At 52.3% G+C, this 56475-nt stretch carries 58 protein-coding genes and 2 riboswitches (1 of these 60 only partly in view); of the genes, 39 read left to right on the top strand and 19 right to left on the bottom strand.

Features of this window, described 5'->3' with window-relative positions; all coding sequences use genetic code 11:
• Positions 1-27 precede the first annotated feature (27 nt).
• The gene (locus ACLGL1_RS05015; protein ID WP_411007660.1) at positions 28-1959 is read right to left on the bottom strand and encodes an aconitate hydratase; all 1932 of its coding nucleotides are present in this window, start codon (positions 1957-1959) and stop codon (positions 28-30) included.
• A 238-nt stretch (positions 1960-2197) separates the two neighbouring features.
• On the opposite strand from ACLGL1_RS05015, the gene ACLGL1_RS05020 reads away from it, so the two are divergent.
• The 4 genes from ACLGL1_RS05020 (at position 2198) to ACLGL1_RS05035 (ending at position 5375) form a co-directional block, all read left to right on the top strand.
• Positions 2198-2914: a ComF family protein gene (locus tag ACLGL1_RS05020; protein ID WP_411007661.1), complete on the top strand. Its 717-nt coding sequence runs from the start codon at positions 2198-2200 to the stop codon at positions 2912-2914.
• 102 nt (positions 2915-3016) lie between these two features.
• Positions 3017-3862: a basic amino acid ABC transporter substrate-binding protein gene (locus ACLGL1_RS05025; RefSeq protein WP_411007662.1), complete on the top strand. Its 846-nt coding sequence runs from the start codon at positions 3017-3019 to the stop codon at positions 3860-3862.
• A gap of 69 nt (positions 3863-3931) precedes the next feature.
• Positions 3932-4642 carry an amino acid ABC transporter permease gene (locus tag ACLGL1_RS05030; protein ID WP_408977269.1) on the top strand — a complete coding sequence of 237 codons (711 nt, stop codon included), beginning with the start codon at positions 3932-3934 and terminating at the stop codon, positions 4640-4642.
• Positions 4643-4652: 10 nt separating this feature from the next.
• Positions 4653-5375, top strand: coding sequence for an amino acid ABC transporter ATP-binding protein (locus ACLGL1_RS05035; protein ID WP_408977268.1), 723 nt, complete (start codon positions 4653-4655; stop codon positions 5373-5375).
• A 49-nt stretch (positions 5376-5424) separates the two neighbouring features.
• Here ACLGL1_RS05035 and folK read toward each other — a convergent pair whose 3' ends face one another.
• From folK to ACLGL1_RS05060, 5 genes are read right to left on the bottom strand one after another with little or no spacing between them, the layout of a single operon-like run.
• Entirely contained in the window at positions 5425-6252 is an 828-nt protein-coding gene (gene folK / locus ACLGL1_RS05040) for a 2-amino-4-hydroxy-6-hydroxymethyldihydropteridine diphosphokinase (protein WP_411007663.1), read from the bottom strand.
• Complete coding sequence (gene folP, locus ACLGL1_RS05045) at positions 6239-7063, bottom strand: dihydropteroate synthase (protein WP_411007664.1); 825 nt, start codon at positions 7061-7063, stop codon at positions 6239-6241. Before folP ends, folK begins: the two co-directional genes overlap by 14 nt.
• A gap of 29 nt (positions 7064-7092) precedes the next feature.
• On the bottom strand, positions 7093-7569 hold the full coding sequence (locus ACLGL1_RS05050; protein ID WP_411007665.1) for an HD domain-containing protein: 477 nt from the start codon (positions 7567-7569) through the stop codon (positions 7093-7095).
• Positions 7566-8120 carry a GTP cyclohydrolase I FolE gene (gene folE, locus ACLGL1_RS05055; RefSeq protein WP_411007741.1) on the bottom strand — a complete coding sequence of 185 codons (555 nt, stop codon included), beginning with the start codon at positions 8118-8120 and terminating at the stop codon, positions 7566-7568. Before folE ends, ACLGL1_RS05050 begins: the two co-directional genes overlap by 4 nt.
• Entirely contained in the window at positions 8120-9415 is a 1296-nt protein-coding gene (locus ACLGL1_RS05060; protein ID WP_411007666.1) for a bifunctional folylpolyglutamate synthase/dihydrofolate synthase, read from the bottom strand. The genes folE and ACLGL1_RS05060 overlap by 1 nt, the downstream gene beginning before the upstream one ends.
• A gap of 44 nt (positions 9416-9459) precedes the next feature.
• A riboswitch (THF riboswitch) is annotated at positions 9460-9569 on the bottom strand.
• Between the two features lie 115 nt (positions 9570-9684).
• Here ACLGL1_RS05060 and ACLGL1_RS05065 point away from each other — a divergent pair.
• The 10 genes from ACLGL1_RS05065 (at position 9685) to ACLGL1_RS05110 (ending at position 18146) form a co-directional block, all read left to right on the top strand.
• Positions 9685-9876: a hypothetical protein gene (locus tag ACLGL1_RS05065; RefSeq protein WP_411007667.1), complete on the top strand. Its 192-nt coding sequence runs from the start codon at positions 9685-9687 to the stop codon at positions 9874-9876.
• The gene (locus ACLGL1_RS05070; RefSeq protein WP_411007668.1) at positions 9869-10654 is read left to right on the top strand and encodes a glycerophosphodiester phosphodiesterase family protein; all 786 of its coding nucleotides are present in this window, start codon (positions 9869-9871) and stop codon (positions 10652-10654) included. The genes ACLGL1_RS05065 and ACLGL1_RS05070 overlap by 8 nt, the downstream gene beginning before the upstream one ends.
• A gap of 76 nt (positions 10655-10730) precedes the next feature.
• A complete protein-coding gene (locus tag ACLGL1_RS05075; RefSeq protein ID WP_411007669.1) occupies positions 10731-11069 on the top strand; it encodes a CGGC domain-containing protein in 339 nt (112 codons plus the stop codon).
• A gap of 76 nt (positions 11070-11145) precedes the next feature.
• Complete coding sequence (locus ACLGL1_RS05080; protein WP_411007670.1) at positions 11146-12492, top strand: MFS transporter; 1347 nt, start codon at positions 11146-11148, stop codon at positions 12490-12492.
• Positions 12493-12543: 51 nt separating this feature from the next.
• Positions 12544-12810, top strand: a complete 267-nt coding sequence (locus ACLGL1_RS05085; RefSeq protein WP_411007671.1) for a TM1266 family iron-only hydrogenase system putative regulator — start codon at positions 12544-12546, stop codon at positions 12808-12810.
• The gene (gene hydE, locus ACLGL1_RS05090) at positions 12800-13855 is read left to right on the top strand and encodes a [FeFe] hydrogenase H-cluster radical SAM maturase HydE (protein WP_411007672.1); all 1056 of its coding nucleotides are present in this window, start codon (positions 12800-12802) and stop codon (positions 13853-13855) included. Before ACLGL1_RS05085 ends, hydE begins: the two co-directional genes overlap by 11 nt.
• A 161-nt stretch (positions 13856-14016) precedes the next feature.
• Positions 14017-15450 carry a [FeFe] hydrogenase H-cluster radical SAM maturase HydG gene (hydG, locus tag ACLGL1_RS05095; protein ID WP_411007673.1) on the top strand — a complete coding sequence of 478 codons (1434 nt, stop codon included), beginning with the start codon at positions 14017-14019 and terminating at the stop codon, positions 15448-15450.
• Complete coding sequence (gene hydF / locus ACLGL1_RS05100) at positions 15450-16652, top strand: [FeFe] hydrogenase H-cluster maturation GTPase HydF (RefSeq protein WP_411007674.1); 1203 nt, start codon at positions 15450-15452, stop codon at positions 16650-16652. The genes hydG and hydF overlap by 1 nt, the downstream gene beginning before the upstream one ends.
• Before the next feature lie 97 nt (positions 16653-16749).
• Complete coding sequence (locus ACLGL1_RS05105; protein WP_411007675.1) at positions 16750-17586, top strand: hypothetical protein; 837 nt, start codon at positions 16750-16752, stop codon at positions 17584-17586.
• Positions 17587-17732: 146 nt separating this feature from the next.
• Positions 17733-18146 carry an OsmC family protein gene (locus ACLGL1_RS05110; protein ID WP_411007676.1) on the top strand — a complete coding sequence of 138 codons (414 nt, stop codon included), beginning with the start codon at positions 17733-17735 and terminating at the stop codon, positions 18144-18146.
• Between the two features lie 107 nt (positions 18147-18253).
• On the opposite strand, the gene ACLGL1_RS05115 is transcribed toward ACLGL1_RS05110, so the two are convergent.
• Positions 18254-19177, bottom strand: coding sequence for a DMT family transporter (locus tag ACLGL1_RS05115; RefSeq protein WP_411007677.1), 924 nt, complete (start codon positions 19175-19177; stop codon positions 18254-18256).
• Between the two features lie 128 nt (positions 19178-19305).
• Here ACLGL1_RS05115 and ACLGL1_RS05120 point away from each other — a divergent pair, with 128 nt between their 5' ends.
• Genes ACLGL1_RS05120 through ACLGL1_RS05130 form a run of 3 tightly spaced genes read left to right on the top strand, consistent with a single transcriptional unit; the run spans position 19306 to position 21625 of the window.
• On the top strand, positions 19306-20196 hold the full coding sequence (locus tag ACLGL1_RS05120) for a YitT family protein (protein ID WP_411007678.1): 891 nt from the start codon (positions 19306-19308) through the stop codon (positions 20194-20196).
• Between the two features lie 14 nt (positions 20197-20210).
• A complete protein-coding gene (locus tag ACLGL1_RS05125) occupies positions 20211-20948 on the top strand; it encodes an acyl-ACP thioesterase domain-containing protein (protein WP_411007679.1) in 738 nt (245 codons plus the stop codon).
• Between the two features lie 56 nt (positions 20949-21004).
• On the top strand, positions 21005-21625 hold the full coding sequence (locus ACLGL1_RS05130; protein ID WP_411007680.1) for a hydrolase: 621 nt from the start codon (positions 21005-21007) through the stop codon (positions 21623-21625).
• Between the two features lie 59 nt (positions 21626-21684).
• Here the strand turns inward: ACLGL1_RS05130 and ACLGL1_RS05135 are convergent, their stop codons facing one another.
• The 8 genes from ACLGL1_RS05135 to ACLGL1_RS05170 all read right to left on the bottom strand — a co-directional run bounded on the left by ACLGL1_RS05135 (position 21685) and on the right by ACLGL1_RS05170 (position 29284).
• Entirely contained in the window at positions 21685-22857 is a 1173-nt protein-coding gene (locus tag ACLGL1_RS05135) for an MFS transporter (RefSeq protein WP_411007681.1), read from the bottom strand.
• A 530-nt stretch (positions 22858-23387) separates the two neighbouring features.
• Entirely contained in the window at positions 23388-24707 is a 1320-nt protein-coding gene (gene thiC / locus ACLGL1_RS05140; RefSeq protein WP_411007682.1) for a phosphomethylpyrimidine synthase ThiC, read from the bottom strand.
• Between the two features lie 12 nt (positions 24708-24719).
• On the bottom strand, positions 24720-25304 hold the full coding sequence (locus ACLGL1_RS05145; protein ID WP_411007683.1) for a thiamine phosphate synthase: 585 nt from the start codon (positions 25302-25304) through the stop codon (positions 24720-24722).
• A complete protein-coding gene (gene thiH / locus ACLGL1_RS05150; protein WP_411007684.1) occupies positions 25297-26457 on the bottom strand; it encodes a 2-iminoacetate synthase ThiH in 1161 nt (386 codons plus the stop codon). Before thiH ends, ACLGL1_RS05145 begins: the two co-directional genes overlap by 8 nt.
• Positions 26450-27244, bottom strand: coding sequence for a thiazole synthase (locus tag ACLGL1_RS05155; RefSeq protein WP_411007685.1), 795 nt, complete (start codon positions 27242-27244; stop codon positions 26450-26452). Before ACLGL1_RS05155 ends, thiH begins: the two co-directional genes overlap by 8 nt.
• Before the next feature lie 12 nt (positions 27245-27256).
• A complete protein-coding gene (gene thiF, locus ACLGL1_RS05160) occupies positions 27257-27883 on the bottom strand; it encodes a sulfur carrier protein ThiS adenylyltransferase ThiF (protein ID WP_411007686.1) in 627 nt (208 codons plus the stop codon).
• Entirely contained in the window at positions 27883-28077 is a 195-nt protein-coding gene (gene thiS / locus ACLGL1_RS05165; protein WP_411007687.1) for a sulfur carrier protein ThiS, read from the bottom strand. Before thiS ends, thiF begins: the two co-directional genes overlap by 1 nt.
• Positions 28078-28130: 53 nt before the next feature.
• A riboswitch (TPP riboswitch) is annotated at positions 28131-28214 on the bottom strand.
• A gap of 41 nt (positions 28215-28255) precedes the next feature.
• Positions 28256-29284 carry a PTS transporter subunit IIC gene (locus tag ACLGL1_RS05170; protein WP_411007688.1) on the bottom strand — a complete coding sequence of 343 codons (1029 nt, stop codon included), beginning with the start codon at positions 29282-29284 and terminating at the stop codon, positions 28256-28258.
• Positions 29285-29360: 76 nt separating this feature from the next.
• Here ACLGL1_RS05170 and ACLGL1_RS05175 point away from each other — a divergent pair, with 76 nt between their 5' ends.
• The 7 genes from ACLGL1_RS05175 (at position 29361) to ACLGL1_RS05205 (ending at position 37703) form a co-directional block, all read left to right on the top strand.
• Positions 29361-30011, top strand: a complete 651-nt coding sequence (locus tag ACLGL1_RS05175) for an HAD family hydrolase (protein WP_411007689.1) — start codon at positions 29361-29363, stop codon at positions 30009-30011.
• 729 nt (positions 30012-30740) lie between these two features.
• Positions 30741-32051: an aminotransferase class III-fold pyridoxal phosphate-dependent enzyme gene (locus ACLGL1_RS05180; protein ID WP_411007690.1), complete on the top strand. Its 1311-nt coding sequence runs from the start codon at positions 30741-30743 to the stop codon at positions 32049-32051.
• Between the two features lie 57 nt (positions 32052-32108).
• Positions 32109-33185 (top strand): hypothetical protein, encoded by a 1077-nt coding sequence (locus ACLGL1_RS05185; RefSeq protein ID WP_411007691.1) that lies wholly within the window; start codon positions 32109-32111, stop codon positions 33183-33185.
• A gap of 333 nt (positions 33186-33518) precedes the next feature.
• Complete coding sequence (locus ACLGL1_RS05190; RefSeq protein WP_411007692.1) at positions 33519-34925, top strand: SLC13 family permease; 1407 nt, start codon at positions 33519-33521, stop codon at positions 34923-34925.
• Between the two features lie 37 nt (positions 34926-34962).
• Positions 34963-35181, top strand: a complete 219-nt coding sequence (locus tag ACLGL1_RS05195) for a ferredoxin family protein (protein WP_411007693.1) — start codon at positions 34963-34965, stop codon at positions 35179-35181.
• 31 nt (positions 35182-35212) lie between these two features.
• Positions 35213-36931 (top strand): FAD-binding protein, encoded by a 1719-nt coding sequence (locus ACLGL1_RS05200; RefSeq protein WP_411007694.1) that lies wholly within the window; start codon positions 35213-35215, stop codon positions 36929-36931.
• Positions 36932-37013: 82 nt separating this feature from the next.
• Positions 37014-37703: a Crp/Fnr family transcriptional regulator gene (locus ACLGL1_RS05205; protein WP_411007695.1), complete on the top strand. Its 690-nt coding sequence runs from the start codon at positions 37014-37016 to the stop codon at positions 37701-37703.
• 101 nt (positions 37704-37804) lie between these two features.
• Here the strand turns inward: ACLGL1_RS05205 and ACLGL1_RS05210 are convergent, their stop codons facing one another.
• From ACLGL1_RS05210 to ACLGL1_RS05225, 4 genes are all read right to left on the bottom strand, one after another.
• On the bottom strand, positions 37805-39334 hold the full coding sequence (locus ACLGL1_RS05210) for a dihydrolipoyl dehydrogenase family protein (RefSeq protein WP_411007696.1): 1530 nt from the start codon (positions 39332-39334) through the stop codon (positions 37805-37807).
• Positions 39335-39413: 79 nt separating this feature from the next.
• The gene (locus ACLGL1_RS05215; RefSeq protein WP_411007697.1) at positions 39414-40214 is read right to left on the bottom strand and encodes a TatD family hydrolase; all 801 of its coding nucleotides are present in this window, start codon (positions 40212-40214) and stop codon (positions 39414-39416) included.
• A complete protein-coding gene (gene metG / locus ACLGL1_RS05220; RefSeq protein WP_411007698.1) occupies positions 40214-42154 on the bottom strand; it encodes a methionine--tRNA ligase in 1941 nt (646 codons plus the stop codon). Before metG ends, ACLGL1_RS05215 begins: the two co-directional genes overlap by 1 nt.
• Before the next feature lie 51 nt (positions 42155-42205).
• Positions 42206-42433: a hypothetical protein gene (locus ACLGL1_RS05225; RefSeq protein ID WP_411007699.1), complete on the bottom strand. Its 228-nt coding sequence runs from the start codon at positions 42431-42433 to the stop codon at positions 42206-42208.
• Between the two features lie 44 nt (positions 42434-42477).
• On the opposite strand from ACLGL1_RS05225, the gene ACLGL1_RS05230 reads away from it, so the two are divergent.
• The 15 genes from ACLGL1_RS05230 to cas8c all read left to right on the top strand — a co-directional run.
• The gene (locus ACLGL1_RS05230) at positions 42478-43332 is read left to right on the top strand and encodes a DUF695 domain-containing protein (protein WP_411007700.1); all 855 of its coding nucleotides are present in this window, start codon (positions 42478-42480) and stop codon (positions 43330-43332) included.
• A gap of 4 nt (positions 43333-43336) precedes the next feature.
• Positions 43337-44191, top strand: coding sequence for an NUDIX domain-containing protein (locus tag ACLGL1_RS05235; RefSeq protein ID WP_411007701.1), 855 nt, complete (start codon positions 43337-43339; stop codon positions 44189-44191).
• 16 nt (positions 44192-44207) lie between these two features.
• Complete coding sequence (locus ACLGL1_RS05240; RefSeq protein ID WP_411007702.1) at positions 44208-45650, top strand: nicotinate phosphoribosyltransferase; 1443 nt, start codon at positions 44208-44210, stop codon at positions 45648-45650.
• A 217-nt stretch (positions 45651-45867) separates the two neighbouring features.
• On the top strand, positions 45868-46563 hold the full coding sequence (locus ACLGL1_RS05245) for a glycosyltransferase family 2 protein (protein ID WP_411007703.1): 696 nt from the start codon (positions 45868-45870) through the stop codon (positions 46561-46563).
• Between the two features lie 11 nt (positions 46564-46574).
• A complete protein-coding gene (locus tag ACLGL1_RS05250) occupies positions 46575-46937 on the top strand; it encodes a DUF2304 domain-containing protein (protein WP_411007704.1) in 363 nt (120 codons plus the stop codon).
• Positions 46934-48745, top strand: a complete 1812-nt coding sequence (locus ACLGL1_RS05255) for a hypothetical protein (RefSeq protein WP_411007705.1) — start codon at positions 46934-46936, stop codon at positions 48743-48745. The genes ACLGL1_RS05250 and ACLGL1_RS05255 overlap by 4 nt, the downstream gene beginning before the upstream one ends.
• A 17-nt stretch (positions 48746-48762) precedes the next feature.
• Positions 48763-49107, top strand: a complete 345-nt coding sequence (locus ACLGL1_RS05260) for a hypothetical protein (protein ID WP_411007706.1) — start codon at positions 48763-48765, stop codon at positions 49105-49107.
• A 121-nt stretch (positions 49108-49228) separates the two neighbouring features.
• The gene (gene rpsF / locus ACLGL1_RS05265; RefSeq protein ID WP_411007707.1) at positions 49229-49519 is read left to right on the top strand and encodes a 30S ribosomal protein S6; all 291 of its coding nucleotides are present in this window, start codon (positions 49229-49231) and stop codon (positions 49517-49519) included.
• A 23-nt stretch (positions 49520-49542) separates the two neighbouring features.
• Positions 49543-49992 carry a single-stranded DNA-binding protein gene (locus ACLGL1_RS05270; RefSeq protein WP_411007708.1) on the top strand — a complete coding sequence of 150 codons (450 nt, stop codon included), beginning with the start codon at positions 49543-49545 and terminating at the stop codon, positions 49990-49992.
• A gap of 18 nt (positions 49993-50010) precedes the next feature.
• Positions 50011-50244, top strand: a complete 234-nt coding sequence (rpsR, locus tag ACLGL1_RS05275; protein WP_091792459.1) for a 30S ribosomal protein S18 — start codon at positions 50011-50013, stop codon at positions 50242-50244.
• A 109-nt stretch (positions 50245-50353) separates the two neighbouring features.
• Positions 50354-50980, top strand: coding sequence for a toll/interleukin-1 receptor domain-containing protein (locus tag ACLGL1_RS05280; protein WP_411007709.1), 627 nt, complete (start codon positions 50354-50356; stop codon positions 50978-50980).
• 127 nt (positions 50981-51107) lie between these two features.
• Entirely contained in the window at positions 51108-51953 is an 846-nt protein-coding gene (locus ACLGL1_RS05285) for a pirin family protein (RefSeq protein WP_411007710.1), read from the top strand.
• A gap of 226 nt (positions 51954-52179) precedes the next feature.
• Positions 52180-54729 (top strand): CRISPR-associated helicase Cas3', encoded by a 2550-nt coding sequence (gene cas3, locus ACLGL1_RS05290; protein WP_411007711.1) that lies wholly within the window; start codon positions 52180-52182, stop codon positions 54727-54729.
• A 67-nt stretch (positions 54730-54796) separates the two neighbouring features.
• Positions 54797-55504, top strand: coding sequence for a type I-C CRISPR-associated protein Cas5c (gene cas5c, locus ACLGL1_RS05295; protein WP_411007712.1), 708 nt, complete (start codon positions 54797-54799; stop codon positions 55502-55504).
• Between the two features lie 11 nt (positions 55505-55515).
• Positions 55516-56475 carry the beginning of a type I-C CRISPR-associated protein Cas8c/Csd1 gene (gene cas8c, locus ACLGL1_RS05300; protein ID WP_411007713.1) on the top strand. The gene runs 966 nt beyond the window's last position, so the window shows 960 of its 1926 coding nt (coding positions 1-960); the start codon lies at positions 55516-55518; its stop codon lies beyond the right edge, outside the window.

Genomic DNA, 56475 nt, shown 5'->3' on the forward strand with positions numbered 1-56475 from the left:
TAAGCGGAGAGATTTTTTATTTGCTTGTTATTTCTGCTCGGCCTTAATGGTGGCCAGGAGGCCGCCGGCTAAGAGAAGGTCTTCCTGGCGGCTGCCGAGGTCGATTTTTAGGGAGAGGGGCCGGTCGAGGCCTTCCACTTCAAGGTCAACCTGGCCGGTCTTGATTTGGGCCGGGAGGTTTTTGAAGGTGAGCTTGGCCCCTTCTTTGAGCAGGTCGTAGTCTGCCGGATTGGTGAAGGTCAGGGGGAGGATGCCGTTGTTAATGAGGTTGGCCTTGTGGATCCGGGCAAAGCTCTTGGCGATGACGGCCCGGACGCCCAGGTAGAGGGGGCAGAGGGCGGCGTGTTCCCGGCTGGACCCCTGGCCGTAGTTTTCCCCGGCAACGACCACCGGGGCGGCCCCGGTCATGGCCTTACATTTTTCCGGGAAGTCCGGATCAGCCGGGGTCAGGCAGAAGTTGGACAGGTAGGGGACATTGGACCGGAAGGGCAGGAGCTTGGCATTGGAGGGGGCAATGTGGTCGGTGGTTATGTTGTCTTCCAACTGGGTGGCCACTTGCCCTTCCAGGGTTTCCGGTACCGGCTGGCCGACGGGGCAGTCCTTAATGTTTGGCCCCTTGACCAGGTCAGTTTGGCCAATGGCCTCTTCAGATGGCGGAATAAAGAGGTTGTGGTCAATTTGGAAGGCTTCCGGATGTTGGATGCCCTGGAATTTTTCTTCGCCGTAGGGGTCGGTGATGACGCCATGGATGGCGGTCATGGCACAGGTTTCCGGACTGGCCAGGTAGACATCTGCACTGGCTGTCCCGCTGCGGGCGTAAAAGTTCCGGTTAAAGGACCGGAGGGAGACGCCGTCGGTATTCGGGGCCTGGCCCATGCCGATGCAGGGGCCACAGCCACATTCAAGGATCCGGGCGCCGGCTTCGATAAAGATGGACAGGAGGCCGTCATCGGCCAGCCGCTTGAGAATCTGTCGGGAGCCCGGGGAGATGACCAGGGACACATTGGGGTTGACCCGGTTGCCCTTTAAGACGGCGGCCACCTTGGCCAGGTCTACATAAGAGGAGTTGGTGCAGGAGCCGATGGCCACCTGGTTGACCTTGAGCCCGGCCTTGTCCGCTACCGGGACGACAGCGTCCGGGCTGTGGGGGCAGGCCAGGAGGGGGCGGAGGCTGGCCAGGTCGATTTCGATGGTCTTGGCGTAGCTGGCATCAGGGTCAGCGGCCAGGGCCTGCCAGTCATCTTCCCGGCCGAAGGAGGCCAGGTAGGTCCGGGTCAGGTCATCAGAGGGGAAGATGGAGGTAGTGGCCCCCAGTTCAGCGCCCATGTTGGTGATGGTGGCCCGTTCCGGTACGGTCAGGGTCTGGACCCCGTCTCCGGTGTATTCGTAGACCTTGTTGACCCCGCCTTTAACGCTTTCCCGGCGGAGGACTTCCAAGATAATGTCCTTGGCAGCCACCCCGGCAGATAAGCGGCCGGTCAGGCGGACTTCAATGACTTCCGGCATGGTGATGTAGTAGGGGCGGCCGGCCATGGCGGCGGCCACGTCGACCCCACCGGCGCCGATGGCAATCATCCCAATCCCACCACCGGTGGGGGTGTGGGAGTCGGACCCGATTAGGGTCTTGCCGGGGATGCCGAAGTTTTCCAGGTGGACCTGGTGGCAAATGCCATTGCCGGCCTTGGATAGCCAGATGCCGTAGTCGGCAGCGGCGCTTTGGATAAAGAGGTGGTCGTCAAAGTTTTCCGGGCCGCTTTGCAGCATATTGTGGTCAATATAGGCCACAGACCGTTCAGTCCGGACCCGGGGCGGATCCATAGCTTCCAGCTCCAGGTAGGCCATGGTCCCGGTAGAGTCCTGGGTTAAGGTTTGATCAATTTTAAGGCCGATTTCATTGCCCGGCACCATTTCGCCGTCCACCAGGTGGGCTGCAATGATTTTTTCGGTTAGTGTCGCCATAAATACCCTCCATTTCGTGTTGAGCTGCATCTTACATACAGGTAATATCATTTTATACAATGACTACCGACCTCGTCAAGCAAGGGAGGGGCGGCCCTTGCCAAGGCGGCGGCTTTTTGTTACAATAGGGTCAGGATCAGCAGAGCGGTTTCTGATCGCTCTAGGGATCGGCTTCAGCAACCGGTCCACACCAAGCCACTCTTCGGAGTGGCTTTTTTTTATTAGGAGGGAATTTCAGATGAAAGGCTCTTTTTTAAGGGGGCTCTTGGAAGTCATCCTGCCAACCCCGCGGAACTGCCTCTTTTGCCAGGAGGCCATCGGGGGCTTTGGCCTTTGCGAGACCTGTGCAGCCGCCTATGAGAAAAAAGCCCGGCTTAACGGTCAATGCCAGCGGTGTGGCAGCTTTGGCGTCCGTGGCCAAGCCTGTGATGTCTGCCGGCACTGGCCCAAGTACCTGGTCCGGGTCCGGGCCGTTTGGCCCTATGAAAAAGAGGCTCGGGAGGCCATCCTAGCCTATAAGTACCACCAGCAGCCCTGGATGGTCAAGGGCTTGGCCCAGGCCAGTATCGGTTACCTGCCGGCCGGGGTGGAATTCCTGGTGCCGGTCCCCCTCCACGCCAGTCGGTACCGGGAAAGGGGCTATAACCAGAGCAGCCTCCTGGCCAAGGCCCTGGCTGCAGCCGGCGGGCCGCCGGTGGTTGAAGCCCTTCGTCGGACTAAGGCCACCCCCCACCAAGTGGGCCTATCCAAGGCAGCCCGGCTCCATAACCTGGACGGGGCCATTGCGGTGGCTAGGCCGGAAGCCATTGCCGGCAAGCACGTCTGCCTGGTGGACGACGTCATTACCACTGGGTCTACCATTGAGCACTGCGCCCGGGCTCTGCATACCGCCGGGGCCAAAGCGGTCAGCGCCCTGGTCCTGGCCGCCGGTTTTTCGACCCAGGCCGGTCGCTAAATAAAAAATTTGACATATTTTTTGCATAAGGCTTGCATTTTTATGCAAAAAATTGTATAATGCCATCAGACTTTAGAAATAATGAATAGGGGAGAGAAAAAAATGAAGAAAATTTTAGCATCCATCTTGGCGCTCGCCTTGAGCGTATCTGTTTTAACCGCCTGTGGCGGCGGCTCTGGGGACAACAATAGTGCAGCAGCACCTGACGCCAGCTCCAGCGCCCAAAGTTCATCCAATGCCATCGTTGTAGGGACCAACCCGACCTTTGCCCCCTTTGAATTCCAAAATGACAAGGGTGAAATGCAGGGCTTTGACCTGGACCTCTTACGGGCCATCGGGGAAGAAGCCGGCTTTGATGTGGAGTTCAAGAGCCTGTCCTTTGATGCCTTAACCGCTGCTGTCCAAAATGGTGAAATCGACGTGATTGCAGCCGGTATGAGCATCACCCCGGACCGTCAAAAACAACTGCTCTTCTCCAAGCCTTACATGGACGCTTCCCTAGGCATCTATGTAGCCAAGGATACCGATGGTATTAACGGCGTTGGCGACTTAAAAGGCAAAGTGGTTGCTGCCCAACAGGGTACCACCGGTGCTGACGAAGTCCAAGACTTAGCTGATAAACGTCAAATCGGCGAAGCCAAAATCTTGGAAGACTACAACATGTGCTTCTTAGAACTGACCAACGGTGGTGCAGATGCCCTGGTTATCGACCTGCCGGTGGCTGAAAACTACATGAAAAACAATGCCGATACTGTTAAAATGGTTGGCGAACCCTATGTAGCTGACTACTATGGGATTGCCATGGCCAAGGACAACACCGAATTAGAACAAAAAATCAACGACGGCTTAGATAAGGTCATCAAGAGCGGCAAATTTGAGGAACTCTGCAAGAAATATGAACTGCCGGTTCCCCAATCCATCATCGATGGCACGGCTAAAGTCGCCTAAGGACCTGGTAAAAAATGAGATGCGAGATTTCTCGCATCTCATTAGTCTTTATAGAGGGAAGGAGTAGCTATGCAGCTTAATTTCTGGGAACACTTTACAGCTGTATTGCCGATTGTCATTAAAGGGGCGGAATTCACCCTGAAGGTCACCGCCATTGCGGTCTTCTTCGGGATTATCATCGGTCTGGCCATGTCTTTAATGAAATTAAGCGGCAATCGGCTCTTAAAAGTCATTGCAAATGTCTATATTGAAGTCTTTCGGGGGACCCCCCTCCTGGTCCAAATCTTCCTCTGGCACTACGGGGTTTCCTCTTTAATCATGGTCATCACCGGGGAAAAATTCTTCTTCCAGGTGCTGACCACTGCCTGTGTGGTCCTGGGCTTAAACTCCGGGGCCTATGTGGCGGAAATTTTCCGGGCCGGGATCCAAGGGGTGGACATCGGTCAGGTGGAAGCCGCTCGGTCCCTGGGGATGACCAAGGCCCAGACCCTCCGCCATGTGGTGGTCCCCCAGGCCTGGAAACTGGTTATCCCGCCCCTGGGTAATGAATTTGTGATGCTGTTAAAGGACAGCTCTCTTTTATCCACCATTGGGGCCATGGAAATCATGAAGCGGGGGCAGATTTACATCGGGACCCATGCGGCCCCCTTCCCGGCCTATGTGGCCGTCGCCCTGTGCTACCTGGTCATTACCTTTACCCTGACCCGGTTTATCAATGGCTATGAACGGAAACTCTCCTCCGGCGGCAAGAATGCCCGGAGTATGACGGATATCAGATAGGAGGACCGCCGTGATTGAAATCAAGAACCTGCATAAGTCCTTCGGCAAGTTGGAAGTCCTTCGGGGCATCAATGAAACCATTGCCGATGGTGAAGTGGTCTCCATCATTGGGCCGTCCGGCAGCGGGAAGAGTACCTTCCTGCGCTGCCTCAACCTCTTGGAAGAACCCACCGAAGGGCATATTTTAATTAACGGGGAAGACATTACCGACCCCAAGCATGATGTGAATAAGATGCGGGCCCAGGTAGGGATGGTCTTCCAGCGCTTTAACCTCTTCCCTAATAAATCGGTGCTGGAAAACATCACCCTGGCCCCTATTAATGTCCTTAAAATCTCCAAGGCGGAGGCCGAGGACCGGGCCCGGTCCCTGCTGAAAACGGTAGGTCTGTCCGATAAGGCGGACAACTACCCCCACAGCCTGTCCGGCGGCCAGCAGCAACGGGTGGCCATCGCCCGGGCCCTGGCCATGCAGCCCCGCTACCTGCTCTTTGATGAGCCGACCTCAGCCCTGGACCCGGAAATGGTCGGGGAGGTACTGGCCGTTATCAAGGGCCTGACCCAAACGGGGATGACTTTGGTTATCGTCACCCACGAAATGGGCTTTGCCCGGGAGGTCAGTGACCGGGTCTTCTTTATTGACCAAGGCATTGTCATGGAAAAGGGGAGCCCGGAAGATATCTTCGGCAACCCCCAGGTGGACCGGACCAAGGACTTTTTGGCCAAGGTTTTATAAGACAAAGCAAAACGCTGTATCGAATGATTTTTATTCGATACAGCGTTTTTTATTGCTTGTCTTTAGCCGCTAGGGCCTGCCAGGTTTCTTCAACGGTCCGGCCGGTCAGGGGGTCCCGATAATAGGGGACGATTTCCCTTAAAGGCTCTAGGACAAAGGCCCGGTCCCGGTAACGGGGGTGGGGGAGGTAGAGTCGGGGGTTCTCGCTGACCAGGTCCCCGTAAAAAATCATGTCACAGTCCAGGGGCCGGCTGCCCCATTTTTCCTCGCGGACCCGGCCGGCTTGCTCCTCCAGGCCCTGGAGGAGGCGGAGGCACTCCCGAGGCAGGAGGCAGGTATCCAGTAAGAGGGCCCCGTTTAAGTAGGGGGCTTCCTGCCGGCGGCCGACGGCAGGGGTCTCAATAAAGGAGGCAATCTTTTTCAGCCGGATGCCCTCGCTGGCCTCTAGGGCTTCAATGGCCTGGCAGAGGGTGGCCAAGCGGTCGCCTTCATTGGCCCCCAGGGCCACCACCACCGGGTGCCAGCGGCGGCTGATGGTGATGGAGGCCGTATCCAGGGGGAGGCCAATAGGCGCCCAGGGCTTGGCGATGGTTAACTCCAGCCCATGGACGGGCGGGAAGGCCAGGAGGAGCTGGCGGGCCAACTGCTCAGCAGCGGTCTCCAGGAGCTTGACGGTATGGGCCTGGAAAAAGCGCTGGGCTTCATGGCAAACGGCCCCGTAGTCGACCCCCCGGGATAGGTCATCCCGCATGCCAGCGTGGCTGGTGACCAGCTCCAGCTTGAGGCTGATTTCAAAGCGCTGGCCGAGTTTGTTTTCCTCGGGAAACAGGCCATGGTTGGCAAAGACCACTAGACGGTCAATTTTAAGATAATCCATAGCCGTCCCTTTCTATAGCCATGGCCACGTCCAGGGCCTCCTTGTTGGCCTTGACATTGTGGACCCGGAAAATCCGGGCCCCCTTGAGGTAGCCGTAGACAGTGGTGGCGGCGGTGGCCAGGTCCCGGTCAGGGGCCGGCCGGTCGACAATGCTACCCAGGAGCCGCTTGCGGGAGGTCCCCAGGAGAACCGGGTAGCCCAGGGCCACTAACTCATCAAGCCGGTGGATGACCTCCGCATCTTCCGGCCGGGTCTTGGCAAAGCCCACGCCCGGATCCAGGATGAGCTGGTCCTTTTGGCAGCCGGCCGCCAGGGCCAGGTCTACCTGCTTTTGGATATCGTCCCACACGTCTTTGGGGTAGGCGGTGTAATGGGGGGCCTCATCGTTGTGCATGAGGCAGTAGGCCACCCCGGTTTCTGCAATGAGCGGGGCCATGGCCGGGTCATACTTGAGCCCCCAAATGTCATTGATCAGGTGGGCGCCGGCATCAATGGCGGCCCGGGCGGTGCCGGCCCGGTAGCAGTCAATGGAGATGGGGACATCAAAGCGGGCCTTGACGGCCTCAATAATGGGGATAATCCGGCTACACTCTTCATCGACGGAAATTTGCACATGGCCCGGCCGGGTTGATTCGCCGCCAATATCTAAAATGGCGCAACCGTCGGCGAGCATGTCCTCGACATGGGCCAGGGCCCGGTCCATGTCATTCCACTTGCCTCCATCCGAGAAGGAGTCGGGGGTGACATTTAAGATACCCATGATATAGGCATCCGGTCCGGTAAAGTCAAAATTTTTCTGACCGATATACATAAGGGGCCTCCATTTCTTGATTAAGGGTCTTAATAGCGGGGGTAGGCGTTTTTGCGGTCGGTTGGCCAGTGGCAGCTATCTGTCGCCGGGCACTGGTAGCAGGGCCGGGACAGGCTATCGGCCAGGGAAAAGGCCTCCAGCAGGTTGTTGGGGGCAGCCGGGCCGCGCCAGCCATGGCCCTCGATGAGCCGGATGACCTCCGGCCGGCGGTCGGCCGGAAAGCCGATGGCCTCCAGCCACTGGTCGGCCAATTGGGCGCTGGCAACCGGGTGGTCGGCCTGGCCCTTGTCCAGCCGGCCCAGGTCATGCATGAGGGCGGCCAGGTAGACCACATCCTTGTCCGCCGGAATATCAAAATCAGCGCAAATCAGCATGGTCACCCGGGCCACATCGAGGAAGTGGTCCAGGTTGTGCTTGCAGTAAATACGGTCGGCTTCCTGGTTTTCCAGGGCCCTCAAGGCCTGCCGGTAAGATTCTAGGGCCAAGAGGCGGGCGAGGTAACTCATTGACCTATCAGGCTCAAAACCTGGCCCTGGCGGGCGAAGTCATCGGTGAAGATGCCCCGGGTGGCAATGGTGGTTGTTTTGCTGCCCGGTTTTTTGACCCCCCGCATGGTCATGCACATGTGCTCGGCGGTGATGACCACCATAACCCCCTCGGTATGGAGTTCGTTCATGATGGCCTCGGCAATCTGGTCGCCCATCTGTTCCTGGAGCTGGAGCCGGCGGGCAAAGGTTTCCACTGTCCGGGCCAGCTTGGACAGGCCGACCACTTCATTGCCCGGTAGGTAGGCGATATGGGCGGTCCCATAAAAGGGGAGGAGGTGGTGTTCGCAGAGGGAGTAGAAGGGGATGTCCTTTTCCAAAAGGAGACCGGAGCTTTCTACCGGGAACCGTTTGCTCAAGTGGATGGCCGGGTCTTCAGCCCGACCGGCCAGGAGTTCCTGGTACATGGTGGCGACCCGCTTGGGGGTTTCGATGAGGCCGTCCCTATGGATGTCTTCCCCGAGGGCCTCCAGTAAGTCTCTAACCGCTTGTTCAGCTTTTTCCTGGTTGATCATAGCATCTCACTTTCTTCTAGTAGACATTGGCGGGCCGCCTCCAAGTGGGAGAGGGACCCGCAAATGATAAAGTAGTCGTTATCCCGGGCGCTGCTTTTAATGTAGCGAATGGCCTCCTCGAGCCGGGGCTTGAGGGTGACTTGGCAGGCCGGGGCCCGGGTCTCGGCCAGGGTGGCCAGGTCTTGGGCCGGCATGGACCGGTCGGTATTGATTTCGGTAATGATGAGTTCGTCGGCCCGGCCATTTAAGAGGGCCAGCATACCGGCGGCGTCCTTGTCCTTGAAAATATGGAGGACCACCCGCCAGCGGCCCTGGGGGGCGATATGGTCCATGTTGTCCACCAGGACAGCCATGGCCGGGGGATTATGGGCCCCGTCCAGGTAAAGGGGCCGGCTAAAGGGCAGCCTTTCCATCCGGGCCGGCCAGCTGGTGGCCAAAAGACCCTGCCGGCAGTCCTTTTCGCTGATGATATAGCCCAGGTCGCGCAGGACCTCGACACATAAGAGGGCCCCGGCGGCATTGGTGGCCTGGTGGAGGCCCAGGAGGGCCGTCTGGTAGGGTTCGCCCCGGTAGCTAAAGGCCTCCCGGCCATCCACCGGGCCCAGGGCCTTGACCGCAGTTGGGTCTAGGACATAGAGGGGGGCCCGGTTGGCAGCGGCTCTGGTCCGGATGACCTCGGCCGCTGTCGCCGCCTGGGGCCAGGAAACCACTGGCACCCCGGGCTTGATAATACCGGCCTTGGCCTCTGCAATGGCGGTCAGGGTCTGGCCCAGGAGGGCCTGGTGGTCCATACCAATGGCCGTCAGGACGGTGAGGATGGGCTTTTCCACCACATTGGTGGCATCCATCTGCCCGCCCAGGCCGGTTTCCATGAGAAAGACCGTCCGGGGCCCCACCGGGGCTAAGAGCCAGGCAGCGGCCAGCTCCATTTCGAAAACCGTCGGATGGGGCAGGCCGTCTTCAGCCATCCGGTCCGCTGCCTGGGCCACTTGGGTCAGGGCCTGGGCAAAGGCTTCGGCCTCCACCGGCTGGCGGCAGACCATAAAGCGGTCCAGGTAGGTCCGGACCTCCGGCGAGGTATAGGAGGCCGTGGTATAGCCGGCTGCCTCTAAGATGGCCGCCAGGTGGGCCACCGTTGACCCCTTGCCATTGGTACCGGCAATATGGATGATCTGGAGCTGCCGGTCCGGATGGTCCAGGTAGGCGGTCAGGTGGGTCATGGTGTCTATCCCATAGACGGACCCCCGCCAGCTGTGTTGATCTAAATAAGCCCTTGCTTCTGAATAATTCACCATAGCCTCCATAAAAAAAGTCCTCTCACCTGAGAGGACCTGACTTGATCTGGGAGCGTTCACCACATCGCAGCCTAAGCATTCGTTCAGCGGCACCCCCTCGTCCGGCTGACACTCTTCGGATAATCCGACACGCATGGTGAACTAGGATCTATTAAAATATTGAACTAATCATAGCACTATTGGCAGGCCTATGCAAGGTATTCCGGCCTTGACATCTGGCCAGAAAAGCCTATAGTAAACCATAATAGAGGAAGGAGGTCGATGACATGACGAAAGAAAACAAGCAAGCGGCCAGTGACCAGCCCACCAGCTGCCAGCCATCTGATGACCTGACCTGTGCCGAAGAAGTCCGGCTGGGACTCCTGGATTTATTTGCCGCCATAGATGCTGACCCGGCTGCCCAAGCCGCGCCGGCAGACCCGGCGGATGATCCGAATGAAGGTGATCAAGATGCGTAGGTACAGGGATGCCAAGTTGCGGGATATTTTCATGTCCACCCATTATGCCCACCGGGGGATTCACGATACGCCGGATTGTCCGGAAAACTCCCTGGCCGCCTTTAAAAAGGCTGTGGACCTGGGCTATGGCATTGAACTGGATGTCCAGGAAAGCCATGACGGCAAACTCGTCATCCACCACGACCTGGACCTGGAGCGGATGACCGGCCTGCCCGGCCTGGTCGGGTCCACCTCCTATGCCCACATGCGGGACCGCCGGCTCAAGGAAACAGACCAGCGGATTCCGACCCTGGCAGAAGTCCTGGCCCTTGTGGATGGCCGGGTCCCCCTTCTTATTGAGGTGAAAAGCTTTCTCCGGCCCAAGCGCTTTGCCGAAGAACTGCGGAGCATCTTGCGGGGCTACCAGGGCCCCTATATGATCGAATCCTTTAACCCCTGGTTCCTGCGGCGCTACTACGCCCTGGATAACCGGGTCTGGCTCGGCCAATTGTCCCAGCACTTTCCCGATGTCCTGGGCCGGCTCTTTTTATCCACTCTTTTGTGCAGCGCCGTCAGCAAGCCCGACTTTATTTCTTACAGCATTAAGGCCCCGAACCGGTTTGCCCTTTGGGTCTGCAAGACCATCCTGCGCAAGCCCCTCTTCGGCTGGACGGTCAGAGATGACCAGGCCTACCGGGCCCATAAGGACTTCTTTGACCTTTTCATCTTTGAACACATCCGGCCGGGCAAACCGGACAATGCAGATATGCAGCGGCTCATGGCCCAGTTGGAGGACTAGGCCTTGCCTTTAGGCCGCTAACCGGCTATAGTGGGCTTATATCTTTTGGAGGATATAGTTAGAGGAGGAGATTGAAATGAAACTCGGTATTATTCGCTGCCAACAGACAGAGCACCTTTGCCCCGGTACCAAGTGCCTGCAAGGGGCCCAACACCACACCTTTAACTTTGAACAATTTAAGGATGAGCCCATTGAGTTGGTTGGCATGGTCAGTTGTGGCGGCTGTCCGGGCAAGCAGGTGAGCGCTCGGGCCGCAGAAATGGTTAAGCGAGGGGCAGATACCATTGCCCTGGCCAGCTGCATCACCCGGGGCAATCCCATCGGCTACCCTTGCCCCTTCCAGGCCAAGCAGAAAGACCTGGTCCGCCGGCAGCTGGGCGAAAATGGCCGCCTGCTGGAGTACACCCACGAATAAATAATTCGCATAGGCCGCCCCTGCGGCCTTTTTTTGTGCCCGGGGGCGTGCTACAATGGGGGCATTAGGAGGCGCTATGAAAAGAACGAATATACCGGTAGTAACGGGGTTGAGCCTGGGGGTCATGCTTAATCCCTTGAATAGCTCGATGATTGCCCTGGCCCTGTACAGTATCCAGCAGGATTTTTCCCTGCCTCTGGCGACGGTGACCTGGCTGGTCACCGCTTTTTACCTGGCCAGTATGGTTGGCCAGCCGTTGATGGGCCGGTTGGGGGATATGGCCGGCCATAAGCGGCTCTTTATTTTTGGGCTGGCCCTGGCTCTATTGGCGGCCCTTGGCGGGGCCTGGGCACCGACCTTTGTCTTTCTCCTGGTCATGCGGATTATCCAGAGCCTGGGGACCAGCCCCCTCTATCCCTGTGCCAATGCAACGGTGAACCGGGTATACGGGGATGAGAAGGGGGAAATGGTGGCGCTCATGGCTACGGTAAACGCGGCCATGGCGGCCTTGGGGCCTTCGATTGGGGGCCTGGCCATTGCCTGGTGGAGCTGGCAGGGGATTTTCCTGGTTAATATCCCGGTCATCCTCCTGGCGCTTTTTCTTTGTTGGCGGTTTTACCCGGCTGATGCAAAAGCCCTTCGCTTCGACCGGCAGCTGTTAAAGGATGTGGACCTGCCGGGGGTCTTTTATTTTACGATGACAGTGCTTTGCCTAGTCGGTTTTATCCTTACCTTGAAAGGCGGGGGGCAGTGGTGGATACTGCTCTTGGGTCTTTCAGCCCTGGCCTTTTTTTGGCAGCGGGAGCGGCGGACGGCCAAGCCCTTTATTGACCTGGGTCTCTTTAGCCGCTACCCCATGATTGGCCTGAGCCTGGTAATGAACCTCCTGGTCAATGTCTATTACTATATTATTTTCTTTGGCCTACCCCTGTACCTTCAGACGGTTATGGGCTTTTCTGCGGGGAAGAGTGGGCTCATCATGCTTTCCTGTGCCGGGGTTTCCATGCTTGTGGGGCCGCCGGTCGGCCGGTATGCGGACCGGGTGGGCTATGAAAGGGCCCTGGCCTTTGGGGTCCTGGTCCTGGCCCTGACCGGGGTCTTGTTCAAGGTCTTTTTCCTGGGCCATGGCCTGGGGGTGATCATCGCCCTCATGGCCTTTTCCGGCCTGGCCTATGGGGCCTTAAATGTTACCGTCCAGCTGGCGCTCATGCGGCATACGCCGGGGGACTATACGGGGATGGCCATAGGCCTCTTGCAGTCATCCCGTTACTTAGGAGCCATTGGCTCCAGTGTGGCCCTGGCAGTCATGGTCCATGGGGATATGACCCGGGGCATGTTTGCGGGCCTGCTGGATATGATGATGGTTGCCGGCCTGCTCTTGCTGGCCCTCTGGGCCCTGGCCAGACGGCGGCATGCGGTCTAGCCCTGATCAAGGGAAAGCAGTGGATGGATAGAAGGATTAGGAGGGGAAGAAATGGAGACACGGGTAGCCATTGTCAGTATCATAGTCCATGACAAGGCCCAGGTGGAGCTTTTAAACAGGCTCCTGCACCGCTACAGCGAATGGATCATCGGGCGGATGGGCCTGCCCTACCGGGCCAAGGACATCAATATTATCGCCATCGCCATGGATGCTCCCCAGGCTGAGATCAGCGCCTTGTCCGGTAAGATTGGTGCCCTGGAGGGAATCAAGGCCAAGGTTTGTTATGCGGATAAGGGGCAGGCCTGTCATGGGGCCTAGGGAAGCGGCCTGCCTGGACCGGCTAGTCCAAGCCGGCCGGCTGTCGGCTGAGGATTGGACGACCCTGCTGGCGGCCCGAACCGCCCCGGCCTTTTTAGCGGCCCTGGCCCCCCTGGCCCAGGCAAGGGCCCAGGCCACCTATGGCAAGACCGTTTACATCCGGGGCCTCATTGAACTGACCAATATCTGTCGGAACAATTGCTACTACTGCGGTATCCGCCGGGACAACCGGGAGGTCAGCCGCTACCGGCTCAGCGAGGACCAGGTGCTGGAGGCCTGTCAGGCCGGCTACCGGGCCGGCTTTCGGACCTTTGTCCTCCAGGGGGGTGAAGACCCCTACTGGACGGATGACCGCTTGGTGCCCTTCATTCAGGCTATTAGGCACCGCTTTCCCGATTGTGTCCTGACCCTATCCCTGGGGGAAAGGTCCCGGGAAAGCTATGCCAGGCTTTACGCAGCCGGGGCCCGGCGCTACCTGCTCCGGCATGAAACCGCTGACCCGGCCCACTATAGCCGGCTCCACCCGGACGAGATGTCCCTGGCCCGGCGGCTGGAGGCCCTGGCGGACCTCCAGGCCCTGGGCTTTCAGGCCGGCTGCGGGATGATGGTCGGGTCGCCCGGCCAGGGGACCAGCCAGTTGGTCCAGGACTTTTTATTTATCCAGGACTTCCAGCCCCAAATGGTGGGCCTGGGGCCCTTTATCCCCCACCATGCCACCCCCTTTGCCGACCAGCCGGCCGGCGGGGTTACCGAAACCCTGGTTATCCTGGCCCTGGTCCGCCTGGTCTTGCCTAAGGTGCTCTTACCGGCCACGACGGCCCTGGCCACCTTGGACCCCCGCGGCCACCTGGCCGGGATTGCTTCCGGCTGTAACGTCATCATGCCCAACCTGTCGCCGCCCTCGGTCCGGAAGAACTATAGCCTCTACGACGGCAAGCGGTCCTCTGGCACAGAGGCGGCGGAAAATGTCCAGGCCCTGGCCGCTGAATTGGCGACGGTCGGCTACAAGATTGTTGTTCAATCCGGGGACCACCCGGATTTTTAAAAGGGGATCAGTTCTTTCTTGAGCGGAAGAACTGTTATTTGATTCGGGGTCTAAGAGCGGGCTAATTTTATGATGACCAGAGCTTTATTGAGAGGAAAACAAACACTGAAGAGGATCTGATGAGAAAGCCAAGGCTGACTCAAAAGAGAGGAGTCATTCAAATGACAAAACAAGTGGCCTATGATGTGGCCTCTAAAGAGGCGGAAGCCTTTATCAACCATGAGGAAATCCTGGACTGCCTGGCCTGGGCCGATGCCCACCGGGACGATGAGGCCTTAATTGACGCCACCCTGGAAAAGGCCCGCCTGCGGAAGGGACTCAACCACCGGGAGGCCCTCCTCTTACTGGACTGCAATATCCCGGAAAAGGTCGAGGCCATCAGGGCCCTGGCCAAGGAAATCAAGCGGGACTTTTACGGGGACCGGATCGTTATGATGGCGCCCCTTTACCTGTCCAATTACTGCGTCAATGGCTGCCTTTACTGTCCCTACCATGCCCCGAATAAGACCATCCACCGGAAGAAACTGACCCAGGAAGAGGTGGCCAGAGAGGTCATTGCCCTCCAGGATATGGGCCACAAACGTCTGGCCATTGAAGCCGGTGAGGACCCGGTAAACAACCCCCTGGACTATATCATCGACTGCATTCATACCATTTATAATACCAAGCATAAGAATGGGGCCATCCGCCGGGTCAATGTAAACATTGCTGCCCTGTCGGTCGAAGATTTTAAGCGGCTCAAGGCCGCTGATATCGGCACCTATGTCCTATTCCAGGAAACTTACCATAAAGAGAACTACGAAGCCCTCCACCCGACCGGGCCCAAGCACAACTACAAGTGGCATACCGAGGCCCATGACCGGGCCATGGAGGCCGGCATTGATGACGTGGGCTTAGGCGTTCTCTATGGCCTGGAAAGCTACCGCTATGAATTTGTCGGCCAGCTCATGCACGCCGAACACTTGGAGGCGGTCTTTGGCGTAGGCCCCCATACCATCTCGGTCCCCCGGGTCCGGCCGGCCGATGACATCGACCCCACCAGCTTTGACAACAGCCTGACCGATGACCGCTTTGTCCAATTGGTGGCGGCCCTGCGGATTGCTGTACCCTACACGGGGATGATCATGAGCACCCGGGAAAGCCAGGACATCCGTCGTCGTTGCCTGGAAGTGGGGATTAGCCAGATCAGCGGCGGGTCCCGGACCAGCGTTGGCGGTTATGCGGAAGAAGAAAAACCGGAAGACAACAGCGCCCAGTTTGACGTCAATGATACCCGGACCCTGGATGAGGTGGTCCACTGGCTCATGGACCTGGGTTATGTGCCCTCCTTCTGTACGGCCTGCTACCGGGCCGGCCGGACCGGTGACCGCTTTATGGCCCTGTGTAAGAGCGGGCAGATCCAAAACTGCTGCCTGCCCAATGCCCTGATGACCCTGAGAGAATACCTGGATGACTACGCCTCCGAGGCTACCAAGGCCGTCGGTGAGCAGGTTATTGAAGACCAGCTGGCCCATATTGATAACGAAGAAGTCCGCCGGATCACGACGGACCACATCCATGACATTGACGCCGGCCAAAGGGACTTCCGTTTCTGATGGCCGGGTTCATAGATACCCCTAGGGGGGACCGGGCCACCATCGGCCTTTTTGGCCGGCGGAATGCCGGCAAGACCAGCCTCTTTAATGCCCTCCTGGGCCAGGAGGCGGGCATCGTCAGCGACCGGCCCGGGACCACCACCGATGCCCACCGGGTCAATACCGAATGGCCGGGCGTCGGTCCGGTGACCCTCATCGATACCGCCGGCTTTGATGATAGCGGGGACCTGGGCAGTCTTCGGGTGGCCAAGACCGAGGCCCTGGCTAAGGGCTTGTCCCTGGCCATCCTGGTTTTTGCCAGCGGTGATGAAGAAGAGATTGTCCGCTGGCAGGCCCTCAAGGAGCCGGGCCCGGCCCTGGCTGTCCTTTCCCAGGGAGATAGGCCCGGCCGGGCGAGCCTGGCAGCGGCCTTGTCGGAAAAAATAGGAGGGGAAGAGGTCCTCCTGGTCAGCAGCCAGACCGGCCAGGGCCTGGACCAGTTGCACCGGGCCGTCCAAGCCCTCCTGCCCACTGAAGAGACCCCCTACATTACCGGCGACCTGGTCCGGGCCGGGGACCGGGTGGTCCTGGTCATGCCCCAGGACCAGGCTGCGCCCAAGGGCCGGCTCATCCTGCCCCAGGTCCAGACTATCCGGGAACTCCTGGACCGGGCGGCCCTACCCATCTGCACCACCCCGGAGACCCTACCGGCCGCCCTGGCAGCCCTCCAGGCCCCGCCGGACCTGATGATTACCGATAGCCAGGCCTTTGCCCAGGTGGCGGCCCTCTGCCCGGCGGAGACGGTCCTGACCTCCTTTAGCGTCCTCTTTGCCGGCTACAAGGGCCGGGCGGACGTCTTTGCCCAAGGGGCCCAGCGGCTCCTGGCCCAGCCGGCCCCGGCCCGGATCCTCATTGCAGAGGCCTGCAGCCATACCCCGACCTCCGAAGATATTGGCCGGGTCAAGCTGCCCCGGCTCTTGCGGAAAAAACTGGGAGAGGACATCCAAGTGGATATCCTCGGTGGTAACGACTTCCCGACTGACCTCAGCCCCTATGACCTGGTCATCCACTGCGGGGCCTGTATGTTCACTCGGGCCTATGTCCTGGCCCGGATTGCCGCCTGCCAGGCCGCCGGGATCCCCATCACCAACTATGGGATGGCCATTGCCGGCCTGACCGGGATCCTCTCCCAGGTCACGCTCCCGGATGGTAGCCGGCTATAAGCTTCTATTGACAAGTCTTAGCCGGTCCAATATACTAAAACTATCCTAGATGTAGTCTTGGCTTACTAAGATCTTACCTTGAAAGAAGGCGACAACCATGTATAAGAAAATCCTAGCAGCAGGCCTGGCCCTGGCCTTTTGTGCCTCGGTTGGCCCGGCAGCGGCATTTGCGGCCCAACCGGCCAGCGAACCGCCGGCTAAGAGCACCGACACCGCCCGCATCGAACAACCTAATTTCTACCTGACCCTGCAGCAGGGGTCTGAAAAGACCCAGCTTTCTGTTGTCGCTCATGTGAAGGCAGATGACCAGCTGCTTTTACGTCGGGCCAAGGCCGACGGCAAGTGGACCAATGTCGCTGAACCGGTCAAGGTCAAGGCCAATGATACCAAGGTCTGGTTCAACCTGCCCCGGCAGGATACCGATGGCAGCTACTTTTCCTACCAGGTCGTAGCCCTGGCCACTGTTGGTGACAGTTCTCCGGCCATCCGGGTAATCCTGGATGCCAGTGGCAAGGACCGGATGTTGGCTGAAACCGCCCCGGTGACGGCAGCCACCCTTGCACCAAAACCCGGTCAAGACCCGGCTAAACCGGGCGAGGGCCAAGCTACCGACCCGGCAGCGAAACCGACCGATCCTGCTAAGCCGGGGGAAGCCGCTAAGCCCACAGAAAAAGACCCCAAAGACCAGAAAGATAATAAAGACAACAAAGATAATAAGGACAACAAGGACAATACTGCTAATAAAACAACCACAAGTAAAAGTACCACCGGCAATACAACCACTAATAATAAGACAAGCAACCCTTCAACGACGGCTAAGACCAGTTCCAGCACAAATAAAACCGTGCCCAAGACCGGTCAGGTTGGCCTAGCTGTCCCCATCGGCCTCCTCTTGGCCGGTAGCGGCCTAGCCCTCCTGCGCCGCCGTGACTAATCCTTGATGCCTGCAAACGCACCCTACCGGGTGCGTTTTTATTTGCCTGTAAAGGTTCGGGAAAAAGTGTTTTTTTGATTAGCCCCGTCCAAAAAGGGTATATAGAAAGAGAAAGTAAAACTCAAGACAGTCGAGGAGGAAATACCATGTCCGTTCATTATGAAACGAAATTTACCAACGTTGGTGGCCGTGTCGGTGAGTCCGTAGCTATTGACAACACCTTTAAACTGGAACAACCCAATGAAGATGGGAAAATGAACCCCGGGTCTACCAACCCGGAACAACTTTTTGCAGCTGCCCTGGCTTCCTGCTATAACGGTGCCTTCCTCTACCATATGGAAGCAGCCGGTAAAGAAAGCGAAGTGAAGTTTATCGTCACCGTTTACCTGGAAGATGACCCCAACTATGAAGGGACCATGCGGGTCCGTTGCGAATGCAAGGTAGATGCCCCCCAACTGACCAAAGAAGAAATCAAAGACTTCCTCGAAAAGGCACAAACCACCAGCCCTTACACCAAGATGTTCAAGGGTGGCGCTATTTTAGAAAATGTGGTTGACTAAGCACCACTAAAAAAAGCTCAACATCCAGCACTAAGAAAAGCCGGACGTAAGGTTCCGGTTTTTGACTTGGTGTGAGTCGTTGAGCTTTTTTTATTTGCCGCCCGGGACTACTTGGCCCGGTCAGCCGGCGTCGGGCGGGTTAAAATCAGGACCGCCATAATGATAATGATAAAACCGACAATATCCATGGGGGTGAACTGGGTCCCCATCCAAAAGTGGGAGAAGAGGGCGGCGGACAGGGGTTCCACACAGGCCAGGATGGAGGACCGGACCGGCCCGATGAGCTTGACCCCGTATAAGAAGAGGCTGAAACTCATGACGGTCCCAATGAGGACCAGGCCGACCAGGCCAAAGACCATCCCTCCGTCCCAGCTAATGGCCTCGTGCCAGGGGTGGGTGAAGAGGAGGAAGACCAGGCCGCCGATGAACATCCCCCAGCCGGTGACACTTAAGGACCCATGGCGGCCTAGGATCCCCCGTGGTAAAATAGTATAAAGGGCCAGGGCAAAGGCTGAACTCAGCCCCCAGACCAGGCCTGCCATAGAGAGGACTAGGTTGGAGGGATGGCCGTGGGTGGCCAGTAAAAAGACCCCAATGACCACACAGATAATGGAGATGGCCTCAAGGGGGTGGGGCCAGCGCTTATAGGTTAGGCAGGACCAGCCCAGGATAAAAATAGGGGCGGAGTACTGTAAGACCGTCGCTGTCCCGCTATTGGTCAGGCTGATGGCCACCAGGTAGGTGTACTGGACAGTCATGAGGCCAAAGATGGCAAAGATAACCAGCCGTTTTAAATCATAGCTGTCCTTCAAGATGGCCAGGGGATGGGCGCCCTTGCCCCGGAAGAACTGGGCCCAGCAGATGGCGAGCAAAATGCCGCCGGCGGTCAGCATCCGGAAGGCGGTCAGCCATTCACTGGAGACATCTCTTGTTTTAAAAAGGAATTCGCTGCAGGTGCCGGAAAAGCCCCAGCAGATGGCCGCAAAGAGGACCAGAAAGGTCCCTAAGCGGCGGGTTTTTTCTTCAATCATTGTCATCACCTAGCAACCATACTACCATAGGAAAAGCCGGTTCTTCAAGGGGCTAGGCGGCTAGTTTCCCCGGCCCGGCTCTTGAACCGGCGGGTCACTGGAGTTGTTATCAATTCAAGGAGGCATGTATGAAGGGTTTTGCACTCAGGTCGAGAGCCCAAAAGTTTGAACCGGCCAGTCGCTACTTATTATGTATTTTTGGGGCGATTTTATATGGGATTGGCCTGAATATCTTCGTCGGCCCCATCCACCTCTACATGGGTGGGGTGACCGGTATCGCCCAGATTGGGAATACCCTTTCATCCCAGCTCCTGGGGATCCAGGTCAATATGACCGGGTATGTGGTCTTCATCATCAATATCCCCCTCTTATTCATGGCTTATAAGTATATGAACCGGATCTTCTTTGTGAAGACCATCATTACCATTGTCGCTGAAATGGCTGCCTTTTCCTGGATTCCCATCCCGGCGGCTCCCCTCTTGGATGACCCCCTGACCCTGTCTGTTATCGGGGGGATCATCAGCGGTTTCGGCTGTGGCCTCATCCTCCGTTACGGAGGGTCCTCCGGCGGGGTGGATATCCTGGGGGTCTACGCGGCCATGAAGAACCCCAATATCAGCGTGGGGACCCTGTCTCTCATCTTAAGTGCCCTGGTCTTTGTCTACTGCGCCTTTGTTTACCCCTTTGAAACGGTGGCCTACTCGGTCATCTATACCCTGATTACCACCTTTGTTTATGAAAAGGTTTACCTGCAAAATATCAAGGTGAGTGTCCTGGTCATTACCAAGCAGCCGGAGCACTGGGTCTATATCAACAATGTCCTGCAGAGAGGGGCGACCTTCTGGCGGGGGATTGGGGCCTACTCCGGCACCGATACCTATATTATTTTCTCGGTGGTCAGCAAGTATGAAATGCCGATCCTACGGCGCTACCTCCGGGAAAAGGACCCCAATTCCTTTATGGTGGCCTGGGACCAGGTTACGGTCAATGGGCACTTCCAAAGTCACTTGTTTTCCTAGGAGGCGGCGAACGATTGGATGAACAAACCTGGCTTTTAGACGATTTTAGTGTAGATTACACCGGCCACCTGTCCCTGGCGGGTATCCTGCGTCTTTTTGCTAAGACGGCGGCCCAGGCCCCGGACCAGCAGGCCGCCCAGGAAAGCCTGGTGCGGCTGGGCCTCCCTTGGACCTGGATGATGACTGACCTGTCCCTGACCATCGACCGCTTGCCGGTCCTGGCCAGCCAGGTCGCTGGAGCCACCCACTGCCTGGGCAATGACCGGCTCCATATTTACCGGGAATACGCCCTGGCAGATGACCGGGGCCCCTGTATCACAGGGCGGATTGCCTGGCTCCTGGTAGAGGACCAGAGCCGGCGGCCGGTCCGGACTAGGGACTATCCGGCTGATTTAAGGGCCATCCTCCCTTCATTGACTGGCGACCGGCCGGCCATGCGGGTCCGCTTTCGCCTGTCCAATGCCTTTGTCCCGGTCGGTGATTTTAGTGCGGACTTTTCCCAGCTGGATATGAACCGTCATGTCAACCATATTTGCTATATCAACTGGGTCCAGGATGCCCTCTGGCGGGCCTTTCCCCAGCCGGGCGAGATGACCGGCTTTCAAATCAGCTGGCTGAAGGAAGTCCGTCTCCATGAGCGCCTCCATTTTTACGTCCGCCGGGCCGGTGCCGGCTATGAGGTCCTGGGGCAAAAGGCTGATGGCGTCCCCTGTATCCGGGCCCACGTCCAGACCCGGCCCGGCCCTTCTTAAGACTTGTCAGACGGACGGGGCACTGTTATAATACAGGAATAAGAGGAGGAGATTATATGGAAACAGCTGTTAAAAGAGAGGACGCCATCGCCCTACTAAAAGAATACAACCCGGACCCCTTTCACCTGGTCCATGCCTTCACCGTAGAAGGGATTATGGCCTATATGGCTGAGGTCCTCGGCTATGGCGAAGATAAGGACTTTTGGGCCCTGGTCGGCCTGCTCCATGATGTTGATTTTGGGACCTATCCGGAAGAGCACCTCCAGCATGCCCCGCGGCTTTTGGCCTCTATCGGGGCTGAAGAGCCCCTGGTCCATGCGGTCATGTCCCATGGCTACGGGATTTGCTCAGAGGTGGCCCCTGAACATGAAATGGAAAAGGTCCTCTTTGCCATGGACGAGTTAAGCGGGATCATCTGGGCCGGCTTGCTCCTGCGGCCTTCAGGGACCCTCCAGGATATGGAAGTCAAGAGCGTTAAGAAAAAATTTAAGGATAAACACTTTGCCGCTGGCTGCAACCGCGACATCATCCGTCGAGGCGCCGACCAGCTGGGCTGGGACTTGGCCGACCTCCAGTCCCGGACCCTGGAAGCCATGAAGGCCGATGAAGACCGGCTGCGGGCTGAAGTGACCCGGTGGGTTCCGGACTACCGGCTACCGGAACCTAAAGAAGGCTAAAAAAACTGGCTGCTATCTTGCGATAGTAGCCAGTTTTTGCTTGTTCAGATAAAAGTTGCCTAGGCCTCTTCTTCTAAAGCCGGGAGGAAGATCATGGCCAGGACCGCTAAGGCCATACAGGCCCCGGCCGCTAAGAAGGCCGGCCCCGGCGCACTGTCCGTGAGGGGGAGGATGATATACCCCGGAATGAGGACCGCCCCCAGGAGCTGGAGGCTGGCAATGAGGCCCCCGGCTGTCCCCGCAAACTGCATGCCAATCCCCTTGAGGCTGAGGGGAATGGCCAGCAGGAGGGGGAAGACCCCACTGGTGGTAAAGCCACAGAGGAAGAGGCCCGCCGCCAGTAAGACCCCGGCCGGCAGCTGCCAGGCAAAGGCCAGGGCCAGGGCCCCTAGGGCCACAATCAGCACAATGGCCCGGCGCAAGCCGCCCAACCAGCCGGCAATATAGGGGGTGGAAAAGCTCCCGATAATGGCCCCAATGCTGATCATAGCACTATAAAGTCCGGCAGAAGCCGGTGAAAAGCCCTTGGTTGCCAGGGCGGTGGGCATGGTGGCATTAATCAAGAGGGCCGCCCCTATGATAAAACAGAGGGCCAGGCCGGTGACCCAGACCCCCCGGTGGTGGATGACGGCCTGGAGGCTGCTTTTCAGGGAGACCCCGGCCGGCTCTTCCAACACTTTCGTCGGTGCAATGAGGCACCACCAGGCCGGAACAGCGATGACCGCTAAAACACTGGCAATCCAATAGGCCGTCCGGATGGAGGGCAGGAGGGCGGTGGTCGCCATGCCCACCGTCATCCCCAGGCAGCCCAGGGCCATGGCCAGGCCCATCATCCGGTGGGCCCGGCTCGGCGAAAAATGGGCCCCGAAAATCTTGGCTGCATTGGCATTGATAAAGGCCGGCCCAAAGCCGGAAAAGAGCATGGCCCAGAAAAAGATACTGTAGGTATCGCCCGCCATCCTGGCCACTGTCCCAATGGCCATAAGGGTGACGGCCATCCCTAAAATGAGCCGGACCCCAAACCGGTCCACCAAGAGCCCACTGACCAGGCTAAAAACAACCGCCGGAATCATCGGGGCCGTAAAGGCTGCCGTAAAGGCCTGGGTGTCAATATTCAAGAGGGCCATGATATCATTGGCAATGGGGGATAGCTGGTACTGGGTGTAATTGGCTGTAAATAAAATAAAAGACGTCAGTGCAACCACAAGCGCTCGCTGCGAAATACCCTTCATTTCGTACCTCCTCATCTAAGAACACATGGTTTTAAGTATACCATATACCCCCTATTTTGGATATGTTTTTGTCCGGTCCGCTTGTCAGACGAGCGTGCGGCATTGCCAAAAGTATCCAGGGGACGATAGCAGAGGAAAAAATATCCAACCGGCACCAATTTTAACCAGCCGACCCATGGCTAGGGCTGGGACAAAACCGGGATGCGGACAATGAAGGCAGTGCCGAGCCCTTCTGTAAGGGGTAGACATCACAGGCCTTAGTCAAGGCTAGCGCAGAGGGACTTACCCCTATGGTCCTTGCCGTTCCCGGTGGCCAGGGACAGAAGGATACCTCTATACAAGTGATCTACTGTGAAGGCAAGGAGTAGGTGACCGTAGATGAATTCCGGGCAACCTAGCTGGTAGATTCTGTATATAGTAAAGTAGACCCGGCTGGTATAAGACGGGCAGGCACTTATAACAGAGAAAAGAGGCACGCAATGGCAGAAGCGTGCCTCTTTTCTTTTGATGTTTTTAAGGAGGAGGGATACTTAGCAAGATTCGATTTCTGTGACAAAGGAGACATCCTGACCATTTAAAATACGGTTGGTGGTCCGGACGGCGCACATCTTACCACACATGGAGCAGGTGTGACGCTCGGCAATGGGGGTGCTTTCGTAGTAGCGCTGGGCCTTTTCCGGGTCCAGGGCCAGCTTGAACATCCGGGGCCAGTTGAGGGCATGGCGGGCATCGCCCATGGCATTATCCCGGTCCCGGGCACCAGGCAGGCCCAGGGCAATGTCGGCTGCATGGGCGGCAATTTTAGAGGCCATGATCCCTTCCCGGACGTCGTCTAAGTCCGGCAGGCGGAGGTGCTCGGCCGGGGTGACGTAGCAGAGGAAGTTGGCCCCATGCTGGGCGGCAATGGCCCCGCCAATGGCCGAGGTAATGTGGTCATAGCCCGGGGCAATGTCGGTGACCAGGGGCCCAAGGACATAGAAGGGGGCCCCGTGACAGATCCGTTTTTCCAGGGCCATATTGGCGGCGATTTCATTCATGGCCATGTGGCCCGGCCCTTCAACGAGGACTTGGACATCAGCAGCCCAGGCCCGCTTGGTCAGGTGACCGATTTCGATGAGCTCGGAAATTTGGGCAGCATCGGATGCATCGTCAATGCAGCCAGGGCGGAGGGCGTCACCGATGGAGATGGTGCAGTCATAGGCCCGCAAAATTTCCAGGACCTTGTCGTAATGTTCGAAGAAGGGGTTTTCATTGTCGGTCATCATCATCCAGGCAAAGAGGAGGGAGCCCCCGCGGCTGACGATATTCATCCGGCGGCCCTCCCGGCGGAAGGCTTCCACCGCCCGGCGGTTAATGCCGGCGTGGATGGTCATGAAGTCCACCCCTTCCTTGGCGTGGGCTTCGACCACTTTTAGGAAGTCATCGGCGGTGATGTTCATCAGGTCCTTTTCCAGGTAGCCGATGGCGTCGTACATGGGGACGGTCCCGATCATGGCTGTGGATTCATTGATGAGGGCAGTCCGGAAGTCCCGAGTCTTGCCGTAGTTGGACAGGTCCATAATAGACTCGGCGCCCATATCAATGGCCATCCGGACCTTGTTCATTTCCAGGTCATAGTCCTTGGCATCGCCGCTGATGCCTAGGTTGACATTAATCTTGGTCCGTAAGCCGTCGCCGATCCCCTCGGCGGAAATGCTCTTGTGGTTGATGTTACAGGGAATAGCAATCGTCCCTTGGGCGACCCGGTCACGGATCCAGTCCGGGTCACGATGTTCTTTTTCAGCGACGAGGGCAATCTCCGGGGTGATAACCCCTGCTTTGGCAGCTGCCATTTGGGTTGGATGGTTCATTGGCGAATCTCCTTACTGTTCAAATTGATGAAATAATTGAATCAGTGATGTCGGATCGTCGGCAGTCATCAGTGGGCTGCGTACGGCGTAACCGGCAGCACCGGTAGATAAGACGGCAGGGACCCTCTCCGGGGTGATGCCGCCAATAGCAATAACAGGTTTATCCGTTAGCTGGACGCAGCGGGCCAAAAAGTCCAGGCCGGCTGCCGCCTTACCGGGTTTACAGCTGGTTTCAAAAATATTACCGAGGAGAAAATAAAGGGTGGAACTTTCATTTAAAATGCGGATTTCATCAGGCCTATGGACAGATACCGCAAAAGGGGTGCCGACCGGCTGGTCCTTGGCTACCGCAAAGGGGAGCTGGACATAGGTGCCCGGGTAGCGGATAACCGGGGCCCGCCAGTTTAAGATGAGCTGGACACAGGCTGCCCGGCACAGGGGGGCCAGCTGGTCCACCAGGCTGAAGTAGGCGGAAAAGGACAGGTCTTTCTCCCGCAGAATAAGGGCCTGGGGCTGGGCTGAGATGATTTTTTTCAGGTGGGTCAGGAAGTCACCGGCAACGAGTCGCCGGTCGGTGACTACAAAGAGCCTAGACATAGATGTCGTCAGCGTAGGAAGGCTGCATGCCGTGGGCCCGGATGGTGTCAGCCATTTCTTTGACTGTCCGGGTGTCGTTGATATCAAACTGGGCATCGCCGGTTTTTTCGCTATCTGAGGTGTGCTCACCAATGCCGGTGGATACCCCGCCGGAAACCTTGGTGGCGGCGATGGTGATGATGTTATCCCGGAAGCCGGCCCGTTCTCGGGTGGAAACGGTAATCGGCGCATAGGGGGCTAGGAGCCGGTAGGCACAGATAATCTGGAGGAGCTGGGCCTCGCTGATGCCCCGGTGGGGGTAGTCACTCTGCCCCTTGATGGGCCGGAGGCGGGGGCAGGAAAAGGCAATGGAGGCGTGGGGGTATTTCTTCTGCAGCCGGGTGGCGTGTAGGCCGGTGGCTAAGGCGTCCCGCCGCCAGTCGGCCAGGCCGAGGAGGGCGGCAAAGCCAACCCCCCGCATACCGCCCATAAGGGCCCGTTCCTGGGCGTTAAAGCGATAAGGGAAGATCCGCTTGTGGCCGCCTAGGTGCAGTTCAGCATAAATGTCCGGTTGGTAGGTTTCCTGGAAGACGGTGACATAGTCGCAGCCGGCTTCGTGGAGCTCCCGGTATTCATCAGAGTTGACCGGGTAGATTTCCACGCCGACGGTGCGGAACTTCTTGCTGGCCAGTCGGCAGGCTTCGGCAATATAGGGTACCGGTGAGGCCCCCCGGCTTTCCCCGGTGAGGATGAGGACTTCTTTTAGGCCGGTGGCGGCAATGGCGTCTAATTCTTTTTCAATTTGGTCATAGTCCAGTTTTAACCGGGCGATTTTATTGTGGCTGTTAAAGCCGCAGTAGACGCAGTGGTTTTCACAGTAGTTGGCAATGTAGAGGGGGGTAAAGAGAGAGACCGTATTGCCAAACTGCCGGCGGGTCAGGGCCTGGGCCTTGTGGGCCAATTCTTCCAAAAAGGGCTCAGCAGCCGGTGAAAGGAGGGCCGCAAAATCGGTTTCGGTCAGCTGGCCGGCATTTAAGGCCCGGCGGACATCTTTCGCAGTGAAGGCATCGAAGTCGGTGGCATAGATGGTGGAGACGATATCCTCCATCAAGCTGCCATCAATGACCTCCATCCCTTCCTGGTATTCCATATGGTTGGTGTTTTGGTCAATCATGGTCTTCCTCCGGGGCACGTAAGAAACCGGTCAGGGGAGAAGAGGCGCTGGCCCCTTCGCCCGGGTCTAAGACCCGGCCCAACCGGGCATGGTAGGCAGCTCGGCCGGCCCTGATGGCATCGGCAAAGGCCTTGGCCATGGCCGGGACATCTTCAGCGGTGGCAATGGCTGTGTTGACCATGCAGGCCGCAGCGCCCATTTCCATGCAGGCGCAGGCTTCAGAGGGCCGGCCCAGACCGGCGTCTACAATAATCGGCAGGTCAATTTCATTAATTAATATTTGAATAAAGTCCTTGGTGGACAGGCCCCGGTTAGACCCGATGGGGGAGGCCAGGGGCATGACAGCTGCCGCCCCGGCATTGACCAAGTCCCGGGCCACATTCAGGTCCGGATACATATAGGGGAGGACGGTGAACCCTTCCTTGGCTAAAATTTCCGTAGCCCGGATGGTTTCGGCATTATCCGGCAGCAGGTACTTACTGTCCCGGATGACCTCAATCTTCACCATGTCGCCGCAGCCCAGCTCCCGAGATAAGCGGGCAATGGTAACGGCTTCATCGGCATTGCGGGCGCCACTGGTATTGGGCAAGAGGCTAACCCCTTTGGGGATAAAGTCCAGGATATTTTCCTCGCCGCCCTGGTTGGCCCGGCGTAGGGCCAGGGTGATGATTTCCGCCCCGGCGTCTTCCACCGCTGCCTTGATAAGGGGCAGGGAAAATTTCCCGGAGCCTAAAATAAAGCGTGATTCAAAGCTATGGTTACCTAAGATCAATCGATCGTCTGACATAGGTCCTCCTCCTTAAGGTTCATCGTATCCAAGTAACAAACGTAAGACTAAAAGGGCTGCATGGTTGGCGCACAGGGCCACCCGGGGGGCATATAAATGCCCATCGACTGCCACATCGCTTTCCCCATCCCCACAGAGCCAGAGCCTGTCGAAGCGCTTTTCGCTGTGGATGAGGTTGCCGCTGGCGCAGCCCGCCATGCCTGAATTGGCAATGACCCGGGCCTGGGTTTGGGCCAGCAGGGTAGAGACCAGCATGGCCTTTTGGTCGCTGTCATCAAAGGCCTCGCAGACCAGGCTGCAGCCGGCAAAAACACCCGGGATATTGGCCGGCGTGAGCCGGTCCGGGTAGAGGTCCAGGCGGATGTCCGGGTGGACGGCCCTGAGGTTGGCCGCTGTGGCCTCGGTTTTCAACTCGCCAACCTGGGCCAGGGTATAGTTTTGCCGCTGGATATTGGACAGGTCCACCCGGTCAAAATCCGCCAATACCAAGTGGCCAACCCCCATCCGGGCCAGGGCCATGGCAATGTGAGAGCCCAGGCCGCCTAAGCCGGCAATCCCGACCTTGGCCGCCGCCAGTTTTTCGGTAGCGACCAGACCATGCCGGGCCACCCGAATGGCATATAAATCATCTGCCAGCATCAGCCACCACCTACAAACTGGACCACTTCCAAGGCATCCTCTGCCTGGACCTGGGTCTCTGCAAAAGCCCCCTTGGGCAGGACGGCCCCATTTAAGAGCACCGCCACCCGGTTGCTGTCGTAATCCAAAGACGCCAGCAGGTCGCTGACTGAGCAGGGCCCCTCCAAGCTTATTTCTTTACCGTTTACAAGCATAAGCGCCTCCCTTCCATCCAAAGGCATAAAAAAAAGACCGGCTACCGCCGGTCTATGCAGACACTGTCGCTCCCTTTTGGTACTAACCAACAGGTTCAACGGGTTTAATCTCAGCTAATGCACCCCGGCTAATACCTAGTATAGGTCTCACTTATGACCTTGTCAAGGGGCCTTTTATTTAATCCATCTGACTTAGAGTCAGGTCACCGGCCTTGATGAGGCCACGGGCCGTCAGCCCCTTGGCCACCAAAAGGGCAATGACCGCCGGAGCAATAAAGTGCATGACCGCCATTTGCAAGAGGACATCCGGCGTGTGGCCCATGACCTCCAGCATGGCAAACTGGCCCACCAGGCCACTGGTCCCCATGCCGGCCCCGGAAGCACTGGAGGTCATGCCCAGGACCGTCGTTGAAATAGGCCCTAGGATGGCCGAAGCCACAATGGCCGGGAGCCAGATCCAGGGGTTCTTGATAATATTGGGCACCTGGAGCATACTGGTCCCAATCCCCTGGGCAATCAGGCCGCCAAGCCCGTTTTCTTTAAAGGAAATGACCGCAAAGCCAATCATATTGGCTGCACAGCCGACCGTCGCCGCCCCGGCCGCCAGGCCCGTTAAGTTCAGGGCAATGGCTAGGGCCGCCGAAGAAATCGGGAGGGTCAGGATCATCCCCATGAGGACCGCCACCGCAATCCCCATGGGAATGGGCTGTAATTCCGTTGCCGAATTAATGACCTGGCCCAGGCTCTTCATCATCGCCGAGAAGATAGGGGAGAGGTAGATACCCGTCACCCCGCCGGTCACAATCGTCACCAAAGGCACCAGGACAATATCCACACTGGTCTTCCCGGCCACCCGCCGGCCGACTTCAGCCGCCAAAAGCGCTGCCACAAAAGCCCCGACCGGCTCTCCGATGACCGCTGTCGCCAGCCCATCGGAAAAGGTCAGCGTCCCGGCCCCAATGGCCCCGACCGTCGCACAACTCATTACCACCAGAGAAGGGGCATTTAATATGTAAGCCACTCCGACCCCAATGGCCGGTCCCATGAGCCGCTGGGCTACATCCCCCACCTGGACCAGAATATCCAGCCCACTAAGGGTCCCAATCTGCTTAATAATCAGGCCAATCAGTAAGGAGGAAAAAAGCCCCCAGGCCATACCGTTTAAAACCTTCGTAATGTAATCGCGTACAGAATACGCCTTTGCCATCATCGTCGCCTCACTTTGTTTAAAAGCTATAAATCGTGTACAATAGATATCCATGATATGAGAAAGGGTGATATCAATGACCTACGCCATCTTTGATATGGACGGTACCTTAATAGACTCCATGCCCCTCTGGCAGGACGTCGGCACCACCTTTAGACAAAAACGCAAGCTCCCTCCCCTGGGCGACCTGACCCAGCTCTTTCATAAAATGACCATCGTTCAAGCCGCCGCCTACCTCAAAGAAGCCTACCAGCTGCCTGAGTCCATGGAAGCCGTCCATGACGACATCCGGGCCATCGCCTGGCAGGCCTATGCCGAGCAAGTCCCCTTAAAGGCCGGCGTCCTGGACGCCCTAGCCGCCTTCCGGCAAGCCGACATCCCCATGGGCATCGCCACCGCCAATGAACGCCCCCTGGTCAACCTGGTCCTGGACCGGTTAGGCCTCAGCCCCTACATTCAAGCCGTCCATACCTGTTCAGAAGTTGGCGCCACCAAAAAAGAAGGCCCTGACGTCTACCAGGCCTGCCTCCAGGACCTGGGCGGGGAGAGCCCCCAAGACTGCTACGTCTTCGAAGACGCCCCCCACGCCGCCGAAAGCGCCGCCTCCGCCGGCTTCCAAGTCGTTGGCGTCTACGATCAAGCCTACGCCTACGACCTCCCCCGGCTAAAAAAAGCCAGCCAACACTACTTCGAAACCGCCAGCCAATGGCCAAGCCTGCTCAAGTGACTAGACAGGTGTAAAGACAGTGACGGTTAGATTATACCATAGAATCCCCCGCTGGAAATAATAGATTTCCAACGGGGGATTTTTTGCGGTAGGGGTTTCAAATAAAATCTGAAAAGTGAGGAGATACAGGGACTCAGTTTAATAGCTAATTTGTGATTGGTCTGACTATATAAAAAGCAAGTAAAATAGTTTGATACCATCGTTAGGATGATATCAAAAAGTTGGGTTAAAGAGGGGCTGTGTCAGAATGAGTAAAATCATTCGACACAGCCCCTGGATTGCAGACAAACTTAGCCCTAATTGATTTATAAAATTCTCCTTAGCTATATATTATAATCTTACATAGATATATCCATAAACAAAGTCCCTCCTCATTTTTTTGAGCTGGGACTTTGTTTGTTAGAGGGGCTATTTTGCAACAGCCCCTTTCTTCTATATTTATTATTTATGAGTAAAAAAGTTAATCGAACTACAACCATATAAATACCATTATTAAACGAACATCATGGAGTAGAAATTAAAGTCTCTCCTTGTTAGGCGTGTCTTATTTTATGGATAAAATTTGTATAAAGGAAAAAGAGCAAATAAATATAAAACAATAAACAACATTTCTGAATCATAAAAAATACTAATAAATAAAAAGAATTTCGCAGTTGACAAAAAAAAAAAAAATATAAGCTATTCTAAAGTTTTAGATAATTCTCTATATTCATGGAAGTGAGGTACAATATGAATACTAATGAATCTATCGCTAAAGGTGAAAAAAAGTATATCGCAAAAACCCAAAAAATACCCTACTATCCAATCGCTTTTAAAAGAGGGGAGGGCGCTCTTCTTTATGATTATGACGGGAAAAAATATATTGATTTTCTAGCAAGTGCCTGCTCTGCAAATCTTGGGCATGGGAATAAAGAGATTGCAAAGTCTGTATATGAGCAAATGCAGAATTTAACTCAGTACACTCTAGCTTACTTTAATAGTAGTGCCCCAATAGAACTAGCTCATTCTCTTTGTGAAATTGCTCCAATTTCCGGGGATAAAAAAGTTCTGTATTCAGCTACAGGATCAGCATCTATAGATGCTGCAATAAAAATAGCTAGAGCCTACACTGGCCGTTCAAAACTTATTTCTATGACAGAATCCTATCATGGGAGCACTTATGGCGCTATATCAATTTCTGCTTTAAGTAATAATATGCGTAAAGGCTTTGGGCCGCTGCTGCCAGAGGTTCATTATTTTAATTATCCCAGTAAAGATAAAAACTGGAAAGTTTGTATTGAAGAAATAGAGTATGCTTTTGAGCACTATATTCCAGCAGAAGAAGTCGCAGCTATTTTTATTGAGCCAATAGCTGGTGATGCCGGTATAGTAGTACCACCTAAGGAATGGGTTCAGGCTTTGAGAAATCTTTGTGATAGGCATGGAATACTTTTAGTTGTGGATGAGATTCAACAAGCGCTATGTCGCACAGGGAAATGGTTCGCTATTGAACACTTTAATGTTGAGCCGGATTTAATTGTTATGGGTAAATCCGTTGGTGGCGGTTTACCGTTAGGTGCAGTGATTGGTAAAGATGAAATTATGAGTACATTAGAACCACCGGCCCATCTATTTACTTTAGCTGGAAATACAACTGTATGTGTAGCTGCCCAAAAAAATTTAGAGATTTTAAAAAAAATAGATGCTAATTCTTTATCTATTGAACGTGGAGAATACTTGAAGAATAAATTCAAAGATTTAAAGAAGAAATATAATTTTATTGGTGAAATAAGAGGCCTAGGTTTATCTATCGGTGTTGATATTATTGATCCGGAAACAGGTGGTAAAAATAATAAAGCTACAGCAAAAATTTGCTATTATGCGATAAAAAATGGATTGTTGATGATTTTCTTGAATCAGTCCACTTTACGCATTCAGCCTCCCTTAGTTATTCAAGAAGCGGATATAGACGAGGCTATGGAAATACTTGAGGCAGCAATGAGTGCGTATGCCAATAATCAAATTAGTGATGATGTTCTAGATGAGATAGCCGGTTGGTAAAGTCATTTTTATGGACGCTAGCTACTATCACTAAGGAGAATAAGGGGTGGATTGACAATGAGTGAATCAAAAGTAAGTTGGCGTAATATAATTGTATTTGCTGGTGCGTATGTAGCCACTATAATAGGTTCGGGATTTGCGACTGGCCAAGAAATTATGCAATTCTTTACGTTTTATGGATTAACCGGTATCTTTGGCTGTATTGTTACATTAGTTGTGTTTTCTTTTACGGGAATGGAATGCCTGTCTCGAGGACGTGTTGTCCAGATAGACGAGACAGTAAAAATATTTTCTTTTTATTGTGGGAAGTATTTTGGGAAATTTTTAGAGTACTTTGTTCCGCTATTTCTATTTGGGGTCTATGTGATAATGATTTCCGGTGCAGGGGCTACACTGGAAGAGTACTATAATTTAAATCCATATGTGGGTCGAGTTTTAATGAGTTTAGCCGCTTTTGCGTCTGTTATTTTTGGCTTGAAAGGCATGATGAATGTTGTAGGTAACGTAGGACCTATAATTATTATTTTTGCGGTTACGGTCGGTTTAGTAAGTCTGGTCCAAAATTATGATCAACTTGCCGATTCAATTCAAACGCTTTCTACGCTTGAGTTGGCGAAACCTGCGCCAAATGGTTTTATAGCTGGTCTGCTATATCCAGCATATAATATGTTGGTTGTAGTGGGGCTATTATCTGGTATGGGGAGGATGGCCAATAATAAAAAAGAGTGCTTGTATGGCGGATTTTTAGGTGGTTTTTTACTTTTCCTGGCTGCTTTAGTGATGCATTTAGCTATGTTATCACAAATACAAGCTGTCTCTTCACTGAGTATTCCGTCACTATTTTTAGCTTCTCAAATATCGCCGTTAATGGCTAAAGCTTTTTCTGTAATATTGATGTTAGGTATTTATACCACTGCTGCACCGCTTCTATGGCAAACAGTTAATAGGTTTGTCGCTGACAAACATCCAAGATTTAAGATAACTACGGTTGCTATAACAGTAATAGGTTTTATTTGCGGATTGTTACCATTTGATCGTTTGATTGGTATTATCTATCCGTTTACAGGATATATTGGGATTATTGTTTTTGTATTGATGGTTATTAAAGTTGTAAGAATTAAAGTGTCAAAATAAGGAATAGTATATATGGGAGAATATGATAAACTATTCTTTATTTCTAATTTGATCATGCTGTCAAACAAGGATAATATTCCAAGTAAACGGTTCTATAGATATTAAAAACACCCTCTTTTCAAAGGAGCCTGCTCTTTTTCTATGATGAAATAGGAGCAGGCTCTTTCTTTTTAGGTATATTGTTAATTTAAATATGAAAGAATATATGTAAAGTAGAGAATAATCATAGAAGGTTTTGCTTATGTAGTTACCACTACAGACAGTAGGCAAACACCAAATTATAATAATAGATAGAATAAGGAATAATTATGTAATATGTGGAGGCGAAATATCATGTCTGTAAACAGTAACAGTGGAGGTAAAGTTTATCGTCAAGGGATTACAATAATTCTCCTTGTATTGATATATATCTTTTTATCTTCGCTCCCTTCTCCGGAAGGTTTATCTATTGCTGGGCAAAAGGCCCTGGCTCTTATGACCGTCGCAGTATTATCGTGGGTTTTAGAAGTAGTGCCGTTAGCTGTATCTGCGCTTTTTTTCTTTATTCTACAGCCTATTTTAGGTATTGCAACTTTTGATGAAGCAATCAATGGCTTCGCTCAGCCAATATTTTTCTTTGCAATAGGTTCATTTTTAATAGCAAATGCTTTAACACAAAGCGGGATTAGTGAAAGAATCTCTCTAAAAATGGCCCTAATTTCAAAAGGGAATCCTGAAAAAATGTTGTTTATTTTCATGTTTTCTTCGGCAATAATGTCTTCTTTTTTAGCAGATGTACCAGTTGTAGCTGTTATGTTCCCAATTGGACTTGCTATACTAAAAGGAAGTGGTTGCACCCCTAAAAAGAGTAATTTTGGCAAGGCCCTTATGATTGGATTAGGTTTATCTGCTCTTATTGGTGGTATAGGTACTCCTTCAGGATCATCGGCTAATATTTTAACTATGGACTTATTAAACAATATGGCCGGAATTCAAATCACCTACTTACAATGGACCCTTATCGGCTTTCCAGTTGTACTTTTTCTTATTCCAATTGTATGGAAAGTATTATGCATTGTATTTCCACCAGAAATTGATACCTTGACAGGATTAGATGAAGTTCAAAGCAGATATAATGCCTTGCATAAGTTGACCAAGAAGGAAATCAAATTTCTGATTATCACAGTTATTTTACTATTTTTCTGGATTAAAGGAATTTTACCTATCCCCATTACGTCTCTTTTATTTGGCATTTTGTTCTTTTTCCCGGGTATCGATGTCTTAACCTGGGAAAACTCAAGAAACAAAATTGGTTGGGAAGTTATTATACTCACATCTGTTTGTGCCTCTCTTGGTATGACTATCTGGAAAACAGAAGCAGCATCCTGGATTGGTAGTATTTTATCCAATATGGTTAGTGGATTGCCCGCTATTGCAGTTCTCTTTATTATTTGTCTATTTGTAGGATTCATCCACTTACTTATTCCGATAAACCCTGCCCTAGTTTCTATTATGATACCAATTGCTATATCCATTGCTGAGGATATGGGTATTAATCCGAGTTTCTTTGTTATTCCGATTGGTTTTATGATTTCTTGTGCTTGTTTACTACCTTTGGATGCGGTTACTTTAATCCCCTATGCTGGTGGTTATTTTAAGATGCAAGATATGCTGAAGCCTGGTGTTTTTGTTTTAGTTTTTTGGGTGGTTCTTGTAGTTGTTGCAATGTATACGATTGCACATCCGCTAGGACTTACTTAAAATATAACGTTGCTTAGTATTTCAAGAGGAGGAAAATATGATTACAGCTATTGACCGTGAAAAGTGCATCGGCTGTGGAAAATGCACTAACACATGCCCTTTGGACACACTGCGTATGGAGGATGGAAAAGCAATTATTGCCCACCCAGAAGATTGTATGACCTGTTTTCAGTGTGAGATGGTGTGCCCGGCAGAAGCTATTTATGTGCACCCCTATAAAGAATTGCTCCCTCGCTCTTTACCGTTTATGTTTTAAGGGTAGCTGTTATATTTAGGAGGAAGGTATTATGCGAGATATCAAAGACATTCATTATTCTACCGATATATTAATTGTAGGTGCTGGATCTGCGGGGCTATGGGCTGCATATAGCGCAAAAAAGAAAAATCCAGACGTAGACGTTTTAATCTGTGATAAAGGCCCCAAAAACTGGGGCGGGTTAATGTCTTGCGCTGGTGGTGACTTAGATATTGTTATGCCCGATGAAAATATAGATGATTGGATAAAAGACTGGGTTTATTATTATGATGGTTTATGTGACCAGGAATTAATGGAGAAAATTTTTAAAGATACTTATGATATCTTTAAAAAATATGAGGGGTGGGGTTGCGAATACCTAAAAGATGAAAACGGTACTATTGAGACAGTTGGTGTGCCTCAAAGAGGACTTGATCATGTAAAACTATATGTTACTAAGATAAAGGGTAGCGGTGGCCTAAGACTGGTTAATGCTATTGTCAAACAAGTTAATGAATTAGGTGTTCGAAGTATTGGACGTACTATGCTCACCGACCTTATTAAAGATGCTGAAGGGAAAATTTCTGGAGCTGTCGGTTTTGATATAATAACCGGTGACTTTATTCAAATTCAAGCAAAATCAGTTCTGCTTGCTACTGGTTTTGGCGGTTGGAAGAGCTCATATATGAAGAATGCAAGCACCGGTGAAGGTATTGAAATGGCTTTCAAGGCCGGCGCTGAACTTCGTAATATGGAATTTGTGCGCGTATGGAATGTGCCGAAGCTTTTTGCTTGGGAAGGTCAGACAACTTTGCTTCCTCTTGGGGCCAGATTTACAAATAATAAGGGCGAAGATTTTATGGCAAAATATTCTTCAACTCTTGGCGGGAATACGGACCCACATTATACAACGGTGGCAATGGCTTTAGAAACACGTAAAGGTAATGGACCATTCTATCTTGATACTACTGCACTAAGTCCAGAGGATGAGGCGGTCGTACAACCTAAATTAGGCTGGCAAAAAATTAACTATGACCGCTTAAAAGAATTGGGCATTGATTTCTTTAATGAAAAAACAGAGTGGATGCCTCAACCACTTTTGTCATATGGTGGTATCGTAGCAGATTTGGAAGGTCAAACAAGAGTTCCAGGCTTATATGCAGCGGGAAGATGTAGAAGTATTGATCCAGGCGTTTATACAGGTGGATTTGCACTTGCAACAACAGCTACAACTGGTAAAATTGCAGGGGAATCCATGGTAGACTATATCTCTGATGTAAGCTTTAGTGAGTTTGATGAAAATGAGATTAAAGCTTTAAAAGAAGAACTTTATGCTCCTCTTTCTAATAGGGGGATTGATTCAAAAGAAGTACTAAGAGCGATTCAGAGAATTATTTACCCTTATGAAGTTTCTATTGTAAAATCTGAGGAAAGCTTAGAAAATGCTCTAAAACAGTTAGAAAGTCTTCAACGTGAAGCACTACCTTTCATGGGCGCATCTTCTCCCCACTATTTAATGAAGCTTAAAGAAGTACAAGCAATTAGTTTTATTACTGAGTGGGTGCTTAAAGCATCGCTTCTCAGAAAAGAATCCCGCTGTGGACATTTCCGTGAAGATTATCCGGATCATCTTGATGAATGGCTCAAGTGGATTGTTATAGGTCTTGAAGATGAAGGAAAAGTTAACGTTCATACTGAAGATGTTCCTTTAGAGTCGTATAAGTTTGATATTGAAAGATATTATCAGGATAATTTTGACTTCAAAAACTAAGATAAGTTAAGTTAAGGTAGAGACGAATCTACCTTAACTTATTTATACTTTTTCGGTTAATTTGTTCTTTGGGGTGAGATAAGTGATTAATGATGGTTTTATAAATAATTTTTTATCCAATCATTTTCTCGATCATCTTGATACATTTGAGTTTTTGGGACAAATAGGAATCGAAAGAAAATTCCCTAAAAATACTATTATTACGAAAATTAACGAGAAAATTCAAGGTATATATCTTTTAACTGAGGGCGTAACTAGGTCTGTTATTATTGGCGAAGACGGAAATGAAAAAACGATTTTCTATAATACTGCCCCGTGTTTCTTCAATGAAGGTCCGTACTTTTCAAGCTTTCCTTCTGAAATGGAGATTCATGCGCAAACGGATTGTACGGTAAGAGTAATCACCTGGCTTGATATTAACAATGCTTGTGATGACAATATAGAAATTGAAAAAGAGCTAATTCGATATTTTGCACAAAAATCATATCTTTTATTAAATCAAATTACGGACTTATTACTTCTAACGCCTAGACAAAAAACGTTAAAGGCTATCTTAACTCTAGCCAAAGATGAAAATATTAGCTTTCCTGGAAAAGAAGGGCGTGTTTTGAATTTTTCCCAAAATGACCTAGCAAAAATATGTGGATTGCACCGTGTCACTGTGTCATCAATTATTTCTGAACTAAAAGAAAGTCATATTGTTAGCCGAACGGCTAAAGGGAAAATAATTTTAGTTAAGAATTTTGAGGAAGAGATAAAAAAGATTTGGTAAAACTGTAAAACTAGAGTGACCCCAAAAAGCACAAGCCCCGTCTCAAAAAAATGAGACGGGGCTTGTGCTTTTTGGGGAGGCTATTTTGCAAGAGTCCTTTTTTATGCCTGGTCTTCCTGGGCTTCTAGGTCATAGTAGGGCCAAATGCCCACTTCAGACAGGGAGGGGTGGGGGACCATGGTTTCTCGGACGGTCCGGAGCTTATGGGGGTCCATGTCGCGGACCAGGCCGGCAGCCCGGAATTGTTCGGTTTCGGGGCTGGCGATGGCCTCATTGATGGCCTCCAGGGGGGTATCTCCGGCATTCATCAGGTTCAGGTAGGGTTGGATCAGGGCTGAGGCATAGGGCCCAATGGCGTGGACCCCCAGGAGGGTCCCGTCTTGGGCGTCAACGATGAGCTTGGCAAAGGCCTTGGCCTGGCTATCCGGCTTGTAGCCCAGGGCAAATCCCTTGGCGGTTTCGTAATAGTGCCAGCGGCCCACCCGGACCTGGTGGCCGGCTTCTAGGGCCTGGGCTTCTGTCAGGCCCACATCGGCCACTTCCGGATGGGTGTAGGTCACAGCCGGGACCAGGTCATACCGGGCCCAGCGGCGGTCCTGGTCATCTTCAGCCAGGAAATGGTTATGGGCCAGGATATCTGCCTCATAATTGGCCTTGTGGCGGAACTGGTGGAGGCCATTGATATCGCCGAAGGCGTAGACCCCTTCGACAGAGGTTTCTAAGAATTCATTGGTGGGGATCCAGCCCCGGCTATTGGTCTCGATATGGGTATTTTCCAGGGCCAGGCTGTCGCTATTGGGGACAATCCCCGGGCAGATAAAGAGGAGGTCAGCATCGATATCTGTGAGGCTGTCATCGGCCCGGTCGCGGATGGTCAGGGTCAGGCCATCCCCTTTGGGCTTGACCCTGGGGGTCTTTTTATTCAGGTAAACGGTAATCCCGTCCAGGCGGAGGTTGTCCAGGATGGCGGCGCTCATTTCCTCGTCTGACTTGGGCAGGAGGCGGACATTGTGCTGGACCAGCTGGACCTTGGCCCCAAAGGCCCGGAAAATATGGGCAAACTCACAGCCAATGGCCCCGCCGCCAATGACAATGACATCCTTGTAGGGTTTGTCCGGCCAGGCCGGGCCAAAATAGTCTTCACTGGTGGTATAGGGGACCTGGTCCAGACCTTCAATATCGGGGACCTTGGTCCGGCCGCCGACGCCGATATAAATTTTAGGAGCGGTGATTTCTTCAGATTCGCCGCCGGTATTGAGGCGGACTTTTAGGGTATGGTCTCCGGTGAAGTAGCCTTCCCCTTCATAGACATCCAGATTTTTTTCTTTTAAGTAAAACTGATGGAGGTCCTTGCTTTCATCGATTTTTTGCCAGACCCGCTGGCTGATGACCTCCCAATTGACTCTTGGCTCACCGGCTTCAAGGCCCAGCTTGCCTGAATCGCGGATTTCATACAGGCGGTCAGCAGCGGTGACCATGACCTTGGTGGGAATACAGCCCCTGGTCAAACAGGTCCCACCGAATTTTCCCCGCTCTATTTGAGCGCAGGATAGGCCCTTTTTTAAGGCAGCTTCTAAGATAATATTAGCAGATCCGCTGCCAATTACGATCACATCGTATTTTTTCATCATATCATCCTCCTCATCAATGACTACATACCCTGAATGGGCAAGATAAACCCCCTTTGCCGCTGGCAAAGGGGGAGTTTACTTATGCATCTAATAAGTCTAGGCTGGTGGGGTCCAGGTTAAAGAGCCGGCAGGCATTCTGCCAAGTTTGCTCGATGATGGTTTCTACCGGTTCGCCCCGGAGTTCGGCAATGGTTTCCGCTACATAGCGGGTGTAGGCCGGTTCATTCCGCTTACCCCGGTAGGGGGCCGGGGTAAGGTAGGGGCAGTCTGTTTCAATGACCAGCCGGTCTAGGGGGACGGCCTTGGCCACTTCCTTAATGGTCTTGGCATTTTTAAAGGTGACCACGCCCCCAACCCCAATATAGAAGTTGTGGGCCAGGATTTCTTCCATCATTTCGGCGGACCCGCTATAGGCGTGGAAGACGCCGCCGATTGACTGGGCATCATTGGCCCAGAGGGTATCCAGGCAGTCCCGGTGGGCGTCCCGGTCATGGATGATGAGGGGCTTGCCGACGGCCTTGGCCAGGTCGATATGGTCCCGCAAGAGGGCCTTTTGGGCCTCCTTACCGGAGGTCATCCAGTAGTAGTCCAGGCCGGTTTCGCCAATAGCTCGGACCTGGGGGTGGTGGGCCAGGTCGGCTAAGCGGCCCATGAGGGCCTCGGTCCGGTCCGGTTCATTGGCCGGGTGGAGGGCCACAGCGGCAAAGATTTGCCGGTGGTCTTCAGCGAGCTGGACGGTCTTATTGAAGTCCTCCAGGCTTTCGCAGCCGACATTCATGATGGCCCCGCAGGCCTCGAGGGTCCGAGCCAGAACCTCGTCAAAGTCCTCCTGGAAGGCCGGGTCCAGGATATGGGCGTGGGAGTCAAATAGTTTAGCCATTAGGATATCTCCGATCCGGCGGGCATCTCTTTAGCCACCTGCAGAAGTTCCAGAACGGCATCGTCGTCGCTGACAGCGGTTAGGAGCATGCCGTGACTTTCAATGCCCCGGATTTTTTTCGGGGCCAGGTTGGCAATCATAACCACCTGTTTGCCGACCAGGTCTTCAGGATTTTCATAGCTGGACCGGATGCCGGAGACGACGGTTCTTTCTTCTGTGCCGATGTCTAAGCGGAATTTCAACAAGCGGTCGGCCTTTTCCACCGGTTCGCAGGCCAGGACCTTGGCCAGGCGGAGGTCCAGCTTGGCGAAGTCATCGTAGGTCACCGTCGGCTTGCCGGGGGCCTGGTCAGCTGCTGGTGTCGCTGCCGGGGCCGGCTCGGCCGGTAAATCCAGGGACTTGGGGTCAATCCGGGGGAAGAGGGCCTCGCCCTTGTGGACCCGGGTGCCGGCCTGGGATTTACCCCAGATGGAGGCATCAGCCCAGGTTTCTTGGCTGAAGTCATAGTTGAGCTGGGCGCCACACCGGGCGGGTAGGGCCGGCATAAAGGGGGTGAGCATGGTGGTAACGATTCGGATGCTATCGTATAAGTGGTAGAGGACCGTAGCCAGCCGGTCTTTTTGGGCCTCGTCCTTGGCCAGGATCCAGGGGCTTGTTTCATCGATATATTTGTTGGCTCGGCGGATGAGTTGCCAAATATCTTCCAGGGCCAGGGGAAACTGGAGGTTATCCAGGTGGCCGGCGGCACTGGCGGGGGTTTCTGCAGCCAGGCTGCGGAGGGACTGGTCCAGGTCATCGCCGGCCTCTGTGGCGGCCGGGAGTTGGCCATCGAAGTACTTATCAATCATGGCCACGGTCCGGCTGACCAGGTTGCCATAGTCATTGGCCAGGTCTGTATTGATGCGCCGGACCAGGGCTTCTTCGCTGTAGTTGCCGTCCTGGCCGAAGCTTACTTCCCGGAGGAGGAAGTAGCGGATGGCGTCCACGCCGTACTTGTCCAGGAGCTCATTGGGGTCGACCACATTCCCCTTGGACTTACTCATCTTGCCGCCGCCGACCAGGAGCCAGCCATGGGCATAGACATGCTTGGGAATCGGCAGGTCGGCAGCCATGAGCATGATGGGCCAAATAATGGTATGGAAGCGGGCAATGTCCTTACCAACCATGTGGACATTGGCCGGCCAGAAGGCCTTGTAGAGGCTGTCATCTTCACTGCCCCAGCCGAGGGCGGAAATATAGTTGAGCAGGGCGTCAAACCAGACATAGATGACGTGCTTGTCATTGATGGGGACCTTGATGCCCCAGTCGAAGCTGGTCCGGGAGATGCAGAGGTCCTCCAGGCCCTGCTTGACAAAGCTAATCATTTCATTGCGGCGGGCTGTCGGTTGGATAAAGTCAGGATGGTCCTCAATGTACTGGAGCCAGCGGTCCGCATACTTACTCATCTTGAAGAAGTAGCTTTCCTCTTCCAGCCATTCGGTCGGTTTGCCGCAGTCCGGGCAGGTGTGGTCCTCGCCCACCTGGGTTTCGGTGAAGAAGGTCTCGCAAGAGGTGCAGTAGTGGCCCTCGTAGCTGGACAGGTAAATATCGCCCTGGTCATAGACCTTTTGGAAGAACTTTTGTACGGCCTTGTGGTGGAAGGGCATGGTGGTGCGGATGAATTGGTCATTGGAAATCATCAACCGGTCCCAGAGCTTTTGGATGCCGGCAACAATCTGGTCAACATAGGCCTGGGGGGTGGTGCCGGCTGCTTCAGCCGCCCGCTGAATCTTCATCCCGTGTTCATCGGAACCGGTCAAGAAATAGGTCTTAAAGCCCTGCATGTCCTTATACCGGCGCAGGGTATCGGCCATGGTGGTGCTGTAGGCGTGGCCGATGTGGAGCTTGGCGCTCGGGTAGTAGATGGGGGTGGTAATATAGAAGGTTTTTTGTTCGCTCATAGAATCCTCCTCGTTTGGGATGCCCACTGGGTCTTTTCATAAGTATAGGGTTTAGGGGCGAGATTTGTCAACGCAGCAGGCCATGGACCGGCGGCCTGGGCCGATGGATTGCGATAAAAGTTTCGAATATTTGCGCAAGGCCAAGAGACCCTTTGGGATGACACCCAGAGCCGGCAGAAGGGGATGGGCGCTGGGGAAGTCAGCCAGCCGGCGGGGCCTAGCGGCCAAGCTGGGCATATGCCGGTCGCAGCCTTTCTTTTTTGACGGGCCATTGGGCATGGGTTATAATCTCTTTAGACTATATGTTTTTATAAGGAGTGCCTATGAGCGATAATAAAGATATTAAGGATATGATTACCTTCTCTACAGCTGATGACCAGCCTGTCCGCCATGACAAACTGATGGACAGTGACCGCCACTATGAGCTGTATGTCACCCAGGTAGACGACTACAATGCCCTGGTCCAGGTAGACCTGGGCTTAAGGGAAATTGCCCCGGTGCCGGCCTACTATTGGCTGTTGGGCATCCAGGTGGAGATTCAGGACCCCGGCGAGGATGGCTTTTACCAGGCCCATGAACGGGATGCCCTCTTGAGCCTGGAGAAGGAAATTGTTGAGCAAATGGAAAATGAAGGCCATGCCCGCTTTGTGGGCTCGGTGACCTATGCCGGGACCCGGATGATCTACTTCTATGGCCAGGATGAAAACTACCTGCCGCCCATTGTCGGTAGCCTGGCTGCCAAGCACAGCGACTATGAATTCAACTTTATGACGGAAAAAGACGGTCCCTGGCGGTTCTTCTTTAACTCCCTCTTCCCCTCGGATATGGACTTAATGCACATCCGCAACCGGCATATGTTGGCCAACTTAGAAGCAGCCGGCCTGGATATGACTGCTAGCTATGCCGTCAGCTACTACTTCTACTTCCAGGACGGGGCAGCCCGGGCCCAGGCCGCAGCCCGTTTCCAACTGATGGGCTTTGAAATCATTGATGACCATATGTATGTCGAGGCCCTGGAGCCGATGAGCATGGGCCTGCGGATTATGGCCCACCATGACCTGACCTACGCCACCATTACCGAAAAGACCTATGACTGCTTTGAAGTCATGGAAGACTTCATCGGGATCTTTGACGGTTGGGAATTATCCCCGACCGAAGACATCAAAGAGTGGGTATAGGCCAATGAAGCTGACCAAAGAAGACCAGGCCTTCCTGGAAAATTACGATGCTTCTGCCTATGACCGGCCCTCGGTTACAGCAGATACCCTACTTTTTCGCCTGACCCCGGACCGGGGTCCCCGGCGCCTGCAAATTTTGCTGGTCCGGCGCAAACATCCCCCCTATGCCGGGGGCTGGGCCCTGCCCGGCGGCTTTTGTGAGATGGACGAAGACCTGGCCGCCTGTGCCGCTCGGGAATTATATGAAGAAACCGGCCTCAAAGCTGCCTACTATGGCCAGTGTGCCAGTTACAGCGCCCCGGACCGGGACCCCCGGACCCGGGTCATCACCGTCAGCCACCTGGCTGTCCTGCCCTATGACTTTCCCCAAGAGCCGGCCGCCGGCGATGACGCAGCAGAGGCTCGGTGGTTTGACCTGACCTTTGACCTGGAAGCCCAAGACGAGGCCTTTACCGGTAAGGTCTACCTGACCGCCGGGGCAGAAACCATCAAGGCCAGGATTGATATCCGGCGGGATGCCGAGGGCAACTGGCGCCGGCAGCCGCTAGGCGAAGTGGAGAACCTGGCCTTTGACCATGCCGAAGTCATCGCTGCCGGGATTTTTGCCCTGCGGGACCGGCTCTACCGGACCGACTTTGCCTTCCGCTTCCTGCCGGAGCCCTTTCCCCTGCAAGAATTACAATACGTTTTTGAGGCTATCTTAGATGAAGAATTACTTCGCAGTACCTTTATTGCCCACCTGAACCACAAATTGATTCGTACCAGTGATGTCGATGCCGGACTGTCCCTTATGGAACAGGAATACCGTCATGATCCGGAAGCCATCTTTCATTCAGCCCCCTTCGACATCTGGCTGTAAGAAAAAGGAGAAGAGAATGGATAAACGGAACCTCACCTTGCTGATGGACTTTTACGAACTCACCATGGGCAACGGCTATTTCTTAAAGGGCCTGAAAGATCGGGTGGCTGTATTTGATGCCTACTTCCGGACCCTGCCGGACCAGGGCGGCTTTGCCATTATGGCCGGCCTAGACCAAGTCATTGACTACATGGAAAAGCTCCATTTCACCCCGGAAGACATCGCCTACCTGCGCCAGCGCAACCTTTTTGACGAAGCCTTTTTAGACTACCTGGCCAATTTTGACTTTGCCTGTGATGTATGGGCCGTACCTGAAGGGACTCCGGTTTTCCCCGGCGAGCCCCTGGTGACCGTCCGTGGGCCGGTGATTCAAGCCCAAATGCTTGAAACCATGACCCTCCTTCTCTTGAACCACCAGTGCCTAATTGCCACCAAGGCCAACCGGATTGTCCGGGCGGCCCAGGGCCGGGCCGTCATGGAGTTCGGGTCCCGCCGGGCCCAGGGGGCAGACGCCGCCAATTACGGGGCCCGGGCAGCCTATATTGCCGGGGCTGTCGGCTCGGCCAATACCTGGACCGACCGGGAGATGGGGATTCCCGCCCTGGGGACCATGGCCCACAGCTGGGTGCAACTTTTCCGTTCCGAATATGAAGCCTTCAAGGCCTATGCGGAAGTCTATCCCCAGGACTGCACCCTCTTAATCGACACCTATGATGTCCTCCAAAGCGGCGTCCCCAATGCCATCAAGGTCTTTGATGAAGTGGTGGTGCCCGCCGGCTACCGGCCCAAGGGGGTCCGGATCGACTCCGGGGACATCGCCTACCTGTCCAAGCGGACCCGGCAGATGCTGGATGAAGCCGGCTACCAAGACTGCTCCATTGTGGCCAGCGGCGGCTTGGATGAATACCTGATCCGGGACCTGCTCTTGCAAGGGGCCAAGCTGGACTCCTTTGGCGTCGGTGAGCGGCTCATTACGGCCAAGAGCGACCCGGTCTTTGGCGGGGTCTACAAGATGGTGGCCGTCGCCGATGAAGCCGGCACCCTGGAGCCCCGGATTAAGATCAGCGAAAATGTTGATAAAATCACCACCCCCGGCTTTAAATGCACCTGGCGGCTCTTTGACCGGGATACCGGCAAGGCCATAGCCGATGTCATCTCCCTGGCTGATGAGACCATCCCGGAAGATGAGCCCTTCACCCTCTTTGACCCGAAAGCCATCTGGAAACGGAAAGAGGTCGACAACTTCCGGGCCGAACGCCTACAAGTGCCCATCTATGAAAAGGGCCAGCTGGTCTATGACCGGCCCTCTGTCGAAGCCATCCGGACCTATTGCCAGGAAAAACTGGATACCCTCTGGGAAGAAGTCACCCGGTTTGAAAACCCCCACAAGTATTATGTGGACTTCACCTACAAGCTTTGGCAACTCCGGGAAGACATGTTGATGCGTCACCGGGTATAAATGAGACAGCAGCCGGCCCTTGCCTTGGCAAGGAGCCGGTTTTTTATATGGCCCAGATGGCAGCTACAAGACGGGGAATAGACAAGATTTTGTCAACAAGATAAGATAGGAAGGGCCACCTTCTTATGCTATACTGAAAGACGTTAACAAGAATTGGTCGCATAGAGTGGGCTATTTACTAGCGGCAATGATGCCGGGAATCAAAGGAAGTGTGGACATGAAAAAGCTGGTCATTATTCCAGCCTATAATGAAGCGGAAAATCTAGAAAAAGTCGTTACCGATATTCAACTTCATGCGTCAACTTTTGATTATATTATTGTTAATGACTGTTCGACAGACCACACCCGCTACCTTTGTGAAGAGAAGGGGTATCCTGTCTTGCACTTGCCCTATAATTTAGGCATTGGTGGTGCAGTCCAAGCCGGGTACTTATTTGCAGAAAGATATGATTATGACTTAGCCATTCAATTTGACGGCGATGGGCAACATGATGCCAGCTATCTGGATGCTTTGGTGGACGCTCAGCTTGAAAGTGGTGCAGATATGATTATCGGATCACGCTTTATTGATAAGCAGGGCTTTCAATCGACCAGAATGCGGAAATTAGGTATCCGTTTTCTTTCATCTCTAATCGGCCTACTCTGCCAGCGGCGGATTTATGATGTCACCAGCGGTATGCGGTTGGTCAACCGGCAGGTCATTCAAGACTTTTGCGCCTATTACCCGAGTGACTATCCAGAACCGGAAACCTTAGCCTTGATATTACGCCGTGGGTATAGGGTGGTGGAAATACCAGTTAAAATGCGGGCCCGGAAGCGAGGACGGTCATCCATTACCCCCTTGCGCAGCATTTACTATATGGTAAAGGTAACGCTGGCGATTTTTATTGATGCCTTAAAACCGAATACATAGGGGGGAATATTATGGAATTGCGGTTGCAAGTGATTATACTCGGGGCCTGCCTAGTATCCTTACTGGTTTATGGAGAAGCTGTTAGACGCGAGAAGTTAATGCTACGGATCACCTTTCCCTGGCTTTTTTGTTTATTGGTTACGGTTCTTTTAACCTTATTTCCGGCCCTTATTGATGGGTTGGCTTTTTTGCTCGGTGTCGCCAGCCCAATGAATGCTGTTTTTTTCTGTGCTGTTTTATTTTTGGTGATGGTGGGATTTTTTAATTATGTCACCATGAGCAAATTGAGACAGCAAACTGTACGGACCGTTCAAGAGCTAGCCTTACTGGAGCATAGCTTGCGGCAGCAAAATAAGCGGGGTGATAAGGAATGACGACAAGCAAACTCCTTCCGACACCATCAGCTAAGCGTGTATTTGGGATGTTGGTCCTTTGGTTTTTAGAAATCCTGGCCCTTTGCTGGGGTGCCTACTATGCAGCTTATCACGCCTATACCCCTCTCTGGCGGGTAGGTCTAGCCCTACTGGTTTGGATCGGATTGACCCTGGCCTTTCGATATATCACCGGGCCGCAGACCATTTTTAAAGGCCAAGTGGCTAAGGTCATTATATTTTTACTGGCAACGGGAATCGCCACTTTCTGCTTCTTTGGAAAGGGCTTGCTTTATGAACCTGGGGGATACTGGCTTTCTTTAGACCTTTGGCCTGTACTCTTAGGGCTTTATATCATAGTAGGGATAACCGCACGGGATACTTTCTTACTTTGGCAGCATTTACCCCTCCTGCTTTGTAGCTCTAAAAGTACGCCTTACCGTCGTTTTCATATGGCAGCCATCTTTGTTTTACAGGGACTTGTTTTAGCCGGTTACTATGCTGCTTTAGCACCGGGAAGTATGTCCTATGATACCTTCAACCAATTGCAGCAGATAGATGGGAGCATCGGTTATACCACTTGGCACCCTATTGCCCATACCCTCTTGCTCAAGGGTCTTTTAATGGCTACGGGTAGCTTGTCAGCCCAAAGCCTTTGCCATATTCTTTTCTTTTGTTTGGTTACAACTGCCTTTGCCGGTGAACTCATGAAAAATCGCCTGCGCCCAGTCGTTTTATATCTTGTCATTTTAGCCCTGGTCTTGATGCCCCAAACAGGGATTAACCTGATGACCCTCTGGAAGGATATACCCTTTACCATTGCCCTCTTATGGATGACCCTGATGCTCTACCGAGCCGGAACGGACCAAGCCTTTCTTCGGACGGGCAAGGGATGGGGGGCTTTCTGCCTGGGGCTACTACTGATAGTCCTTCTCCGCTATAATGGGGTTTTGGCCTTCGCTTTATGTCTACTTTATGGCCTCTATTATATGGTCAGGTATGAGCGAAAAAAGGCCGGACCTATTCTTATGGCCCTGGGTTTATGTGGGCTCATTATTGCACTTGTTTTAGGGCCCCTGCCGAAAGTGCTGGATGCCGACCCAAATCCTGCAGGGATGAAATTAAGGCCTATTTACCAAGGCCTGGGGGCTATGTATGTAGCTGAACGAGAGCAGGATTTACCAGCAGCAGCCCGGAAGGCTATGGCAGGCGTGGCTTCTCCTGACCAATGGGAGACCTACTATAACCCTTATTTTTCAGATATTTATATCCAAAATGTACACCGCTATATTCAAAACTTGTCGCCTATTAGTACAGGCTCCTCTTTACACTGGTATCTAGAGGCTCTTGAAAAGGCGCCGGCAGTGATCCTGGGGGACCGGTTTAACTTGGGCCTACTTAGCTGGAGCGTACCGCCGGACCCATTAAGCTACAATAATCGCTATACCCTGGCTATTGATGAAAATGTTACCAAGGCCTATGGTATTAGTCGAGATGAAAATCAGGCCTATGACCGGTTAGCGGCTTGGGCTTTGACCACCACTGATTATGCCCTGACGGATATTTTACTTTGGCGAGGCGGCATTTATTTGCTAGGCTTAACCATGCTTCTGGCCTACACCTTAATGTATCGACGGCAGGGACTGGCCTGGCATTTTCCTTGGCTTGGTAATTTTATTATTGTCTTTCTAACGATGCCGGCCCAGGATTTTCGTTATATATGGTTTCAGGGGCTCATTTTTCCATTTCTGTTCTTAGCCTTGATGAGCGAGCCCGGCCATATTGGGGATGATAAAGGAGAGGCACTATGAGGTCGAAGGGGGTTCGTATGGGGATATTTGTTGCCTATATCTTTTTTACAATGACAGGCTTACTCTTGATGAAGTTTAGCCAGGAAGGCATTGTTTTTGCCCTGGAAAATGGGTCCTTTAACCTACACATTAATATAACCATGATTTTTGCTCTAGTGATGTACGGCATCAGCTTTCTATTATGGACAAGCCTAGTGGTCAATAATGACCTGGGCTTTATCCTGCCCTTTTCTACGGCTGTTGTGAATGTTTTATCGGTGACGGCTGGCATTTTGCTCTTTGATGAAAGTATGACCCCTTTAAAGGCCCTGGGCATTGCTCTAGCTGTCTGTGGGGTTGTTATCATGAATTTAAAGGGTTAAAAGAAAAAAATAAGCACCCGAGCCTTGCATCTCAGGTCATGACATGCTATAATTTATGATTGTAATCCCTGCTCTGTAAATTTTGATGCAGAGCCGTTAGTCCGGGGGGAGGAGGTGCAAAATGCGCGAATATGAATTGCTGTTTATCGTCAAAACGGAAGTCCCTGAAGAAGGCACCCAAGAGATCATCGATCGTTACAGTAAAGTCCTGACCGATAACGGTGCTGAAGTAACAGCCGTTGATAAATGGGGCAAACGTCGTTTGGCTTATACCATCGACAAAAAATACACCGATGGTGTTTATGTCCTCATTAAATTTAATGGTGACAGTGCCGCAGTAAACGAAGTGGATCGTCTCATGAAGATCGACGAACGTCTCCTGCGTCATCTCGTGACCCGTGTCGGCGAATAGTCTGACTCAAGAAAGGATTCTCCATGAATAAAATCATTCTGATCGGTCGCCTGGTGGCAGACCCCGAATTACGGTATACGCAAAGTGGTATTCCTGTGTGTAATTTCAGACTGGCAGTAGATAGACCTTTTACAAACCAGAGTGGTGAGCGAGAAGCCGATTTCATTGATATTGTGGTGTGGCGGAAAACAGCCGAAAACGTGGCCAAGTTTATGAGTAAGGGCCGCCAAGTTGCTGTCGAAGGCTCACTGCAGATCCGCAGTTATGATGATAATAACGGCATCCGTCGTCGTACTGCCGAAGTACAAGCCAATAGCGTTGAATTTTTAGGTTCCGCAACTGGCGGCCGGTCTCAAGATGACGGCTTCAGCCAAGGGACCAGTGGTGGTTTTTCCGCCCCCCAACGGCCGGCTGCACCCCAAGGGGGCTTCGGTGAGGAAGTGACCTTTGACGATGACGACCTGCCTTTTTAACCAAGGAAGGAGACTCTCATGGCAAGACGAGAACGCGGCAGACGGTCCAGAAAGAAAGTCTGCAATTTTTGCGTCGATAAAGTCGATCATATCGACTACAAAGACAGCAACCGTCTGAAAAAATACATGACGGAACGCGGCAAAATTTTACCGCGTCGTATTACCGGTAACTGTGCCAAGCACCAACGTGCTGTAACGGTCGCTATCAAACGCGCCCGAGCAATGGCCTTACTACCGTATTCCAACGACTGATACCAAGCGTCGGCGAGAGCCGGCGCTTTTTTTGCCTATTTTTAAGGGACCGGGTAAAGGGGTAAGCCTATAGATAAAGCTAGCTATGAATTGAGTAAAGGAGACGACTATGACCAAGCAAGCCTTAGCTGACCAAGCCGCTGCCATTGCCCCCTGCGACCTGGACCGGCCCTATTATTATATTTCCTACTCTACCCGGGAAGGGGAGACCGTTTATCAAACCGTCGCCGGCCTCCAGGCCGCCGGGGCCAACCTCTGGATCGATACAGAAGCCAACCTCGTCCAGGGCGATGGCTACAATTCCTCTATTTTTAAGGCCCTGGCCAGCCCCAAGTGCCAAGGGGTCATCTTTTTTATGAGCCAGGCGGCCATGACCAGTGCCCAATGTGCCAAGGAGCTGAACTACCTTAAGAGCACCTCTTTTTTAGTCAACCATGGCGAAGACTTCCCCCTGATCCTGGTTGAATTAGAAGAAATTGACGCCCATGATGATGAAAAATGGGTTGAAGGCCTGCTCTACCAGACCTACCAGGATGATAACCTGTCTGCCGCTGAAGAAAGCCGGATTGAAAAGTACCGGGAAAAGTACAACCCCAAAATAGACCGGCTGACCAGCAAGTATGACGTGGCCAAGAGCATCCTCCCCTTTTTACTGGCCCAGGAAGCCGGGCGGGTCCCCTATGGCAGCCCGGACCCGGTTGCTGACCTCTGCACCCAATTAAAAATAGACCGGTAATCCATCAAGGCCCTCCAACTTGGAGGGCCTTTGCTTATGACCGCCCTGAATGGGGTATCTATAAACTAAGTAGGCTAGGCCCTTGCCTACCGTTCATATAGAAAATAACGAGAGAGGAGCGATATGTATGGAGGCAAAAATGATACATAGAGAAAAAGGGGTGCGGACCAAAGATGGCGCCGGCGTCAGCCTGGTCCGGGTCCTGTCCAACCGGACGGTGACCGCCTATGACCCCCTGCTTATGTTGGACTCCTTTGATTCAACAGACCCCAAGGACTACATAGCCGGCTTCCCCATGCACCCCCACCGGGGTATTGAAACCATCACTTACTTACGTCGGGGGGAAATCACCCACGAGGACAGCCTGGGCAATAAGGGCCGGATTACAGACGGTGGCAGCCAGTGGATGACCGCCGGGTCCGGCATCATGCACGAAGAAATGCCCCAACCGAGTGACCGGATGCTGGGCGTCCAAGTCTGGCTCAACATGCCCCAAAAAGAAAAAATGGCCCCGCCGGCCTACCATGACCTGTCGGCCGACAAGTGTCCGGTGGTTCCGGTTGAAGGTGGGGAAGTCGCCGTTATTGGCGGTCAGTACCAGGGGGTCCAAGGCTTTCAAGGTCACCACCACCCCTTGACCTTCTTATCCATCCGCCTGGAAGCCGGTGGATCCCTGACCCTCCCCCTGGACCCCAAGGGGTCACAAACTGTCTTCCTGTTAGAAGGGGATGCCCGCCTGGGGGACGTCGTGGTTGAAGAAAAAACCGCCGTCCGCCTGGCTGAAGGGGATAGCCTTACCCTGAAAACGACCGATGGTCCCATTGAAGTTCTTTTCTTCGAAAGCTACCCCCTGGAAGAATCCATCGCCTGGGGCGGCCCCATCGTCATGAACACCCAGGAAGAATTAGACGCAGCCTTTGCAGAACTCCGGGAAGGCAGCTTTATTAAGGATAAGCCTGAAGGGGAAGCCTAAGTAGAATGCCCCCAAATAGTGGACTAGAGAGATAAGTACTTTCCTTGTACTTGTCTCTCTTTTTATTTGCCTAGAGACTAGTCCTTAGGCAGCCTGTTCTTTGCGATAGGCAGGAGGGCTTGACCAATTAAATTTTTCTTTTATCAAAAATTTAATGTTGAAAAAATTCATGAATTACTATAAGCTTATTTTAAGTAAAAATATAGATAAGTACTAAGGAGAGTATGTGTTTAAAGATATTTATGCACACCTTGACCAAGGCAACCGAAGACATAGACAACTTTTATTGACGCATTTGATAAATGTAGCTGAAGATTGTAAAGGACTTGCTCAGCCAGTGCAGTTGAGTCAAAGTGCTTATTTGGTTGGTTTACTTCATGATATAGGTAAAATCAACCATAACTTTCAGCGAAAAATCTGTGAAGACAGGGCTCTACATGTTGACCATTCGAGTTTAGGTGGATATTTTATATTTAAATTATTTGAAAGTGAATCTAGCCGCCTTTTAAGTCAATCTAAAGCCTACGAGCAGCTATTCCAATCATTCAAGGACTGGGGGACTCTTTATTCTGAACTTTGTGATTACGCCAATATTATCGCTTATAGTATCATGTCCCACCATGGACCTTACGATATGGTGCGGAAAAACCGAAAAAACGAATATGAGTACACGACTTTTAGTCGTTTAAAAAAAATTCAAAATGAAGGTGGACTTGATTGTCATCTTCTTTACGAAGAAGTTTCTGCTCATATGACGGCGCAAGGGATTTTGTTACAAGAGCTTTTTTACAAGGGATTTCTTGAATATATGGTCACTATCCAGAAGCTAAGACAGCTTTGTGATCAAAGTGACGATAAAGAAGAAGCATTACTTTTTTATAAAGGGATGCTCATCCGCCTGATAGTCTCTATTTTAAAATCTGCCGATATAAAGGATACCATTAATGCCTTTGAGCCTATTGCCGAGCGTCAAGATAAAGAGGCCGTCCAGCAGCTTGTAAGGGAATGGGAAGGCTGCATTGATCGTCGATATGCCGCCTTTGGGCAGCCGACTTCTCCTCTGAATATCATCCGCAGAAAAATTGCCTCCACCATTTTGCAACGCTCTCAACAGGATTCCGCCGGCATATACAGGCTGGACTTACCTACCGGCGCCGGTAAGACACTCCTATCTTTGCGATATGGTGTTAATCAGATGAAGTATACAGGTAAGCAGCGGTTCTTTTATGTCACCTCTTATTTATCGGTCTTGGAACAAAATGCGGCCGAAATAAAAAAGGTGCTCCGTCAATCGCCCTATATCTTAGAACATCATTCAAATGTTATTAATGAGGACATCTTACCTGATGATCCAGCAGCCAACGATGATTTAGATGATGCCTTGCTGGGGGTGAGCAAAAAATTCTTGTTAGATGACTGGACTTCACCAATGATATTAACAACGATGGTTCAGTTTTTTAACACGCTATTTAAAGGGCATTCATCTCATTTAATGCGGTTTAAGTCTTTCATCAATAGTGTTGTAATCTTAGATGAGCTCCAGTCTTTGCCGACAGAAATGCTCTACTTGACTAATCTGGCCCTTAATTTTATGCGGACCGTTATGGGTACAAGCATCGTTTTATCAACAGCCACCCAGCCTACCTATCATTCCAACCACTTAACCCACCGATTAATTTATGGGGATGCCCTTGGACAAAATACCAACATCATTACCCTCTCCAGGGAAGAACTAAGGGTTTTTGATCGAGCTAGCCTATGCCTTTATGGGGACATTGGCAAAGAGTATCCGCTGGCGGATTTATATGACTTGGTCTGTAAGCATCCGGATAAGTCGCGTCTTATTATCCTGAATACCAAGGGCGTCGTAAAAGGTCTATATGATTTAGTCGAAAAAGATCTTCCCCATGAGGATTTATATTATTTAACAACGAATTTAACAGCCAATGACCGGCTAGAGCGCCTCCAGGTCATTAAAGAAAAATTAAGCCAGTCCATACCGATTTGCGTCATCACCACCCCACTGATTGAAGCGGGTGTAGATGTGGATTTTGACTTGGTTATCCGCTCACTCACGGGTATGGATTCAATTGTTCAGGCGATGGGCAGGTGTAACCGAGAAGGGAAGCGCGATAAGGCCGCTACCTATGTTATTAATTTAGATAGCAAGGAAGAACGGATTATGCCCTTGAAGGGGATGAATGAAAGAAAATCTGCGGGTAGGTACACCCTCCTGCAGGCAAAGGGAAAAATTCCTATAAGTGCTTTAACAGATAAGTATTTTGAAAAGCTATACGCTAATTTAGATGATTGTACTCTAGATCCTACGCTTTCCTTATTAGCCAGCAATAGCCCTAGTAAGGAATTGCTTTTTAAAAGCCCAGGCGACGCAAGTATACAGGCCGTAGGGGATTATTTGTTTTATCGGGAAGGCCTTATCTTACAGCTCTTCCAAGCATTTAAAAGGGGATATGACAACTTTCAGCTCATTCCTGACCAGCAAAAAACCGCTATTGTTGCCTCTGAAGACACAGAGGGATACCTTGATGAGCTGAGGGATTTAGAAAGGACATATAAATATGGCTATGGTTTTAAAGAGTTAAAAAAAGTAAAGGCAATCATCCGTAAGCTATCAAATGATACAGTCCCTGTTTATGATAGAGACTTAGAAAACTGCGAATCTCTCTTTGAAGGACTCGTATACATTCTACCTGAAGAATTTTACAGCGAAGACTTTGGGGTTCAATTTGACCAAGGAGGATTCTTCAAAATATGAAAAATATCTATTATGAAGATCCATCTTTATAACTTAAAGCACAAAAATGCTGGAAGGAGGTTTAAATATGCAACAATCAAAATATTTCTACGCTAAAATTTACGGAGATAAGGCCCTGATCACATCACCGGAAAGTAAGAGCGGCGGGGAAAAATATAGCTATGACTGCCCTACCCGAGAAATGCTGAAAGGGATTTTAGATGCTAATTACTTTAAGCCCACGATTATCAATGTAGTCGATGAAGTCCGGATTATGAATAGAATAGAATCGTATACTCAAGGCACCCGGTTACTGTTAAAAAACAATAAATTGGATTTAAGTGCCTATACTTACTTAACTGATGTCAAGTATTATGTAAAGTTTCACTTTGAGTTTAACCTGGATCGGGAGGACTTAAAAGCAGATCGAAATTTCGCCAAGCATGAAGCCATTACCGACCGTTCTTTAAAAAGGGGAGGTAGACGCCCTATTTTTCTTGGCGTTAGCGAGTGCATGGGATACATTGAAGCCTTGACAGAAGAAGCCTATGAAACAGATCCCGGTTACTATGATGACAGCAATCGTGGCTTTGGGCTGATGTTTAATGGCTTTATTTACCCGAATGAGCCGGGGGAACTTCTATACTCTGCCTATGCGCCAATCAATATGGTTAAGGGGCGGATTGCCTATCCTCGACCGGAAAATTGCCCTATTATTAATGAAGTATCCAACTATACTTTCAAAAAACCGCAACTTACAAAATCCGTTGATGAGGAATTAAAGGATTATGAATAGGAGGTGAGGCTATGGGACTCTTATCTGCCTTATATAAGTCTTATAAATATGCGGAAGATAATGATTTAGTCAGTGTGCCGGATGATAGTGGAGAGATGATACTGCCCTTGTATCATGATTCCAAAAAGTCTGATGGCAAGAATATTATTGAGGTATTGATTAGTAAAGATAGCCACTTTATACATGCAGACATTTTGGAAAATGGGCAAAAAATCATATTTCCGGTAACAGAAGATTCAGTGGCGCGGTCGAGTGGTGTCGCTCCTCATCCTCTAGTGGATAATTTTGCCTATTTGATTCAAGATGGGAGTGCGAAAAGTAAGGCCTACATGAAGCAAATGGAAGCTTGGCTAAGCTATAAAGAGGAACCCTTTGTTCGTGTGGTTCATGATTTTCTCGTCCAGGAAGACTTTTTTAAAAAAATTCAGGACCTTTTTATAGAAAAAGATCTGGATAGGGTTTATCAAGGCAGGGGGGTTGTTCAATATACAAATGATAAAGGAAAGAAAGAGACTTTTGATTTTTCCAAATGTTTTTTGACCTTTAGAATAGAAAATTTTGAGGGACAAAAAGACCTCGGCGTTTCTGATAACCCTGCCTTACATAAAGCCTATATAGATTATGTGCGATATTTGTTTAGTCAGGATGACACTAAACAAAAAATTCTTTGTAATATTAGTCATCAAGAAGATTATTTGTGTACAAAGCATAGACCCTTAATAGGTACGGCTCGCTTGATTAGCCAGATTACAGCAAATGATGAAAATTACCGTGGCCGGTTTTCTTTAGCAGAGCAAACGATTAAAATCGGAGCAGAAACCAGTCAGAAGGTTCACTTGATGGCAAAGTATCTTCTCGCTGGGAAAAATACATGCCGGTGGCTTGGAGAGCAAACCTACATGGTGAGCTGGTTCTCAGATGATATTTGTAATAGGTCTGCTTTAGATGTGACCCAAGGTATTGAAAACTCA

The organism is Peptococcus simiae (assembly GCF_046569735.1).
Classification (GTDB): Bacteria; Bacillota; Peptococcia; order Peptococcales; family Peptococcaceae; genus Peptococcus; species Peptococcus simiae_A.

What these genes read in the sequence shown, in the direction of transcription:
- ACLGL1_RS05015 (WP_411007660.1), bottom strand. Translation starts at nt 1,959, where the DNA reads ATGGCGACACTAACCGAAAAAATCATTGCAGCCCACCTGGTGGACGGC.
- ACLGL1_RS05020 (WP_411007661.1), top strand. Translation starts at nt 2,198, where the DNA reads ATGAAAGGCTCTTTTTTAAGGGGGCTCTTGGAAGTCATCCTGCCAACC.
- ACLGL1_RS05025 (WP_411007662.1), top strand. Translation starts at nt 3,017, where the DNA reads ATGAAGAAAATTTTAGCATCCATCTTGGCGCTCGCCTTGAGCGTATCT.
- ACLGL1_RS05030 (WP_408977269.1), top strand. Translation starts at nt 3,932, where the DNA reads ATGCAGCTTAATTTCTGGGAACACTTTACAGCTGTATTGCCGATTGTC.
- folK (WP_411007663.1), bottom strand. Translation starts at nt 6,252, where the DNA reads ATGGATTATCTTAAAATTGACCGTCTAGTGGTCTTTGCCAACCATGGC.
- folP (WP_411007664.1), bottom strand. Translation starts at nt 7,063, where the DNA reads ATGTATATCGGTCAGAAAAATTTTGACTTTACCGGACCGGATGCCTAT.
- ACLGL1_RS05050 (WP_411007665.1), bottom strand. Translation starts at nt 7,569, where the DNA reads ATGAGTTACCTCGCCCGCCTCTTGGCCCTAGAATCTTACCGGCAGGCC.
- ACLGL1_RS05065 (WP_411007667.1), top strand. Translation starts at nt 9,685, where the DNA reads ATGACGAAAGAAAACAAGCAAGCGGCCAGTGACCAGCCCACCAGCTGC.
- ACLGL1_RS05070 (WP_411007668.1), top strand. Translation starts at nt 9,869, where the DNA reads ATGCGTAGGTACAGGGATGCCAAGTTGCGGGATATTTTCATGTCCACC.
- ACLGL1_RS05075 (WP_411007669.1), top strand. Translation starts at nt 10,731, where the DNA reads ATGAAACTCGGTATTATTCGCTGCCAACAGACAGAGCACCTTTGCCCC.
- ACLGL1_RS05080 (WP_411007670.1), top strand. Translation starts at nt 11,146, where the DNA reads ATGAAAAGAACGAATATACCGGTAGTAACGGGGTTGAGCCTGGGGGTC.
- ACLGL1_RS05085 (WP_411007671.1), top strand. Translation starts at nt 12,544, where the DNA reads ATGGAGACACGGGTAGCCATTGTCAGTATCATAGTCCATGACAAGGCC.
- hydE (WP_411007672.1), top strand. Translation starts at nt 12,800, where the DNA reads ATGGGGCCTAGGGAAGCGGCCTGCCTGGACCGGCTAGTCCAAGCCGGC.
- hydG (WP_411007673.1), top strand. Translation starts at nt 14,017, where the DNA reads ATGACAAAACAAGTGGCCTATGATGTGGCCTCTAAAGAGGCGGAAGCC.
- hydF (WP_411007674.1), top strand. Translation starts at nt 15,450, where the DNA reads ATGGCCGGGTTCATAGATACCCCTAGGGGGGACCGGGCCACCATCGGC.
- ACLGL1_RS05105 (WP_411007675.1), top strand. Translation starts at nt 16,750, where the DNA reads ATGTATAAGAAAATCCTAGCAGCAGGCCTGGCCCTGGCCTTTTGTGCC.
- ACLGL1_RS05110 (WP_411007676.1), top strand. Translation starts at nt 17,733, where the DNA reads ATGTCCGTTCATTATGAAACGAAATTTACCAACGTTGGTGGCCGTGTC.
- ACLGL1_RS05115 (WP_411007677.1), bottom strand. Translation starts at nt 19,177, where the DNA reads ATGATTGAAGAAAAAACCCGCCGCTTAGGGACCTTTCTGGTCCTCTTT.
- ACLGL1_RS05120 (WP_411007678.1), top strand. Translation starts at nt 19,306, where the DNA reads ATGAAGGGTTTTGCACTCAGGTCGAGAGCCCAAAAGTTTGAACCGGCC.
- ACLGL1_RS05130 (WP_411007680.1), top strand. Translation starts at nt 21,005, where the DNA reads ATGGAAACAGCTGTTAAAAGAGAGGACGCCATCGCCCTACTAAAAGAA.
- ACLGL1_RS05135 (WP_411007681.1), bottom strand. Translation starts at nt 22,857, where the DNA reads ATGAAGGGTATTTCGCAGCGAGCGCTTGTGGTTGCACTGACGTCTTTT.
- thiC (WP_411007682.1), bottom strand. Translation starts at nt 24,707, where the DNA reads ATGAACCATCCAACCCAAATGGCAGCTGCCAAAGCAGGGGTTATCACC.
- ACLGL1_RS05145 (WP_411007683.1), bottom strand. Translation starts at nt 25,304, where the DNA reads ATGTCTAGGCTCTTTGTAGTCACCGACCGGCGACTCGTTGCCGGTGAC.
- thiH (WP_411007684.1), bottom strand. Translation starts at nt 26,457, where the DNA reads ATGATTGACCAAAACACCAACCATATGGAATACCAGGAAGGGATGGAG.
- ACLGL1_RS05155 (WP_411007685.1), bottom strand. Translation starts at nt 27,244, where the DNA reads ATGTCAGACGATCGATTGATCTTAGGTAACCATAGCTTTGAATCACGC.
- thiF (WP_411007686.1), bottom strand. Translation starts at nt 27,883, where the DNA reads ATGCTGGCAGATGATTTATATGCCATTCGGGTGGCCCGGCATGGTCTG.
- thiS (WP_411007687.1), bottom strand. Translation starts at nt 28,077, where the DNA reads ATGCTTGTAAACGGTAAAGAAATAAGCTTGGAGGGGCCCTGCTCAGTC.
- ACLGL1_RS05170 (WP_411007688.1), bottom strand. Translation starts at nt 29,284, where the DNA reads ATGGCAAAGGCGTATTCTGTACGCGATTACATTACGAAGGTTTTAAAC.
- ACLGL1_RS05175 (WP_411007689.1), top strand. Translation starts at nt 29,361, where the DNA reads ATGACCTACGCCATCTTTGATATGGACGGTACCTTAATAGACTCCATG.
- ACLGL1_RS05180 (WP_411007690.1), top strand. Translation starts at nt 30,741, where the DNA reads ATGAATACTAATGAATCTATCGCTAAAGGTGAAAAAAAGTATATCGCA.
- ACLGL1_RS05185 (WP_411007691.1), top strand. Translation starts at nt 32,109, where the DNA reads ATGAGTGAATCAAAAGTAAGTTGGCGTAATATAATTGTATTTGCTGGT.
- ACLGL1_RS05190 (WP_411007692.1), top strand. Translation starts at nt 33,519, where the DNA reads ATGTCTGTAAACAGTAACAGTGGAGGTAAAGTTTATCGTCAAGGGATT.
- ACLGL1_RS05195 (WP_411007693.1), top strand. Translation starts at nt 34,963, where the DNA reads ATGATTACAGCTATTGACCGTGAAAAGTGCATCGGCTGTGGAAAATGC.
- ACLGL1_RS05200 (WP_411007694.1), top strand. Translation starts at nt 35,213, where the DNA reads ATGCGAGATATCAAAGACATTCATTATTCTACCGATATATTAATTGTA.
- ACLGL1_RS05210 (WP_411007696.1), bottom strand. Translation starts at nt 39,334, where the DNA reads ATGATGAAAAAATACGATGTGATCGTAATTGGCAGCGGATCTGCTAAT.
- ACLGL1_RS05215 (WP_411007697.1), bottom strand. Translation starts at nt 40,214, where the DNA reads ATGGCTAAACTATTTGACTCCCACGCCCATATCCTGGACCCGGCCTTC.
- metG (WP_411007698.1), bottom strand. Translation starts at nt 42,154, where the DNA reads ATGAGCGAACAAAAAACCTTCTATATTACCACCCCCATCTACTACCCG.
- ACLGL1_RS05225 (WP_411007699.1), bottom strand. Translation starts at nt 42,433, where the DNA reads ATGCCCAATGGCCCGTCAAAAAAGAAAGGCTGCGACCGGCATATGCCC.
- ACLGL1_RS05230 (WP_411007700.1), top strand. Translation starts at nt 42,478, where the DNA reads ATGAGCGATAATAAAGATATTAAGGATATGATTACCTTCTCTACAGCT.
- ACLGL1_RS05235 (WP_411007701.1), top strand. Translation starts at nt 43,337, where the DNA reads ATGAAGCTGACCAAAGAAGACCAGGCCTTCCTGGAAAATTACGATGCT.
- ACLGL1_RS05240 (WP_411007702.1), top strand. Translation starts at nt 44,208, where the DNA reads ATGGATAAACGGAACCTCACCTTGCTGATGGACTTTTACGAACTCACC.
- ACLGL1_RS05245 (WP_411007703.1), top strand. Translation starts at nt 45,868, where the DNA reads ATGAAAAAGCTGGTCATTATTCCAGCCTATAATGAAGCGGAAAATCTA.
- ACLGL1_RS05250 (WP_411007704.1), top strand. Translation starts at nt 46,575, where the DNA reads ATGGAATTGCGGTTGCAAGTGATTATACTCGGGGCCTGCCTAGTATCC.
- ACLGL1_RS05255 (WP_411007705.1), top strand. Translation starts at nt 46,934, where the DNA reads ATGACGACAAGCAAACTCCTTCCGACACCATCAGCTAAGCGTGTATTT.
- ACLGL1_RS05260 (WP_411007706.1), top strand. Translation starts at nt 48,763, where the DNA reads ATGGGGATATTTGTTGCCTATATCTTTTTTACAATGACAGGCTTACTC.
- rpsF (WP_411007707.1), top strand. Translation starts at nt 49,229, where the DNA reads ATGCGCGAATATGAATTGCTGTTTATCGTCAAAACGGAAGTCCCTGAA.
- ACLGL1_RS05270 (WP_411007708.1), top strand. Translation starts at nt 49,543, where the DNA reads ATGAATAAAATCATTCTGATCGGTCGCCTGGTGGCAGACCCCGAATTA.
- rpsR (WP_091792459.1), top strand. Translation starts at nt 50,011, where the DNA reads ATGGCAAGACGAGAACGCGGCAGACGGTCCAGAAAGAAAGTCTGCAAT.
- ACLGL1_RS05280 (WP_411007709.1), top strand. Translation starts at nt 50,354, where the DNA reads ATGACCAAGCAAGCCTTAGCTGACCAAGCCGCTGCCATTGCCCCCTGC.
- ACLGL1_RS05285 (WP_411007710.1), top strand. Translation starts at nt 51,108, where the DNA reads ATGGAGGCAAAAATGATACATAGAGAAAAAGGGGTGCGGACCAAAGAT.
- cas5c (WP_411007712.1), top strand. Translation starts at nt 54,797, where the DNA reads ATGCAACAATCAAAATATTTCTACGCTAAAATTTACGGAGATAAGGCC.